At 36.7% G+C, this 57,671-nt stretch carries 51 protein-coding genes and 2 tRNA genes (2 of these 53 running past the window's edge); 28 read left to right on the top strand and 25 right to left on the bottom strand.

The annotated features are described in order from the left end of the window. Positions 1 to 1,962, top strand: partial view of a M56 family metallopeptidase gene (locus RE431_RS03130; protein ID WP_309560494.1) — the 3' portion only. 156 nt of this gene lie to the left of the window's left edge; the window shows 1,962 of its 2,118 coding nt (coding positions 157-2,118); its start codon lies beyond the left edge, outside the window; its stop codon occupies positions 1,960 to 1,962. Between the two features lie 103 nt (positions 1,963 to 2,065). After that, a complete protein-coding gene (locus tag RE431_RS03125; RefSeq protein ID WP_309560493.1) occupies positions 2,066 to 2,221 on the top strand; it encodes an SsrA-binding protein in 156 nt (51 codons plus the stop codon). On the opposite strand, the gene RE431_RS03120 is transcribed toward RE431_RS03125, so the two are convergent. Both RE431_RS03120 and RE431_RS03115 read right to left on the bottom strand, forming a co-directional pair. Then, entirely contained in the window at positions 2,218 to 2,733 is a 516-nt protein-coding gene (locus tag RE431_RS03120; protein ID WP_309560492.1) for an adenine phosphoribosyltransferase, read from the bottom strand. The two genes, RE431_RS03125 and RE431_RS03120, sit on opposite strands and share 4 nt — an antisense overlap. 10 nt (positions 2,734 to 2,743) lie before the next feature. After that, positions 2,744 to 3,397: a DUF2461 domain-containing protein gene (locus RE431_RS03115; protein WP_309560491.1), complete on the bottom strand. Its 654-nt coding sequence runs from the start codon at positions 3,395 to 3,397 to the stop codon at positions 2,744 to 2,746. Positions 3,398 to 3,582: 185 nt separating this feature from the next. Between RE431_RS03115 and RE431_RS03110 the strand changes: the two genes are divergently transcribed. The 5 genes from RE431_RS03110 to RE431_RS03090 all read left to right on the top strand — a co-directional run bounded on the left by RE431_RS03110 (position 3,583) and on the right by RE431_RS03090 (position 10,257). Next, positions 3,583 to 3,924 carry a hypothetical protein gene (locus tag RE431_RS03110; protein WP_309560490.1) on the top strand — a complete coding sequence of 114 codons (342 nt, stop codon included), beginning with the start codon at positions 3,583 to 3,585 and terminating at the stop codon, positions 3,922 to 3,924. 221 nt (positions 3,925 to 4,145) lie between these two features. After that, entirely contained in the window at positions 4,146 to 7,361 is a 3,216-nt protein-coding gene (locus RE431_RS03105; RefSeq protein ID WP_309560489.1) for a TonB-dependent receptor, read from the top strand. 91 nt (positions 7,362 to 7,452) lie between these two features. Beyond that, positions 7,453 to 8,001 (top strand): DinB family protein, encoded by a 549-nt coding sequence (locus tag RE431_RS03100; protein ID WP_309560488.1) that lies wholly within the window; start codon positions 7,453 to 7,455, stop codon positions 7,999 to 8,001. 302 nt (positions 8,002 to 8,303) lie between these two features. Then, on the top strand, positions 8,304 to 9,563 hold the full coding sequence (locus tag RE431_RS03095; RefSeq protein ID WP_309560487.1) for a sensor histidine kinase: 1,260 nt from the start codon (positions 8,304 to 8,306) through the stop codon (positions 9,561 to 9,563). Beyond that, positions 9,556 to 10,257, top strand: a complete 702-nt coding sequence (locus RE431_RS03090) for a response regulator transcription factor (RefSeq protein WP_309560486.1) — start codon at positions 9,556 to 9,558, stop codon at positions 10,255 to 10,257. Before RE431_RS03095 ends, RE431_RS03090 begins: the two co-directional genes overlap by 8 nt. Positions 10,258 to 11,182: 925 nt before the next feature. Here the strand turns inward: RE431_RS03090 and RE431_RS03085 are convergent. Next, on the bottom strand, positions 11,183 to 14,569 hold the full coding sequence (locus RE431_RS03085) for an ABC transporter permease/M1 family aminopeptidase (RefSeq protein ID WP_309560485.1): 3,387 nt from the start codon (positions 14,567 to 14,569) through the stop codon (positions 11,183 to 11,185). A 155-nt stretch (positions 14,570 to 14,724) separates the two neighbouring features. Beyond that, complete coding sequence (locus RE431_RS03080; RefSeq protein ID WP_309560484.1) at positions 14,725 to 15,648, bottom strand: ABC transporter ATP-binding protein; 924 nt, start codon at positions 15,646 to 15,648, stop codon at positions 14,725 to 14,727. A gap of 247 nt (positions 15,649 to 15,895) precedes the next feature. On the opposite strand from RE431_RS03080, the gene RE431_RS03075 reads away from it, so the two are divergent. Both RE431_RS03075 and RE431_RS03070 read left to right on the top strand, forming a co-directional pair. After that, a complete protein-coding gene (locus RE431_RS03075; RefSeq protein ID WP_309560483.1) occupies positions 15,896 to 17,314 on the top strand; it encodes a sensor histidine kinase in 1,419 nt (472 codons plus the stop codon). Next, complete coding sequence (locus RE431_RS03070; RefSeq protein ID WP_309560482.1) at positions 17,311 to 17,991, top strand: LytR/AlgR family response regulator transcription factor; 681 nt, start codon at positions 17,311 to 17,313, stop codon at positions 17,989 to 17,991. The genes RE431_RS03075 and RE431_RS03070 overlap by 4 nt, the downstream gene beginning before the upstream one ends. A gap of 153 nt (positions 17,992 to 18,144) precedes the next feature. Here RE431_RS03070 and RE431_RS03065 read toward each other — a convergent pair. The 6 genes from RE431_RS03065 to RE431_RS03040 all read right to left on the bottom strand — a co-directional run bounded on the left by RE431_RS03065 (position 18,145) and on the right by RE431_RS03040 (position 22,035). Next, positions 18,145 to 18,218: transfer RNA gene (locus RE431_RS03065), tRNA-Arg, on the bottom strand. An 86-nt stretch (positions 18,219 to 18,304) separates the two neighbouring features. Beyond that, a complete protein-coding gene (locus tag RE431_RS03060) occupies positions 18,305 to 18,580 on the bottom strand; it encodes an ATP-dependent Clp protease adaptor ClpS (RefSeq protein WP_309560481.1) in 276 nt (91 codons plus the stop codon). A gap of 53 nt (positions 18,581 to 18,633) precedes the next feature. Next, positions 18,634 to 19,467 carry a 50S ribosomal protein L11 methyltransferase gene (gene prmA / locus RE431_RS03055; protein WP_309560480.1) on the bottom strand — a complete coding sequence of 278 codons (834 nt, stop codon included), beginning with the start codon at positions 19,465 to 19,467 and terminating at the stop codon, positions 18,634 to 18,636. A gap of 2 nt (positions 19,468 to 19,469) precedes the next feature. Beyond that, the gene (gene tpiA, locus RE431_RS03050; protein WP_309560479.1) at positions 19,470 to 20,222 is read right to left on the bottom strand and encodes a triose-phosphate isomerase; all 753 of its coding nucleotides are present in this window, start codon (positions 20,220 to 20,222) and stop codon (positions 19,470 to 19,472) included. Between the two features lie 151 nt (positions 20,223 to 20,373). After that, positions 20,374 to 21,468 carry a BT_3928 family protein gene (locus tag RE431_RS03045; RefSeq protein WP_309560478.1) on the bottom strand — a complete coding sequence of 365 codons (1,095 nt, stop codon included), beginning with the start codon at positions 21,466 to 21,468 and terminating at the stop codon, positions 20,374 to 20,376. A 6-nt stretch (positions 21,469 to 21,474) separates the two neighbouring features. Continuing rightward, on the bottom strand, positions 21,475 to 22,035 hold the full coding sequence (locus RE431_RS03040; protein WP_309560631.1) for a DUF1599 domain-containing protein: 561 nt from the start codon (positions 22,033 to 22,035) through the stop codon (positions 21,475 to 21,477). Between the two features lie 87 nt (positions 22,036 to 22,122). On the opposite strand from RE431_RS03040, the gene folP reads away from it, so the two are divergent. Genes folP through RE431_RS03025 form a run of 3 tightly spaced genes read left to right on the top strand, consistent with a single transcriptional unit; the run spans position 22,123 to position 24,539 of the window. Next, the gene (folP, locus tag RE431_RS03035; RefSeq protein ID WP_309560477.1) at positions 22,123 to 22,947 is read left to right on the top strand and encodes a dihydropteroate synthase; all 825 of its coding nucleotides are present in this window, start codon (positions 22,123 to 22,125) and stop codon (positions 22,945 to 22,947) included. Between the two features lie 37 nt (positions 22,948 to 22,984). Continuing rightward, the gene (gene cdaA / locus RE431_RS03030) at positions 22,985 to 23,758 is read left to right on the top strand and encodes a diadenylate cyclase CdaA (protein ID WP_309560476.1); all 774 of its coding nucleotides are present in this window, start codon (positions 22,985 to 22,987) and stop codon (positions 23,756 to 23,758) included. A 10-nt stretch (positions 23,759 to 23,768) separates the two neighbouring features. Then, positions 23,769 to 24,539, top strand: a complete 771-nt coding sequence (locus RE431_RS03025) for a DUF3667 domain-containing protein (RefSeq protein WP_309560475.1) — start codon at positions 23,769 to 23,771, stop codon at positions 24,537 to 24,539. On the opposite strand, the gene RE431_RS03020 is transcribed toward RE431_RS03025, so the two are convergent. Further along, positions 24,536 to 26,302: an ABC transporter ATP-binding protein gene (locus RE431_RS03020; protein WP_309560474.1), complete on the bottom strand. Its 1,767-nt coding sequence runs from the start codon at positions 26,300 to 26,302 to the stop codon at positions 24,536 to 24,538. The genes RE431_RS03025 and RE431_RS03020 overlap by 4 nt on opposite strands. Next, positions 26,303 to 27,049 (bottom strand): tRNA pseudouridine(38-40) synthase TruA, encoded by a 747-nt coding sequence (gene truA, locus RE431_RS03015; protein WP_309560473.1) that lies wholly within the window; start codon positions 27,047 to 27,049, stop codon positions 26,303 to 26,305. It abuts the gene before it with no gap. Between the two features lie 107 nt (positions 27,050 to 27,156). On the opposite strand from truA, the gene RE431_RS03010 reads away from it, so the two are divergent. Then, complete coding sequence (locus RE431_RS03010; RefSeq protein WP_309560472.1) at positions 27,157 to 27,645, top strand: metallophosphoesterase family protein; 489 nt, start codon at positions 27,157 to 27,159, stop codon at positions 27,643 to 27,645. 62 nt (positions 27,646 to 27,707) lie between these two features. On the opposite strand, the gene RE431_RS03005 is transcribed toward RE431_RS03010, so the two are convergent. Continuing rightward, a complete protein-coding gene (locus RE431_RS03005; protein WP_309560471.1) occupies positions 27,708 to 28,118 on the bottom strand; it encodes a DUF4293 domain-containing protein in 411 nt (136 codons plus the stop codon). A gap of 192 nt (positions 28,119 to 28,310) precedes the next feature. On the opposite strand from RE431_RS03005, the gene rho reads away from it, so the two are divergent. Next, positions 28,311 to 29,942 (top strand): transcription termination factor Rho, encoded by a 1,632-nt coding sequence (rho, locus tag RE431_RS03000; RefSeq protein WP_309560470.1) that lies wholly within the window; start codon positions 28,311 to 28,313, stop codon positions 29,940 to 29,942. 118 nt (positions 29,943 to 30,060) lie between these two features. On the opposite strand, the gene RE431_RS02995 is transcribed toward rho, so the two are convergent. Both RE431_RS02995 and RE431_RS02990 read right to left on the bottom strand, forming a co-directional pair. Beyond that, positions 30,061 to 30,133, bottom strand: a tRNA-Gly gene (locus RE431_RS02995). A gap of 47 nt (positions 30,134 to 30,180) precedes the next feature. After that, complete coding sequence (locus RE431_RS02990) at positions 30,181 to 30,633, bottom strand: GNAT family N-acetyltransferase (protein WP_309560469.1); 453 nt, start codon at positions 30,631 to 30,633, stop codon at positions 30,181 to 30,183. A 47-nt stretch (positions 30,634 to 30,680) separates the two neighbouring features. Here RE431_RS02990 and RE431_RS02985 point away from each other — a divergent pair, with 47 nt between their 5' ends. From RE431_RS02985 to RE431_RS02975, 3 genes are read left to right on the top strand one after another with little or no spacing between them, the layout of a single operon-like run. Continuing rightward, positions 30,681 to 31,232: a ClpP family protease gene (locus RE431_RS02985; RefSeq protein ID WP_309560468.1), complete on the top strand. Its 552-nt coding sequence runs from the start codon at positions 30,681 to 30,683 to the stop codon at positions 31,230 to 31,232. Between the two features lie 2 nt (positions 31,233 to 31,234). Beyond that, positions 31,235 to 31,516: a GNAT family N-acetyltransferase gene (locus RE431_RS02980; protein ID WP_309560467.1), complete on the top strand. Its 282-nt coding sequence runs from the start codon at positions 31,235 to 31,237 to the stop codon at positions 31,514 to 31,516. A 33-nt stretch (positions 31,517 to 31,549) separates the two neighbouring features. After that, positions 31,550 to 33,181 (top strand): L,D-transpeptidase family protein, encoded by a 1,632-nt coding sequence (locus RE431_RS02975; RefSeq protein WP_309560466.1) that lies wholly within the window; start codon positions 31,550 to 31,552, stop codon positions 33,179 to 33,181. On the opposite strand, the gene RE431_RS02970 is transcribed toward RE431_RS02975, so the two are convergent. Continuing rightward, entirely contained in the window at positions 33,182 to 33,919 is a 738-nt protein-coding gene (locus RE431_RS02970) for a murein L,D-transpeptidase catalytic domain family protein (RefSeq protein WP_309560465.1), read from the bottom strand. A gap of 433 nt (positions 33,920 to 34,352) precedes the next feature. Between RE431_RS02970 and gpmI the strand changes: the two genes are divergently transcribed. The 6 genes from gpmI to RE431_RS02940 are packed head-to-tail and all read left to right on the top strand — an operon-like array spanning position 34,353 to position 39,036. Next, positions 34,353 to 35,870, top strand: coding sequence for a 2,3-bisphosphoglycerate-independent phosphoglycerate mutase (gene gpmI / locus RE431_RS02965; RefSeq protein WP_309560464.1), 1,518 nt, complete (start codon positions 34,353 to 34,355; stop codon positions 35,868 to 35,870). A gap of 5 nt (positions 35,871 to 35,875) precedes the next feature. Then, the gene (locus RE431_RS02960) at positions 35,876 to 36,433 is read left to right on the top strand and encodes a thioredoxin family protein (RefSeq protein WP_309560463.1); all 558 of its coding nucleotides are present in this window, start codon (positions 35,876 to 35,878) and stop codon (positions 36,431 to 36,433) included. Between the two features lie 52 nt (positions 36,434 to 36,485). Next, positions 36,486 to 36,890 carry a BT0820 family HAD-type phosphatase gene (locus RE431_RS02955; protein WP_309560462.1) on the top strand — a complete coding sequence of 135 codons (405 nt, stop codon included), beginning with the start codon at positions 36,486 to 36,488 and terminating at the stop codon, positions 36,888 to 36,890. A gap of 6 nt (positions 36,891 to 36,896) precedes the next feature. Next, entirely contained in the window at positions 36,897 to 37,712 is an 816-nt protein-coding gene (map, locus tag RE431_RS02950) for a type I methionyl aminopeptidase (protein ID WP_309560461.1), read from the top strand. After that, on the top strand, positions 37,705 to 38,268 hold the full coding sequence (locus RE431_RS02945; protein ID WP_309560460.1) for an HNH endonuclease: 564 nt from the start codon (positions 37,705 to 37,707) through the stop codon (positions 38,266 to 38,268). The genes map and RE431_RS02945 overlap by 8 nt, the downstream gene beginning before the upstream one ends. Positions 38,269 to 38,271: 3 nt before the next feature. Continuing rightward, positions 38,272 to 39,036 (top strand): class I SAM-dependent methyltransferase, encoded by a 765-nt coding sequence (locus tag RE431_RS02940; protein ID WP_309560459.1) that lies wholly within the window; start codon positions 38,272 to 38,274, stop codon positions 39,034 to 39,036. On the opposite strand, the gene RE431_RS02935 is transcribed toward RE431_RS02940, so the two are convergent. Genes RE431_RS02935 through RE431_RS02900 form a run of 8 tightly spaced genes read right to left on the bottom strand, consistent with a single transcriptional unit; the run spans position 39,037 to position 46,442 of the window. Beyond that, the gene (locus tag RE431_RS02935; protein WP_309560458.1) at positions 39,037 to 40,053 is read right to left on the bottom strand and encodes an FAD:protein FMN transferase; all 1,017 of its coding nucleotides are present in this window, start codon (positions 40,051 to 40,053) and stop codon (positions 39,037 to 39,039) included. Between the two features lie 3 nt (positions 40,054 to 40,056). Further along, a complete protein-coding gene (locus RE431_RS02930) occupies positions 40,057 to 40,413 on the bottom strand; it encodes a Na(+)-translocating NADH-quinone reductase subunit F (RefSeq protein WP_309560457.1) in 357 nt (118 codons plus the stop codon). Between the two features lie 44 nt (positions 40,414 to 40,457). Then, entirely contained in the window at positions 40,458 to 41,744 is a 1,287-nt protein-coding gene (nqrF, locus tag RE431_RS02925) for an NADH:ubiquinone reductase (Na(+)-transporting) subunit F (protein WP_309560456.1), read from the bottom strand. Positions 41,745 to 41,759: 15 nt separating this feature from the next. Then, positions 41,760 to 42,374, bottom strand: a complete 615-nt coding sequence (gene nqrE, locus RE431_RS02920) for an NADH:ubiquinone reductase (Na(+)-transporting) subunit E (RefSeq protein ID WP_309560455.1) — start codon at positions 42,372 to 42,374, stop codon at positions 41,760 to 41,762. Positions 42,375 to 42,401: 27 nt separating this feature from the next. Continuing rightward, entirely contained in the window at positions 42,402 to 43,148 is a 747-nt protein-coding gene (locus RE431_RS02915; RefSeq protein ID WP_240711843.1) for an NADH:ubiquinone reductase (Na(+)-transporting) subunit D, read from the bottom strand. Between the two features lie 2 nt (positions 43,149 to 43,150). After that, entirely contained in the window at positions 43,151 to 43,894 is a 744-nt protein-coding gene (locus RE431_RS02910; protein WP_309560454.1) for a Na(+)-translocating NADH-quinone reductase subunit C, read from the bottom strand. Between the two features lie 2 nt (positions 43,895 to 43,896). Further along, entirely contained in the window at positions 43,897 to 45,084 is a 1,188-nt protein-coding gene (locus RE431_RS02905; RefSeq protein WP_309560453.1) for an NADH:ubiquinone reductase (Na(+)-transporting) subunit B, read from the bottom strand. Positions 45,085 to 45,098: 14 nt separating this feature from the next. Then, positions 45,099 to 46,442: a Na(+)-translocating NADH-quinone reductase subunit A gene (locus RE431_RS02900; protein WP_309560452.1), complete on the bottom strand. Its 1,344-nt coding sequence runs from the start codon at positions 46,440 to 46,442 to the stop codon at positions 45,099 to 45,101. A 161-nt stretch (positions 46,443 to 46,603) separates the two neighbouring features. Here RE431_RS02900 and RE431_RS02895 point away from each other — a divergent pair, with 161 nt between their 5' ends. The 3 genes from RE431_RS02895 to apaG are packed head-to-tail and all read left to right on the top strand — an operon-like array spanning position 46,604 to position 49,376. After that, on the top strand, positions 46,604 to 47,857 hold the full coding sequence (locus RE431_RS02895) for a type IX secretion system plug protein (protein WP_309560451.1): 1,254 nt from the start codon (positions 46,604 to 46,606) through the stop codon (positions 47,855 to 47,857). A gap of 12 nt (positions 47,858 to 47,869) precedes the next feature. Next, entirely contained in the window at positions 47,870 to 48,988 is a 1,119-nt protein-coding gene (locus RE431_RS02890; protein WP_309560450.1) for a DUF3667 domain-containing protein, read from the top strand. Position 48,989: 1 nt separating this feature from the next. After that, positions 48,990 to 49,376, top strand: coding sequence for a Co2+/Mg2+ efflux protein ApaG (apaG, locus tag RE431_RS02885; protein ID WP_309560449.1), 387 nt, complete (start codon positions 48,990 to 48,992; stop codon positions 49,374 to 49,376). On the opposite strand, the gene RE431_RS02880 is transcribed toward apaG, so the two are convergent. After that, positions 49,361 to 50,080 carry an NRDE family protein gene (locus RE431_RS02880; protein WP_309560448.1) on the bottom strand — a complete coding sequence of 240 codons (720 nt, stop codon included), beginning with the start codon at positions 50,078 to 50,080 and terminating at the stop codon, positions 49,361 to 49,363. The two genes, apaG and RE431_RS02880, sit on opposite strands and share 16 nt — an antisense overlap. A gap of 139 nt (positions 50,081 to 50,219) precedes the next feature. Here RE431_RS02880 and pruA point away from each other — a divergent pair, with 139 nt between their 5' ends. After that, the gene (pruA, locus tag RE431_RS02875) at positions 50,220 to 51,863 is read left to right on the top strand and encodes an L-glutamate gamma-semialdehyde dehydrogenase (protein WP_309560447.1); all 1,644 of its coding nucleotides are present in this window, start codon (positions 50,220 to 50,222) and stop codon (positions 51,861 to 51,863) included. A gap of 291 nt (positions 51,864 to 52,154) precedes the next feature. Beyond that, positions 52,155 to 57,671, top strand: the 5' portion of a protein-coding gene (locus RE431_RS02870) for an Ig-like domain-containing protein (protein WP_309560446.1). It continues 4,596 nt past the right edge of the window; the window shows 5,517 of its 10,113 coding nt (coding positions 1-5,517); it begins with the start codon at positions 52,155 to 52,157; its stop codon lies beyond the right edge, outside the window.

The following is a 57,671-nucleotide window of genomic DNA, read 5'->3' as shown; positions in this document are numbered from 1 at the left end:
TATTTTACAAAGAAAGTATACATCCAGGCTAGTTCCCAGGATTTCAATTTCAGTGTTGATCCTTCTCTTGTTACAACTACGCCGGTAGAGACATCTATAGATTGGTGGCAAATAACAGGAATAATTTATTTATTGGTAACAGGTTTTTTCCTGTTGAGATTGCTGTTTCAATTACTATCTGTGGTCAATATTCTAATTTCAAACAGATTTAGAAAAATTGCAGGTTTAAAATATCTTGAGACATCTGAAAATCAATTACCATTTTCATTTTTCAATTTTATCATTTTTAATCCTGAAAAACATTCTAAAAAGGATCTCCATTTAATTCTTGATCATGAAAGAGTTCATGCAAGGCAATTTCATTCAGCAGATATTCTTATAGCCAATATCACAAGCTGCATACTTTGGTTCAACCCGTTCTCCTGGCTTTATAAAAAAAGTATAGAACAAAACCTGGAATTTATCGCAGACCGTGAGACAGTAAAAAATAAATCAGAAATTAAAGATTATCAGCATGCACTAATAAAAGTTTCTATTGCCGACCTAAAGCCGGCGCTTACTAATCATTTTTATCAATCATTTATCAAAAAACGAATTCTTATGTTAAACAAAAAATCATCAACAAACAGTCCTGCGTGGAAGTTAAGCCTGATAACTCCTTTACTTTTAGCTTTTATGTTATTATTTAATGTAAAATCTGAAGCAATGATCATTACAGCTCAGGAAAACAATCAACAGACAGAGCAAAATAAAGTGCCTGAAGCTACAGAAGAAATGAAGATGCAAATAGAGGAAGAAGCTGAAGTTATCGAAGAACAGGAGAGCTTTGAGACCATTGAAGTAATATCAGACGAGGAACCGGAAAAGGTCCACTTTATTGAAATTGAAAACAGTAAAAGGCGAAATCCTGCCAGTATGATTGGCGCAGATCCTCTTTATGTAATAAATAATAAAGAGTACAAATCTTCCAGACTGGAGAATAAGTATATCGCCTTAAATTCGAGATTGAATTTTATTCCTGCTTCTGAAGCCATGAAAAGATATGGAAATAAGGGAGAGAATGGAGCTGTAATTATTCCTGATGGTACCATTATAAAGAATTTTGACAAGAAATTGAAAGAGGCCCAGGAGCTATCTAATGATTTTAGCGGAAAATTTCTTTCTGTTGGAGAAAATGGAAAACCTTCTATAATCGAAATAAGGTCTTCTAAAAATTCTAATGAAGCCTTTGTTAAACCTTATTCATTTGGCTCGGGAAATGTTTCTGGTGTTAAGTATATCAACGCAACATCAAATTCATTTTCACCAAAAAGTGATTTTCAGATAATGCGTGGTACTAACTCCAGAGTTTTTACAACTTCCCCAAAAGTGAAAGTTCGCGCCATGAGTCCATCTTCAGAAAATACTGCCCGTATAATGGAATTGAAGACAAAATCAAAAAATAATTCTCAAGCGGTATGGATTCAAAACGATTCCAATAAAGTATATGTCCAGACACAGGATAATTCACCTATATATGTGGTTGATGATGAAATTATGGGAAAAGATTTTATTGTTAATTCTATAAAACCTGAAGAGATCGCAGCCATCAACGTACTTAAAGGTGGAATGGCAATTAGAGAATATGGCAAAAAAGCCGAGAACGGAGTGATCATTATAAAAACAAAAGCTTCCGGATACAAAGCCACAAATAAAAAACCTGAAATTGTCGTATTTGGGATTGAAAAAAATTATTCCGACTCCAAATTAGAATCTTTAAAAACATCTATTTTGGAATCAACTGGAATGAAAGTCCAGTTTTCAGGTATTCAAAGAAATTCAAATAATGAAATAACAAAAATCGAGGTTTCAGTTGAAAATGATGATCAAAAAGCTTCCGCAAACTGGGATGATACAGACGGAATTCCAAAAATTAGTATTGGCTTTTCAGAAAAAAATGGAATTTTCATAAAGACAAGATAATTTAAATTATGAATAAACAAAAGCCGCATCTCTGCGGCTTTTGTTTTTTTATAACAAACTGACATTTAATTATTTGATATATTTGGAATAAACCAGCCCTGATATGAAGAAAAAAATTTTCAAAACCTTAGCGAAGATCAACAAGAAAGTACTTCCTAAATATTCTACAGATCAGGATTTTGATTTACGTAATGCCAGTAAAGTTCAAATGGCATTAATAGGCTGGAAATTATGGGTCACGAAAAACTCTTTAGATTAGGAATATTTTATAAGGGAAGAAACCTCAAATTTATCCAACTTGCTTATCCCGTTCAGAAATTCTAGTTCTACCAGGAAATTGCATTGAACAATCTCTCCTCCACATTTTTCGATTAGCCTGGACGTAGCAGCCGCAGTTCCACCAGTAGCCAGCACATCATCGTGAAGTAGAATTCTCTCTCCCATCTTTATGGCATCTTCATGAATCTCCAGTGTATCCCTCCCATATTCCAATTCATAATTTTCCGAATGAGTTTTATAAGGAAGCTTGCCGGGTTTACGAACAGGAATAAAACCAGCATTCAGTTTATCAGCCAGAAGAGTAGCGAAGAAAAATCCGCGGGATTCTATTCCCACAACCTTATCTATTTTACCATGAGGCAGATTATTCATGAATAATTTCACGGCTAAATTCATCGCTTCATGATCTAATAGCAACGGGGTGATATCTTTATAGCTTACTCCTTTTTTAGGAAAATCGGGAATTTCCCTAACATACGACTTCAGTTCCATTAAAAATTCTTTATACGGTTATTGCTTTATTCAGGTAACTCCTGAAAGGTAGCATTTCCTTATAAATTTTGACAAGCTTCTCCTGGAAATCATCTTTCATAATTTCCTTTTGAGTGAGCGTGTGCACCACCGCAAAACTTTTATTGCGAAGCAGGTCTATATGTTCATGATCTTTGGAATATCCTTTAGGAGAAGTCTTGAGTTGTTCCGCATCCATTAATCCGCCAAAGGTATTTTGGAAAGACTTTTTATTCAGGATCCTTTTGAATTCTTCTCCATTGTAGTCTATGGCAGCTCTAATACTATCAAGCGTTTCCTTTTTCGGCTTATAAATTCCCCCAGCCACAAAACTTTCATTAATACCAATATGAATATAAAAATCTCCTTTTCCTTTTTCCTTGTCCAGCCCTGCACCAAAATGATCCTTATAAACCGGCTTGTTGGGATGAAAAAGTAAATTATTATTAATCCTGTTTAGCGCTTGCTTTCCAGTTGTTGGAGAATAGTCAGGATCTACCTTAGAAAGTTTGATATCCATCTGGTTGAGCCAGTCGATATAAAAATCTCTTACTTCATGATATTCCTTTCTATGGGAATCCATCCACTCTTTGTGATTATTCTTATTTAATTCTCTTAGAAAACTGAATAATTTATTGAAGCTCATTTTTTTTTTATTTAAAGGTATTAAACTCTTTGCAGTTAGGTTAAATACCGGATTTTAATCTGAAACCGAATTATACCATACACAACAAAACAGTTGATTTACAGTCATTTGCATTATTATAAAAAGGAATAGAGTTAAAGTACACAGATCTTTAAGGCTATATTTATATAACAAATCTAACCAAGATGAAATACTTAAAACTGGGAGATCATTACAATACCCCTGAAATTGCTGGGTTGCCTTTAAAACAAAAGAAGAACATAAAATTCAACTATTATCTCTCCAGTAGAATTAATGGAAATCTTATAGATCTTGATATTACCTCAAAATTGTTCGATGGAGATAAAATGTATATAAGAAAATCCTGTTATCGGGTTAAATTGAGATCTATGGAAGATTGCGTTAAAAAAAATACTGTAGATCATATGCTAAGTCTGGGAGTTGAAAAGGAAAACATTCCACTTTCTCTCCAAAATACAGACCTACAAACTAGAAGAAACAAATTATCCAAGAAAGATGCTTTTTAGTGATTAGCTTTTACCCTTCGGTGAAGAAACCCTGCCATTACTGGCGGGGTTTTCTTTTTTACACCTAATACGTTCAAATAACATTAATTTTGTGAAATTTTAAAATATTGATTATCAGCATCTTAATACCCTTAAATTTGTTTAGAAAATAATATGTCAGCAAGTTAAGAAAGCTTACTTTTGCAAAAATTTTAACTTTATTTAACACAACACAATCACACATGAAACGACTTTTACTGCTATTTGCAATAGCAATGTTTAACATCGTAACAGCCGAAGCTCAGGTTACTACAGCCGAGATAAGTGGAGATGTATTTTACGAGGAAAATACCCCGCTTCCAGGTGCTAATGTAACTGCCGTACACACCCCTACTGGTACAACTTATGGAGCGGTTACTAATTTTGACGGAGGATTCAGATTATTGAACCTTAGAGTTGGTGGACCCTACAAGATCTCTGTAAGTTATGTTGGATTCAAAACTTCAGTTTTAGAAGGTGTAGAATTAAATTTAGGACAAACCTATAATGTAAACATCGAGATGGTTTCTGATGCTACACAGCTTGATGCCGTAGTAATCACAGGTTCCAAGAATCAGATCATTAACAGTGATCGTACAGGTGCCGAAACTAATATTGGTAGAAAAGAACTGAAAAGCCTGCCAACCATTTCAAGATCTGCTTCAGATTTCTACAGATTAGAGCCAACAGCTTCCAGCAATGGTTCATTCGGAGGTAGAAACGACCAGTTTAATAACTTCAGTCTTGATGGATCTATTTTCAATAACCCGTTCGGACTTGATGCCGCAACACCGGGAGGTCAGACCAACGCACAGCCAATTTCTCTTGATGCGATAGACCAAATCCAGGTTTCTACTGCACCATACGATGTAACTCAGGCAGGATTTACAGGAGCGTCTGTAAATGCTGTAACTAAAAGTGGTACTAACGAGATCGAAGGAACTGTTTACGGATTTTACCGTAATGAAGATATGACTGGTAGCAAAGTTGCCGGCGATGACATTATCGTACCAGACCTTAAACAAGCTCAATATGGATTTAGTATTGGAGCACCAATCATTAAGGATAAATTATTCGTGTTCGCCAATTTCGAAAAAGACGATAGAGAAGATCTTGGATCTAACTTTGTAGCTAGCAGACCTGGTCTTACAGGATCTAACGTTTCCAGAGTAACTGCTGAAGACCTTGAATATGTTTCTACTCAATTAGGTTCTTTAGGTTACGAGACTGGCGCATATGAAGGCTATACTCATGAGACCGGATCTACAAAAGGTATTCTGAAATTAGACTGGAACATCAACCAGAATCACAGAATGGCATTCATCTACAATTTCCTGGATGCTTCAAGAGATCTTCCGGCAAACCCGGAAGCAATTGGTAGAAGAGGTCCAGACCTTACTACTTTACAATTCAGAAATTCCGGATACACCATCAATAACAAGATCGACTCATGGTTGGTTGAATTGAATTCAAGTTTCGGAAATAATGTTTCTAATAAATTCCAGGCAGGATACACTTTCTTTGATGATAGTCGTGATCCTTTCTCTGCTCCTGCACCTCCTATCAACATTCAGCAAAATGGAGTTAGATATATCGTAGCCGGACATGAACCATTCTCTATCAATAACAGATTAGAGCAACATGTTTACCAGATCACGAATAACCTTAACGTAGTTTCTGGTAATCATACTTTTACTTTTGGAGGTAGTTTTGAAAGATTTGATTTTGATAACTCATTCAATCTTGGAGCATACGATTATAATGGTAATGCTGATCTTGGGACAGGACCTGTAAGTACTTTCTTTGATGCTTTCACAAGTGTTAGAATAGATCCTAACAGCCCTGGAACTTCTTTTGAGGATGCTATCAATAATGGTACAATTGAAGCAGCGTTGAATAATGCTCAAAATATTTATGATGACAGAAGTGCTAATGATAGCTGGGCACTTGCTGAAACTAATGTAGGTCAGCTTGCATTTTACGCACAGGATAGATGGAAGATCAATGATGATTTTACATTTACTTATGGTCTTCGTGTAGACAAGCCTTTATATTTTGATACAGAAGATAAGATTCGTGAAAATATTGATCGTTTAGCTGGTGGGACTTTCCCTAATGGTGACTACCAACCAGGAATCACTTACTATGATGAGAATGGCGATGCAGTTAATCTGAATAGTCTTGAATTACCTTCTAATGACATCCTTTGGTCTCCAAGACTTGGATTTAACTGGGATGTAATGGGTGATAATCAATTACAATTACGTGGTGGTACAGGTATCTTTACTGGTAGACTTCCTTTCGTATGGATCGGGAACCAGGTTGCTAACCCGGCTTTCTACTTTTACCAGACTACTGCACCAAACTTTAAATTCCCTCAGGTTTGGAGAAACAGTTTAGGAGCAGATTACAGATTTGAAAACGGACTTGTAGCAACAACCGATCTTATCTATACTAAAGATATCAACGCTCAGATGGTAAGAAACTATGGTCTTGCCACTCCAACAGGAACTCTTAATGGCGTAGATAACCGTCCGGTTTACCTTAACAGCGACAGAGCAGTAAATGAATTTGGTGGAGTTACAAATGCTTATGTGTTCACCAATACAGATGTGGGATACTCTTTCAACTGGTCTGTAAAGCTTGCTAAGAGCTTTGAAAAGGATTTTTATGCAAGTATCGCCTATAATTATTTAAAGTCTGAAGATGCAAGCTCTCTTGATGCTGAGATCTCAAGTGATGCTTACGACAGAAATCCTGCTTTAGGAAATGTGAACAGAGCAGTTAGCACACCTTCAAGATATGGTGATAAGCACAGAATCGTAGGACAATTGAACAAAGAGTTCAACTACGGAAAAGATGATCGTTGGAGAACTTCTATTGGTGCATTTTACGAATACGCTCAGGGAGGTAGATTCTCTTACACATATTCAGGAGATATCAATAATGACGGGTCTGTATTGAACGATCTTATTTATATCCCAACTCAGTCTGAACTTCAGCAATATACCTTCTCTGGTAGTATTGAAGAGCAGGAAGCACAAAGACAGGCCTTCGAACAATTTATTCAGCAGGATGAATACCTGAGTGGAAATCGTGGTGATTATGCTGAGAAATACGGAATTCTTAGCCCTTGGAGAGGACGTTGGGACGTAAAACTTCTACAAGATTATAATTTCAAGGTTGGTGAGAAAACCAATACCATCCAGTTAAGTCTTGATATTCTTAATTTCGGGAACTTATTGAATTCTGATTGGGGTGTGATCCAGATTCCTGTGAACGATCAGCCGCTTGGTGTTACAGTAGATGAAAATAATTCTCCTGTTTATACCTTCGGAAATCAAAGCAGAACGTTTGCGAACGATTTCAGCCTTCAGTCAAGATGGCAAGCGCAGGTAGGATTGAGATATATCTTCTAAAATACAATTCCTGATTACAGGTTTTCAATATCAAAAAAAGCTCCTTTTTTAAAGGGGCTTTTTTTATCTTTAGTATTATCAATATCCACTTATGAAAGATTGGGCGAATCAAATTGACAGGCTTACCGGAATGTTTCTAAATTCCTTTAGTCCGCTCAGTGAAGATGATTTAAACTGGAAACCGGGGCCGGAGACCTGGAGTATTGCAGAAAATATGGAACACCTCATCATTCTAAACGAATCTTATTTTCCTGGATTTGAACGGTTAAACCGAGGGAATTATGATCTACCTTTTATTGCGAGGTTCGGTTTTGTGGTTAAGTTCTTCGGAAATCTGATCCTGAAATCTGTGAATCCGGATAGAAATAAAAAGATGAAAACCTTTCCATTATGGCAACCAAGCAAAAGTAATTTTTCGAAAGAGATTTTGAATAGGTTTGAAACTCATCAGAATAAACTGAAAGAGGAAATTCTAAGTACTGAACATCATATAAAAGAAAATGCAGTTATCTCATCCCCCGCAAATAAGAATATAGTTTACAAACTCGAAACGGCTTTTGAGATCTTGATTAGTCATGAAAAGAGACATTACAATCAGGCAAATGAAATATATCAATTATTAAAAGAACAAAAATCCTAAGCTTTCCTGAAGCTCTAAAAAAATGAAGCTCCGGAAAATCCAGAGCTATCATTTCGTTTTGATTCCAACTAAAACTTTATTTTAATACTTTCTCTAATTTAAACCTTAGACTTCTTACTTTACTTCGAGCTGCAAAAAGCGGGTCAACTTTGTAATATGAGTAATTATTATACTGCAATTTAAAACGAAAGTAGGCAGGTTTATGGTAATGAGAAGCGAAAAAGATTAATGAAAGGTTAATCAGATTAATAAAAACCTAATTTCCGGCTGGCAACAAAAATTTTAGTAATATAGAATCGATTTTGAAAGCAAGGATCTTCTATATAGGCATTTTTCTAATTTCGGTTGTTGGACTCTTTGTAGTACAATACCAATATTTAAGGATAGGTCTTAACCTTGCAAAAATTCAATTTGAACAAAAACTTGAAAATACTTCCAAAGATCTGAAGGATATCTTTGGAAATCAAAATGAATTAAGTTTTCTAATCGCTCAATCTTATAATAATAAAGGTTATTTCAGTTTAAGTGAAGATAGCCTGAAGGAGGCTTCCCGATATTATATTTATGACATTATAGAAGATCGCCTAAAAAGCAACAAAGTCACGACAGATTTCTCTTTTGAGCTGTATTCAAAAGACAGCCTGATAAAATTGAAATCTCCTGCAAGTTTTAAAAATGATGAGAATCTGATCAAATATCCCATCGCTCTTGAAGGTTATTTACCCGATAAACTGAATAGAGGCCTTGTTCTGGAACTTCAATTCAGGGATCTTAACTCCTATTTTCTATCACAATTAAACGGATTACTAATCCCCGGATTGATCTTTCTGGCGATCATTATTTTTGTAATGATATGGATGCTAAGATTATTCTTCTGGCAACGTGACCTTATCACAATAACCAACGATTTTATAAATAATCTTACCCACGAATTAAAAACTCCCGTTTTCTCTATAGGTGTGGCCACTAAAATTCTTGAAAAAGATAGTTCCGAAAAACAGAAACCAATTATAGCAGAGATAAGAAAACAAATTTCGCGACTGAATAATCATATTGAACAGGTTCTGGGACTTGCGAGTCTGGAATCTAAAAATTTGATGCAGTTAAAAAAGTTAGATCTTAAACCATATCTTGAAGAATGGTGCGAAAACTTTAAACGTCTTTCGGAAATTGAAAATTTTGAATTCAATTATGATCTGGAACCTGGGAATTACATGGTAAAAGCCGCTCCCTTTTATTTTGAAAACGCAATTTCCAATCTTCTTGATAATGCCAAGAAATACTCTCAAGATCCACAAATACATCTTAAAGCATGTAAAAAGGAAAATAAACTAAAGATTGAAATAAGAGATAATGGGAAAGGTATTTCTAAAAAAGAGAGGAAAAACATTTTCAAAAAATATTATCGTATTTCAGAAGGTGATCTTCACCCATCCAAAGGCTATGGTTTAGGTCTTAGTTATGTGCAGCAGATCGTAAAAAGGCATCATGGAAAAATCAGGGTGGAAAGCGAAATAAATAAAGGCACTAAAATCACTATATTAATTCCCTTAGATGGATAAGAGAAACAAAATACTTTTAGTAGAAGACGACGAATCCCTTGGTTATTTGTTATCTGAATATTTAAAGATCAAAGATTTTGATGTAAGCTGGGCTAAAAATGGTGAAATAGCATTAAAAAATCTGGAAAATCATAATTTTCATTTGGTGGTTCTGGATGTTATGCTTCCCGATATTGATGGATTTAACCTGGCAAAGAAGATCAAGATTGAAAATCCAAAGACGCCATTTATTTTTCTTACGGCAAGGTCATTAAAAGTGGATGTGCTAAAAGGTTTCTCTCTCGGAGCGATGGATTATTTAAAAAAACCTATTGATGAAGAAGAACTGGTCACAAGAATTGAAGTTCTTATTTCTAGATTACATCCATCAGATATTGAACAGGACCTACAGAAAGAAATTCACCAGATTGGAGCCTATGTTTTTGATTCCAAAAACCAGAAACTGATTTTCGAAAATGAAGAAACTGTTCTTACAGCAAGAGAAAATGAACTTTTGCTATATCTCCTGAAAAACCGAAATCAACTTTGTGCGCATAAAGATATTCTCGATCTCCTATGGGGCAAGAATGACTATTTTAATAGGAAAAGTTTGAATGTATTTATTTCCAGATTACGTAAATATTTAAAATCAGATCCAACTATTAAGATCAGAAATCTTCATAAGAAAGGATTCGTACTTCGGGTAGAAGATTAAATTATTAAATCCTCAAACTGATATTATCTTCGTATTTAAATTTCCGCATATACTTTTAATCGATTAAATGCAAATAAATACGATAAAACACCATTTTTGTTTGGTTATTAGGAATTAATTAACAATCTTTGATTTACCCAAATCTACTGATTATGAAATCATTATCTCAAAAAGATGAAGAATTCAATAAATTCTACACATCAATGGAGAAAAAGGTAAGAATTATAAGGGGTGCAATTATATGTATAGGTCTTTTTACCATTATTATGGTTGCAATCTTTCGTTAAGACTACGCCTTTCCAAAATCCCTCATCATCCTGATGAGGGATTTTTTTATGTAATTTATTGATTATACCACTAAAGAGGTATTTTAATTTCTCGGAGATTCCTATATTTTTATAGAATTGATTTAGAGGATATGAAAAAATTAATTCAGCAGGATGCGGAGTTTAAAAAAGAATATAATCAGGTACAAAATAGTATAAAACTACTGAGCGCTTTGATCATCCTGGCAGCCCTAACCTTAATAACAGTATCTTTCCTTTTGCTTTAATCATTAGACTTCATTACAGGGGCGAATTAACTTCGCTAACAGAGTAAAATAATCTTTTAAAGCAATTCTATTTAGGCCCATAAATTCAGCAAAATAATTTTAGATATCAGCATTGGCAAATCCAGAATTCCAATATTCAAAAAATGGCTTACTGGAGAAATGACTGAAGACTGATCCATCAAGGGGCTAATTCATTTAATAATCACTTACGAGATTTAATCAGAATACAACAGGCAGCAGCCCCGATGTTACAACCTCTTCTAGTTCCTGAAAATTAAAGTGAACATATTAGAGCAATTTTTCAATGAGTAAATAAGTAAAAAATGTATTATCTATCAAAAGTTCTTGGGGCCTTCTAAGAACCTAATGCAATTATTTACCCAACAAAAATGAATTCAGCTTCAAATCCCTGTCAGAAAATAAGCGCCTGGGATCAATCGCTACTCCATCAGGTTTTACGGGAACTACAATTTCAATCTTTTGATTTTCTGCATCTAAATGATATCTTTTCAAGTAAATCTGCTCACCAAATTCATATTCGGAAGAATTAGCATAAAGCGCAATTTCTACATATTCATTTAGAGGTAACTTTTTGATTTTCCCTTTTTCATCAGCAGAGAATTTATGGCTTTCAATGTCCAGGGAAACCATCCAGTTTTTAGCTTTCTCATCAATTTTCACATCATTGATATCAAATTCCCAGAAGACGTTTTCATAGAATAAATCCTGAACCAAACCTTGCAAAGAATCTGGCGTCACTGTTTGTAATTCAGCATACAGATCTAAAGAAGTTGGCAGTGCAGCTTTTTCAGGCCCAAATTTGATAATCAGGTTATTTAAAGCAGCCATCATCTTTTCCCTTCCCAGAAATTCTTTTAGAGTATATAAAGCAAACGGTCCACGACGAAAAACGCTAAAATGGTCAACACTTCTGATAAGTGGAACACCTGCCAGCGGCCTTGGAGTTAAATATTCCTGGCGCATAATTTCGAGGAGATTCTCCAAATGCTCTTTCCCGTAGAATTCTTCTATCAACATCCATGAACTGAACCAGGCCAGACTTTCGGTCAATAGTCCCCCGCCTTCAACGGGAGCCGGACTTAATTGATCACCCCACCACTGATGCGCGACCTCGTGGCCCATAATTGCAAAAGGAAAATCAAATTTCCTGGGATCAGCCTCAGGCCAAAAATTAGAGAAACCTTCTGAATAGCTCATCGTTACGGGATTCCCATTCAGCATTATTCCATTTGAAGGAAATTCTACCATCCGAATAACATCATGTGGATATTGCCCGTAGTGCTTTGAGAAATACCTCAACGCTTCTTTAATACCTTCCATATATCTGTCCAGATTTGCCGTATGGCTGGGATGATGGTAAATTTCAATTTCCACATCCTTCGATTTTCCCTTTAAAATTTTATATTCCGCAGAAAGGATTTCAAAATTATGGGTGATGGGTGCTTCGGTTTTATAATGAAAATAGTTCCTTCCCTTATCCTTCCATTCGCGCTGTAGCTCTCCAGCGGTGATGGCGGTTTGCCCGTTAGAAGTTCCAAGAATGGCTTCAAAATCAATCTTGTTTTTAAAATGAAGTCTTGCCTTCTCGTCAAAAACTGAATTCAATACAGGTTGTGGGTTCAGATTGAAATTGGCTCTGTCTATAGAATCAGTTAGCTCTTTGGAAGGGTGATATCCAATCCACGGTAAATTCTGGAATCCAAAATAGGTTCCGTTCTTTACAATGGCAGAATTCTTTCCAGTATTGCTAAATCCGTTATTCCTGAACTGTTGAACGAATTCTATTTCAATGGAATCATCGGGCTTCAAAGCAGGTTGAAATCTATAAATTCTATATCCCAGATCTCTATCATTCACCAATTCTGATAAACGATCATTTGAAAGAAATGTCAATTCATCATTATCACCCGTTACAGAAATATGGAGCGAATCAATTGCTTCGGAAGAATTATTGAAGAGTAAATATTTTCCTGTGATTTCCATTTCTTCTGTTTCAGGAAAAATTTCAGCTTCTATAAAAATCCGTCTTAGATCAGGCTGATTAGTATTCCTGAAAGCTGCATATTTTTTTTCGTAGGCTGCCTTTAAAGCTAATTTTTCATCCTCTGTTCTATAGTTATTTAATACATTAGTATTGTAAAATATAAAACCGCCCACAGTACAAAGAAGAGTTGCCAGAATAATTGATAAAAGTGACGGTTTAAAAGCTTTCAAAGAACTGTAAACACGTGATTTAAAGCTTTCTACATCTACCCTAACCCAGGATAATTTTGCAATTCCTAACAAAACGATACCCCAAAGTAACCAGTAGAATTTAAACCAGAGCCAGGAAGTAAGATTTGGTGCGAATCCGCTCATTTGCGTGTACGTCCATTCAGGAGCTGCTCCAAATATCAAAAGTTTATGATAGAGACCAAATAAGTATGGGAAGTTCATCAGAATGAAAGCTGTAATAACCAGAATATGTCCTAAAAACTTATGATTTATCAGCACGTGGATCGCAAATGCCAAAACGATGAACAAAAGCAAGTCAATAAATTGAAAACCGAAGAATACCTGGAACATCAGAATCAGATCAATATTTGTATTTTCATTTAAAAGCTGTATTCCAATGGCAGAAATTAAAAAGAACAGCTGAATGCTGACCATTAATAAGAACAGGCTTCCAAATTTTGAGAAGGCTAAAACCCAGTTTTTAATTGGTGTAGCATTTAGGATGTTGCTAATGCCTGCATCCCGATCTTTCCAGATCACTTCACCCGAATAAAAAGTCAATACAACGGCGAGAATAATTTTCACGGGAGGCAGCGAAAAAAGTTCAATCACTTTAAAACTACTTGCAATCATTGGTACACCCAATTGCCCTTCAAAAATTTCACTACTCCAGATCCCAAGTACGATCACCATCAAAACTAAAATGAGCCAGGCCATATTTCGAAGCATAGCCATGTATGAGCTTTTGATCAATTCAAAGAATTGAGCCTGAGTGGTTTTTTTGTCAAATTTTCTAACTACAACTGGAGCGCTAACAACGGTATGCCAGAATTTTGTTCTTTCTGTAGTATTAATGAACTTTTGCTTTTTCGATTTTTTGCGACCGCTTATATATTTAAAATTGAACCGGCTATAGGCGACAAAAAGCAAGAGCGCCGATAATCCCATCCAGGAAAATCTATTCAGAATCAATTCAGAAGTCATTGGTATCAGGTCATTTTTCATTTCGCCCGAAGCGTTTTTCATCGAAAGTTCTCGTAAAATGGTCATTCCCGTTAAATCATATCTCTTTCCGGTATCCCAGTCTCCGAATTCACCAGCGATAATTTCCATAGTGAATTGGGCTATAAAAAAGAGAAGCACAGCGACCAGAAATGCAATAGCACCTTTTCTGAATATCACGCAAACTGAGAAAATTATACCAGTGAAAATGAAAATATTGGGAAGACCAAATATGAAATACGCCTGCAGATAACCCAGGAGGTTATTTGATGCAAAATAATGCGCAATTATTGGTATTTGTGAGGCGATTGCCAATACTATAATACCCCCTAAAAGTATAATGCTGTGGATGGCGAGCAAGGCGATGAACCTACCTCCCAAATATGTTCGTTTTTTGATTGCCAGGGTTTTAAAAAGAGGATCTATATTATTCTGAATATCCCTGACTGCAGCATTTCCTGAACTTGATGCTGCCAGTAAAAGCCCAAAAAGACTACCTATTCCGACTAATAAGCCAAGCACGACCGGCGAGTTTAAAAAGTATTTCCCATCCGTGACGTTATCTGTGAGCGTAATTACTATTAAAAATTGTAGAGACAAAATCAATAAAAAACAAGCCCAAACAACTGGCCGACTTAATTGATAATTAAATTCAAACCGAAAGATTTCCCAGAATTTCATGGTTTAACCTCCTTTCTTACATTTGCATATTTACCAATAACCCCATTCATAGCCGAGAAGTAAACATCTTCCAAATCTGGTTCTACCGGTTTAAAATCATCTCCTGGGTTTTCTTCACTATAAATATGGATTACGGTCTGGCCCGCCAGAAGTTTGGTAGAAATAATCTCGTACTTTAGCTCATAATCACTTAAATGGGTTTTATCAACCGTGCGGCGCCAAATAAGTCCGCGAAGATTCTCCATCGCTTTAAGTGGAACTGCTTCCATCAGGATTTCTCCCTTATTGATAATGGCCATATTGGTACAGAGTTCAGAAACGTCCTCAACGATATGGGTTGAAAGTATCACTGCACTGTTTTCTCCCAACTCACTCAAAAGATTTAGAAATCGTACTCTTTCCGCCGGGTCTAGGCCGGCGGTGGGCTCATCGACGATCATTAATTTTGGGGTACCGATAAGTGCCACAGCCACTCCAAACCGCTGTTTCATTCCGCCAGAAAAGCCGCCAAGTTTTTGTTTTCGAACATCCCAAAGATTGGTCTGTTTCAGCAGCGCCTCAACCGTTTCTCTGCGTTCAGACTTGCTTTCAATTCCTTTCAATATCACAAAATGGTGGAGTAATTTTTCTGCGGAAACTTTTTTATAAATCCCAAAAGCCTGAGGCAGATAGCCCAAAGTCTTACGTAATTCATTTTTCTCCTTCAGCACATCCACATCCTGAAAGCTGATAGTGCCACTATCAGGTTCCTGGATGGTAGCCAGAATACGCATTAGAGTAGACTTCCCGGCACCATTTGGTCCCAGTAAACCGTACATACCGGCGGGAATATTCAGGGAAATATTATCCAAAGCCCTCACTCCATTTGGATAGGTTTTAGACATATTATCAATCTTAAGAATTGGTTTTACAGAGGTCATAAGATTTCTCGAATTAAAGTTTTAAAGCAAGATTACAGGCTTCCTTTATGAACTGAAAAAAATTGTGACCGATGCTGAAATGATTGTGACGAAAATCAGGGAAGCGTTTATTGAAGCAAATGAACCGGACATAATCCCTCTAATTGATACATTTATACATATTCATCACTTTAGAAATGCCTTTCATCACATTTGCATGATATATTTTAAAGGATGTATTAAACTTGTGGTTTCAGAAAACCTATGCATGAGAAAACTAATTAAAAACTTTGGTGAAAAATTTGGAACCACAGCCAAAGTAGAATTGCTAATAAGTAGTTTGATTTATGGCTTTGCTCTCATCGCTATTCTTTTAGAGGAATCTTCTTCTAAAGCAAAGCTTTTTGGAGTTCCACACTTATTTGAATTTTTGGAAGTTTCCCTATTTTATTTGGCATTTTTGAGTATTTATTTTTATGTATTGCCCAATCTTTATCGAGGCGTTCGAATCTGGCAAAGCCTGGTTGCTACGCTAGTTATCTTTGGTTTCTGCTTTTTAATTTCTCCTTTTATAAACAGCTATCTGGTTTTAGCGTTAGCAGTTTTTTTCACCATTATTCTCGTGGTAAAATTTCTTTGGAAACTATTCTGGAAATTTAGTAGTGAGCGTGGTATTTTCACATCTTTATTAGTTCTCGCAGCACTTTTTTACGCTTTTTTAATGTTTTTTTTGGTAGTCGGCGAGGCCAATATATTTGCAACTACATTGGCAGGTCTCATTATCCCCTCTTCTATGGCCATGTCGGTGTATGCTTTCTACCGAATCTTACCCAAACTCAAAACAGGAAAATTTGGATATTTCAGATATCTTTTCAAAACGCTGCTGCCCAGCGTTATTCTATCGGTTCCATTGAGCATTTTAGCTTCTTTTATCGCGGGTCAGGATGACCTGATAGGCGTAGTCATTTCTTTTAATATTGTTATCCACTTATTTATAATTGCTCCACTCACCTGGTTAATCTTTAGACATCATCAAAAAGGAACTGCGGAATATCAAGCCCTTCAGACGGAATTAGGTAAATCTGAAGCCGAGCTCGACTTTCTGCGATCTCAGATTAACCCACATTTTTTATTTAATGCATTGAACACTATTTATGGAACCGCTATTCAGGAAAATGCGGAAAGAACATCTGAAGCGGTTCAAAAACTTGGTGATATGATGCGTTTCATGCTACATGAAAACAACCTTGAAAAGATCGCATTAAATAAGGAATTAGAATATCTTAAAAATTATGTTGATTTACAACGCTTACGCATCGATGAAAATTCAACAATATCTTTAAAATTTGATTTGCCTGAACAGGACTTCTCAGGCCTCATGATCTCTCCTATGCTTCTGATTCCCTTTATAGAAAATGCTTTCAAGCACGGTATAAGCTTTAGAAAAAGGTCTTACATCTATATTCATTTAGAAATTGAAAAAGAAACTTTAAGATTTGCCGTAGAAAACAGTAAGTTTATTAGAGTTGAAGAAGATCCGGAACGATTTAAAAGTGGAATTGGTTTGATGAATGTAAGTAAACGATTAAAGTTTCTCTACCCTGAAGAACATGAGCTGAAAATTGACGATAGCGAACAAGAATTTAAAATATCCCTTAAACTTCAATTAGAAAAACTTCCTGAATGAAAGCTATAGCAATAGATGATGAACCAATGGCTTTGGAAGTGATAAAAAGTCATGCTGCCAAGATTCCTTTCCTGGAATTGAAAAAGACTTTCAATGATGCATTGGAAGCCCTGGAATATTTACAAAAGGAAAAAATTGATTTGATCTTCCTGGATATTAAAATGCCAGATATCTCCGGGATAGATTTTTTCAAGAGCCTGAGTATAAAACCTATGGTCATTTTCACCACCGCCTATTCTGAACATGCTGTCACCAGCTTCGAACTTGATGCTATAGATTATCTTTTGAAGCCTTTTTCACTGGGTAGATTCATCAAAAGTTGTAATAAAACGCACGAATTGTTTACACTTCGGAAAAAAGAAATCGTTACAGATCATATTTTCGTAAAAGACGGCTATAACCAGATCAAAATTGAATTTGATGAAATCTTATACCTGGAAGCTTCGGGAAACTATGTGACTTTTTATTTAGAAACCGGGAAAACTCTATCAAGATTTACGTTCAACGAAGTTCTTAATCTGCTACCTGAAGAAAAATTTATCAGAATACACCGGTCTTTTGCTGTTTCTCTTAAAAAAGTTATTAAAATAGAAAGACATCAGGTTTTGATTAAATCTACAAGCCTACCTGTTAGTAAAGCGTATAAGGAAAATCTATTTGACAAACTGAATATCTAAAAATAGAAGGCGTTTCAATTCAAAAAGTGTCCTATGACTCTAAGCCTCTGGTTTTAATATTTTTGATCACGAGTAAATTTGACCAGAGCAAACGATTGTAAAAATAAAAAATCCGTAAAAAGCCTGTTTTTAGCTATTTACGGATTTATTTTGTGACCTCGGCAGGATTCAAACCTGCAACCTTCTGAGCCGTAATCAGATGCGCTATTCAGTTGCGCCACGAGGCCTTTTAATGCTGCTTTACTGTTTTGCAAAGCGGGTGCAAATATATTGTTTATTTTAAAATCTGAAAAGTTTAAAGGTATTTTTTGAACTAAATTATTTCAGCGCTAAGTCCGGCATCTAATAATTTTGAACATCGAGGTTTTAATTCATCATAAGGCCCGGTTTTAACGGTGCACTTTCCTTTGTAATGAACCAGAATAGAACATTGTTCAGCTTGTTCGGGAGTATGCTCACACGCATAGATAAGAGTGTCTATAACGTGATCAAAAGTATTATAATCGTCATTATACAAAACGATCTCATTCTCTTTTTTCTCCTTGGTCTTTACTTCAACCTCTTCTAATAATTCTTCTTTTGTACTCATCTCAATTATTTCTCTTTCTTCATTCGTCAAAGATACAAATTATGATAAAAACCTCAGCGTGAAAACTTTGCAGCCACCCAATCGTTTCTCTCGAAATTCTCGACAAAATCTAAACCAACCTCCTCGCAGGCTTTTTTTATCGCTGGCAGGTCACCATCATAAAATCCACTTAAAAATAATAGACCGTCATCTTTTAGACTTTTATTATAGATAGGAAGATCTCGAAGCAGAATGTTTCTATTGATGTTTGCCAGGATAATATCATATTCTCTTCCTTCCAGTAATTCGGCTCCACCTTCTTCAACATTGATATGCTCACAGTCATTTCTACTGATGTTTTCCAGTGTATTAAAATAACACCAGTTATCTATATCTATTGCATCTATGGTTTTTGCTCCTTTGAGTGCTGCCAGAATGGCCAAAACACCTGTTCCGCATCCCATATCGAGAACGCTTTTTCCTTCCCAGTCATTTTTAAGAATATGCTGAATCATCATATGCGTTGTAGCATGATGACCCGTACCAAATGACATTTTTGGCTCGATTACTATATCAAATTCAACATCTGGTTTTTCATGAAATGGAGCTCTCACACTGCAATGTTCATCTACCAGAATAGGTGTGAAGTTTTTCTCCCACTCTTCATTCCAGTTAACTCTTTCAATTTCTTTCTGATCATAACTGATCTTAAAATCTTCTGATTGTAGAATATGAACATTGGCAAGAATATCATCTTCATATTCTTCTTCTGGAATATAGGCAGTTATGCCATCATCATTTTCCACGAAACTTTCAAAACCGAGATAGCCCAATTCTGCAATAAGAATTTCAGAAGCCGGTTGTACCGGATCTATTTTAAACTGAAATTCAAAATAATTCCCAGACATTCTTAAAATGAGTTTACGATCTCAACAAAATCAACTGCGTTAAGACTAGCGCCACCAATCAGACCACCGTCGACATCTTCTTTGGCAAAGATCTCCTTGGCATTATTTGGTTTTACACTACCTCCATAAAGGATCGAAGTACTTTCAGCGACTTCTTTCCCAACGTTTTTATTCAAAAGATCTCTAACATGCTTGTGCATCTCCTGAGCTTGCTCCGGGCTGGCAGTTTCACCTGTACCAATTGCCCAAACCGGCTCATAGGCCAAAATGATATTTTTCCATGCACTCTGTGGCAGCTGGAAAAGACTTTCTTTCAATTGTGTTTCAACAAGATCGAAATGCTTGTCGCTTTTTCTGTCTTCCAGCTCTTCACCAAAACAGAAGATCACAGTCATTTCATTATCAATAGCTGCCTGAACTTTTTTTGCCAGGATTTCATTGGTTTCATTAAAATAAGCCCTTCTTTCACTATGCCCTATAATTACCGTGGTCACACCAATACTTTTAAGCATACTAGCTGAAACTTCTCCAGTATAAGCTCCCTTTTCACTCTCATGCATATTCTGAGCTGCTACTGTTATCGGTGTCCCTTTTAAGGCTTGAAAAGTTGCATAAAGATTTGTGAAAGACGGAGCAACCATCACTGTAGCTTCCGGTTCCTTTACCATTTGAAGTTTCAACTTGGTTAAAAGTTCTTCTGTTTGGGCAAGGTCGTTATTCATTTTCCAGTTTCCGGCAACTATGTTATCTCTCATGATTTTATGTTTTGGTTTGATAGTTCGATTCTTACCAATATCAATTGACATCAGCTTAAAAGCAAATATAAGTAAAGGTTGATTGATTGAATCTTAAACCGATGCCAAACCTTGAATTTTTAGAAAGTTTTCAATGAGTAGGCGAAATAGTTTATAATTTAATATCTGAAGCGTCGAACCAGTGTTTTTTCTGAGTTATGGTACCCTGATTTAAAGTCAGAAATCCGGGGTTTGCCCTAACAATCGTCTTCAAAGCAGTTTCGTCGGTTTGGTAGAAATCAAAGTTCAGGTCATACTCTTTGATGAGTTCTTCTTGAAATTCGGTTCCTGAAGCGGTTAAACCAACTACTTTATATCCCTTTTGAAGTGCATTTTCACTTAGAGACTTTACAGCTTCATAACCATCCTTTTCTGTTGAACGAAGATTATAGGCAACGATAAGCAATACTTTGTCAGCAGCAAGAACCTCTTCGGTGATATCTCCTTCTTCTCCTTCGATCACAAAATCATGTATCGGCGGAATGGCATTTTCACCAGATTGAGATGTCTCCACTCCAATAAATTCACCATCAATTTGTGGATAAGCGCCATTGTTCTGAATGATCTTCTCTTCCCCATTCACATTGAATTTCCAGCTATAGGTAACCTCAGCTTTTTCGGAACCTTCGGGTAGCTGCATCTTTTCAGGAATATTATTCCCGATCTTATAAGGTCTGAAATCGAATACCGGTAAATGCATCAATACATGATAGCAAAATCCGAAGCAGGCCATATAGCAGGCAAAAATGACCCATTTATGATACTTCGCAGAAAAAATAGGATTCAGATATTTCTGATTGAAGAATATGATGAAAATTAGAATGAGCAGAATCACATCTTTATAGAAAGATTCCCAGGGTGTTAAAGGAATTGCATCACCAAAACAACCGCAATCTGTCACTTTATTGAAATATGCCGAATAGAATGTAAGAAAAGTGAAAAATACGATCATCACCAGCAAACTCCAACTGGTAAATTTTGGAGCATATCCTATTAAAAGCATAATCCCCAGAACCAGTTCAAATACAACAATAAGAATGGCAATTACAAGAGCAAATGGAATTAGAAAAGGAATGTCTAACACCGGTTCACTGAAATATTCCTGCAATTTGTAAGAGAATCCAACAGGATCATTCAGTTTTATAAAACCTGAAAAGATGAATAGGACTCCAACGAGGATTCTGGAAATACTTACAATTGCTCTCATAAAATTTTATTTTTCTATAGAAGCCTCTTCAGCTTCACTAAAGTGTATCATGGCAAAAACAGAATAATTGATCATATCCTGGTAATTCGCATCGATACCCTCACTTACCAGGGTTTTGCCCTTATTATCTTCTATCTGCTTTACTCGAAGTAATTTCTGAATGATGAGATCTGTAAGAGAACTGATCCTCATATCACGCCAGGCCTCACCATAATCATGGTTTTTATTCATCATCAATTCCTTGGTCTCAGCAACTTTTTCGTCATATAACTTGATAGCTTCTTCCGGATTAAGATCTGGCTGAACTGCAATTCCTTTTTCCAGTTGAATTAGCGCCATTACAGAATAATTGATGATCCCGATAAATTCAGATTTTTCATCTTCATCAACTTTTCTAACCTCGCTCTCTTGTAGTTGCCTAATTCGCTGGGCTTTAATAAAGATCTGATCGGTAAGTGACGGCAGCCTTAAAATTCTCCAGGCACAGCCGTAATCTTTCATTTTATTTAGAAACAAACTGCGGCAGCCTTCAATCACCGCATCGTATTGTTTTGAGGTATCCTGCATGAAGTAGTTGTAATTTCCGTAAATTTCGGGCAAATATTTCAGATAGTCAAAGTTATTTCCTGCCTATCTAAAAATCCAAAATACCTTATGTTCATTAATTGCAAAGGCAGATTAATAGATCTTTCAGAACCAAGAGTGATGGGAATCATCAATATCACTCCAAATTCCTTTTACAGCGGAAGCCGTTCGAATACTGATAAAGAGATATTATATAATGCGGAAAAGATGCTAACGGAAGGGGCTACTTTTCTGGATCTTGGAGCTTATAGTTCGAGACCCGGAGCAACAGATATTCCAGTCTCTGAAGAATTGGATCGTATGATTCCCTCAATCGATTTGATCTTAAAAGAATTTCCTGAAACCAATCTTTCAATAGACACTTTTAGAGCTGAAGTTGCTGAAAAAAGTCTGGATGCAGGTGCTGCAGTCATCAATGATATCTCAGCTGGAAAACTTGATGAGAACATGCTGCGCATAATTGCACAGTATCAGGTTCCTTATATTATGATGCATATGAAAGGAACTCCGCAAACCATGAAAGATCTCAACCAATATGAAGATCTCATGGCTGATGTTTTTTTATATTTTTCAGAAAGGATCAGGGCTGCGCGAGATTTAGGAATAAATGACATCATTATAGATCCAGGTTTTGGTTTTGCCAAGGACACCGATCAGAACTTTAAACTTTTCTCCAAACTGGAACTTTTTCAGAATCTGGAATTGCCGCTGTTAGTTGGCGTATCCAGAAAAAGTATGATCTGGAAAAAACTAGGTCTCTCCGCTGAGGAAGCCCTCAATGGATCAAGTATTCTGAATACCGCTGCTCTTATGAAAGGAGCAAATATTTTAAGAGTTCATGATGTTAAGGAAGCCTTGGAATGCATCAAATTAACACGTGAATTAATAAACTAATTTTAGATTTTCTATTTTTACATAAAACCCCCGCAATTTGGACATCATAGATCTTCGAATTCTCGATATTCTGGATATTGTTTTTGTAGCACTTCTACTCTACTACGTTTATAAACTGGTAAGAGGAACCGCTGCAGTAAACATTTTTATAGGAATCGTAGTAATTTACCTTGTTTGGCTGCTCACCCAATTGCTGCAAATGGAATTACTCAGCTCGGTTCTGGGAGAATTCGTAGGCGTTGGAGTTTTCGCATTGATCGTTGTATTCCAACAAGAGATCAGGAAATTTCTTTTGATGATCGGTTCCACTAATTTCACTCAAAAAGGAAGGTTCTTCAGAAGTTTTAAATTTAGCCGTGATGATTTTGAATCTAAGATAAATGTCGAGGCAATCATCGATGCCTGCGAAACCATGGGTAAAACCTATACCGGTGCGTTAATGGTGATCCAGAAAAGCAATAAACTGGATTTCGTAAAGAATACCGGTGATAAAATGAAGATCGAACTAAATCAGCCTATTATTGAATCTATTTTCTTTAAAAATAGTCCGCTACATGATGGAGCCATGGTCATTGAAGAAAACAAAATTACAGCCACAAGGGTGATTTTGCCAGTTTCTAATGATAGATCTATTCCTTTAAGATTCGGATTAAGACACCGGGCTGCTGTTGGGATTACTGAAAAAACCGACGCGCTGGCCTTAGTAGTTAGTGAAGAGACAGGCCAGACTTCCTATATAAAAGACGGCCAGTTTGTGATGTTTGAAACGATGCAGGAATTAAAAGACCGTATTAAGGAAGATATCAGCTAAAATTTCAAAAATGTTCTGTAAGAATTGTAAAAATGAGCTAAGCAATGACCAGAGCTACTGTCCCAATTGCGGTGCAAAAATTATTGGTAACAGGCTAACCATAAATTACCTTTCCAGCGAATTTTTCGAATCCTTCTGGAGAATAGACTCCAATAAACCGGTACTTACTTTTGTAGATCTTTTCAGAAAGCCGGTAAATGTAATTGATGGCTATATTAACGGACTGCGTAAAAAATACATCAATCCGTTCGGGTATTTCACCATTGCACTTACTCTTACTGGTATTTATACTTTTATTAATCTTAATTATTTTCCGGAATACCTTGATAATGGAGCTTTTCAGGCAAATATTGAAGAGCAGGATATTTCCAGGGAATTGACTACAAGGATCCTGGAACATATGAACTTGCTGTTCTTTTTATTTGTTCCGATAATCACTTTATTTTCGAGGCTTATTTTTCTTAAAAACAAAAAATATAACCTGGCGGAGCATCTCATCATCCACTTATATACCTATGCACACATTCATATTATCACTTCTGTACTAATCATGATATCGTTTATAAGCGAATCAAGTTTTAGATTGATGAATTTTATCAGTATACCTATTTACGTGATATATTACAGTTACGTGTTTAAAGGATTATATGATATGAGCTGGTGGAAAACATTTCTGAAAACCCTATTATTCCTGTTAATCTTCGGAGTTTTCTTTCTCGGGATTGCTACAGCTATGCTTATGGTCTACCTTAAGTATTTTTCAGAATTGGAACTGAATTAAATCGCTTCTTCCTCTTTAAACTGAACTTCATAAAGCTTCCTGTAATAACCATCGGTTTTTTGAAGAAGTTGCTTATGGTCACCAATCTCAACGATCTCACCCTGATCCATCACGATGATTTTATCAGCTTTTTTAATAGTAGCAAGTCTATGCGCGATCACAATTGAGGTTCTTCCTTCAGTGATCTTATCTGTTGCATCCTGGATCAATTGTTCGCTGTAGGAATCTACAGAAGAAGTTGCCTCATCAAGAACGAGGATACTTGGGTTGCTAACATAAGCTCTTAAAAACGAGATCAACTGTCTTTGACCAGAAGATAACATCGCACCTCTTTCCTTTACGTTATAATAGTAACCGTTTGGAAGAGAGCTAATAAAATCGTGAATACCAATCTGCTTAGCCGCATTGATCACATCTTCATCAGAAATATCGGGATTATCAAGATTAATATTATTCATTATAGTATCTGCGAACAAAAATACATTTTGCAATACTACTGCGATCTGGGCTCTCAAAGATCTTAATTGAATATCCTTAATATTGGTATCGTCTACTAAAATAGAACCGCTGTCAATTTCATAAAATCGACTTAGCAGATTAATGATCGTAGATTTTCCAGCACCTGTTGCACCAACAATCGCCACCGTTTCTCCCGGATTTACTTTAAATGAAATTCCTTTTAATACCTCCTCATCTTCTACATAGCTGAATCTAACATCCTTGAATTCGATCTCACCTTTGAGATTACCGACTTCCAGTGTTCCTACATCTTCAATATTGGCATCTGTATCCAGGATATCGAAAACTCGATTCGCGGCTACCATACCCATTTGCAATGTGTTGAATTTATCTGCGATCTGTCTAAGTGGTCTGAACAGCATTTGAGAAAGCTCTATAAATGCCACGATAATACCTAAAGACATTTCATCTCCAGCCACAACACGTAATCCACCAAACCACACGATTAAACCTATGGTTATGGAAGTGGACATTTCAGCAATAGGAAAGAAAATGGAGTTATACCATACCGTCTTTACCCATGCCTTTCTATGTTTGTCATTAATCTCCTTGAAATTGGCATATTCAGTCTTCTCTCTTGTAAATAACTGAACGATCTTCATTCCTGTAATTCGCTCCTGGACAAATGTGTTCAGGTTAGCCACCTGAGTTCTAACTTCTTCAAAAGCCAATTTCATTTTCTTCTGAAAAACCCTTGTCGCGTAAATGATAAATGGAAGAACTGTAAGAACTAATAATGTGAGTTCCCAGCTTTTATAGAACATCACACCTATTACAACCAGCATTTTAAGAAGATCACTAATGATCATGAAAAGTCCCTGGCTGAAGATACTGGCAATGGTCTCAATATCACTAACTGCACGAGTAACCAATCTACCTACCGCAGATTTATCATAATACTTCATTCTAAAGCCAAGCATATGCTTAAAAAGCTTGACCCTTATATCGCGTACTACTTCCTGACCAAGCCAGTTTGCATAATAGATGAAACAGAACTGAAAAAGAACTTCCAGAACCAGAACGCCCAGCATTAGGCTTACGTAAAAGATAAGACTGTCAAAATCTGCGGGAATTAAAGCCTGGTCTACAGTTTCCTGAAGAATGATAGGTCTTAAAACCGCAAATAACGAAACAAGGATGGCTGCGACTCCAACGAAATAAAAAATTCGTTTGTAAGGATTGGTATATTTAAGCAAGCGCTTAAACAGATCCATATCGAACGCATTTCCAGTTTTTGATGCCATTTAATTCTTTCTGATATTATCAGGATAAACAATCCTGGTTAAATATAATCCCTTCGCCGGTACCGATGTTCCGGCCTCTCCCCTGTCTTCACTTTTAATAACATCATGCATGTGGGATACGGGATATTTATTCTGTCCAATTTCAATCAAAGTCCCTACAACTGCCCGAACCATATTTCTTAAAAACCTGTCTGCAGTAATATGAAACACCAGTCGGTCTTCTTCCTTTTTCCAGATAGCTTCATCAATTCTGCAATTATAGGTTCTTACATCGGTTCTGCTTTTGGAGAAACATTTAAAATTGGTGTATTCTTTCAAAATTTCAGCCGCCGCATTCATCTTATCAACATCCAACTTATGTTTTAAAAACCATGCTGAATCTTTACCGAAGGGATTTTTTTCCTGAACAATATGATATTCATAACTTCTTGCGGTTGCGTCAAAACGAGCATGAGCCTCTTCTATAACCTGAAAAATTTCATGGACCGCAACATCTTTGGGAAGCATTGAATTCAGTTTATATTTCATAAGCTCTGCATCCAGAATTTCTTCCGTATCAAAATGAGCGAACATTTGCTTAGCATGAACACCAGCATCTGTTCTACCCGCTCCAACGATTTCTATAGATGAACGTAAAACTTTGCTTAAGTTCTTTTCCAGCATTTCCTGCACACTAATAGAATCTGGCTGATTCTGCCAACCGTGATAGGCTTTTCCGAAATATGAGAGTTCTATAAAATACCTCAAGCTCCGCTTTATTTTTATATTAGCGAAATGCAAAGATAAGGCAATTATAGCAAGGAGAAAGCCTTTGAAGAGCATCCTTTGTTAAACGAAAATTAAAATATCAAGATTTGAAGAAGATCCTTTTACTCAGTGATACTCATGGCCATATGGACGACAGGATTTTGCACTATGCAAAACAGGCAGATGAAATATGGCATGCTGGCGATATTGGAACCCTGGAAGTAACAGATCAACTCGAAGCAGTAAAACCTTTAAAAGCTGTCTATGGAAATATTGACAATGCAACGATAAGAAAAGAATTTCCGCTTAATAACAGGTTTATGTGTGAAGATGTTGATGTATGGATCACTCACATTGGAGGATACCCAGGGAAATATTCTCCTGCCATAAAAGAAGATATCAAAAAAGATCCTCCGAAAATTTTCATTTCCGGGCATTCACATATTCTAAAAGTGATGAATGACAAGACGTTGAAATTGCTACACATGAATCCCGGTGCAGCTGGTAAACAAGGCTTCCATAAAAAACGAACCATGCTTAGATTCAAGATAAACGGAAAAGATATTAGCGATCTTGAAGTTATAGAACTGGAATAATTAAAAAACCCGAAGCTTTCACTTCGGGTTTTTCACGCACTAATACTACTAAGATGATAGGCTTATCGTAATCGGTCTACAGATTTTACGAGATCTTCGTCCTTCTTGATGGCCTTATTGGCCAAAACAATAAAAACGATAGAAATAATAGGAAGAAACATCCCAATACCCTTCTCTGAGATATCCATCTCTCCAGGTAAAGTTAGAGACCAATAAACAAACACTCCTAGTAAAAAAAGGTTCAATATTATATTTAGTCGCCCCAGCACAAACTGGAGTTTTCTATTCTTAAACATAAAAATACTCACCAACGAAATAGCTGCCGAGCCAAGGAACATTCCAAAGGCAATTAACTGATCCTGAGCGTAAACTTCTTCGCCTGCTGAATTTGTCCAGAGCGAAAATACGAATATAAGACCTGCCGCCGTTATAGCTGCTAAAAGTAGGTAAATTGTTTGAATTCTTTGAAGCATATTTATTGCTGTTGCGGCACAAAAATAAAAGATTCTTTTTAGAATTACTGTGTAAAAGTTTAAAATAAAGTTGTATTATTGCAGGAACATTTCGTAACCCATTCAACGTTGGTTACTTAAGTCTCCAAAACTTTTTATTCTTCCTCGAGAAGTTTTTAAAATCAATCCAAAAAATTTTATTGAAACGTATTCATGTTTGAAATTTCAGAATTAAAAGCTAAAAAGCTTCCTGAACTTAAGGAAATTGCTCAAACGCTTAATGTTCCTAAGTACAAGACTTTGAAAAAACTCGATTTGGTGTATCAGATTCTGGATTACCAGGCATCAAATCCTAATAAAGTAAAAGAAGTTCTTACCGACGACAAAGAAGACCAGGCGAAGGAAAAACCAAAGAGATCAGCAAAGGTTGGTAGCGATAAAAAACCAGCCAAAGCGTCATCTAATCAAAAACCTTCTCACTCTAATAAGCCTTCAGGTAAAGATTCCGCTCATCCTTCTCAAAAAGATGATAAAAGGAACAACCCTGCTTCTAAAAACGATAGAGACAGAAGCCAGAATAATAGAAAAGACAATCGCGGTAAGAATGAAAACCGCAATGATAATCGCAACGATAACAGAAATAACAATCGTAACGATAATCGCAATGACAATAAAAAGAATAACGGGAATCGTGATAACAGGAACCGTTATAGAGAACCAGATTATGAATTTGATGCGATCATAGAAAGTGAAGGTGTTCTTGACATTATGCAAGACAACTATGGTTTCTTAAGATCTTCAGATTACAACTATCTTACTTCTCCAGATGATATTTATGTATCACAATCACAGATCAGGCTTTTTGGTCTTAAAACCGGTGATACTGTTCAGGGACAGATTAGACCACCAAAAGAAGGTGAAAAATATTTCCCACTTATTAAGATTAATAAGATCAACGGTCTTGACCCGCAAGTGGTTAGAGACAGAGTTTCTTTTGAGCATCTTACTCCGTTATTCCCGAAAGACAAATTTAACCTGGCTGAAAAACAAAGTTCCATTTCAACCAGAGTAATGGATCTTTTTGCCCCTATAGGTAAAGGACAGCGTGGTATGATCGTTTCACAGCCTAAAACAGGTAAAACGATGCTATTGAAGGATATCGCTAATGCAATTGCAGCGAACCATCCTGAGGTATACCAGATCGTTCTTTTGATAGATGAAAGACCTGAAGAGGTAACAGACATGCAGCGTAACGTAAAAGGTGAAGTAGTTGCTTCAACTTTTGATAAAGAGGCGCATGAGCACGTAAGAGTAGCTAATATCGTTCTTGAAAAAGCGAAAAGACTTGTAGAATGTGGACATGATGTAGTAATACTTCTTGACTCCATCACAAGACTTGCCAGAGCATACAACACTGTTCAACCTGCCAGCGGTAAGGTATTGAGTGGTGGTGTAGATGCAAATGCATTACATAAACCAAAAAGGTTCTTTGGAGCTGCACGTAATATTGAAAATGGTGGATCATTATCAATTATTGCTACAGCACTTACTGAAACCGGATCTAAAATGGACGAAGTGATCTTCGAAGAATTTAAAGGAACCGGTAACATGGAACTTCAGTTAGACAGAAGAATCTCTAACAGAAGAATCTTCCCTGCTATTGACCTTGTTTCATCAAGTACACGTAGAGATGATCTTCTTTTAGATGACAATACCATTCAGCGTATGTGGGTACTTAGAAAGTATCTAGCTGATATGAATCCTGTAGAAGCCATGGAATTCATCAATGATAAGATTAAAAGCACCAGGAATAATGAAGAATTTTTAATCTCCATGAACGGTTAAAATATACTGTTAAACCCTACTTATAAAGAAGCCGGAAATTTAAATTTCCGGCTTTTTATTTGCCTGAATTTCAGAATAGGACATAAAAAAAGCTCCATCTTTCGATGAAGCTTCTTAGAGCGGGAGACCGGGTTCGAACCGGCGACATTCAGCTTGGAAGGCTGACGCTCTACCAACTGAGCTACTCCCGCCTAACGCTGCAAATATAATCTGATTCGGTTTCAAAAACCAAAATTTTTTACAGCTTTTTTAAAAAATGATAACCCCTAATTACATATCCCAGATTCATATAAAATTTGTGAGAGCCAAAATTCTCCACATAAGAATTTAATTCCATGGTTTCACAGTCCTTAGACTCAGCATATTGATGTATAAACTGAAACAAGGACTTCCCTACTCCTTTTCCCTGATATTCCTCCTTAATAAATATATGATCTGCCTCACACGCCTTGCCTGCATAATGTCTCGTCATGAACCATAATCCAAAAACACCTATGAGTTTATCATTATCGTAAATACCGAAGCATTCATAATTCTGATCGAACATTTCCAGTAATCTTTTCTTTAGCAATTCATCTTCCGGAGGCTGCTCGTGAAGTTTTTTCAGGTATGGCAAAACCACCTCAAAATCTTCTTTTAAAATCTTGTTAAATGCCAGTTCCATGTCTCTGTTTTCTGCTAAAATAGTCATATTTTTAGCTACACATACAACTAGTTAAATAAGTATAAATGGACTTCATGAAAAATAAAAACGGAAAGATTCAGGATTTAATCGACAATAAATTATTAGAAAAAAGAAAGATTTACATGTGGGGTGAAGTAAGCGATAAGACTGCCAAATATGTGATCGACAGGCTGGAATATCTTGATCTTGAAGGAAATGATGAAATTCAGCTTTTTATTAATAGCCCAGGAGGCTATGTAACAGATGGATTTGCAATCTATGATACGATCATGAGTCTTGAGTCTCCAGTATCTACAATTTGTACAGGTTTAGCCGCTTCAATGGGTTCTATTCTTCTTTCTGCAGGGAAAAAAGGAAGAAGATTTATTCAGCCTCACGCGAAAGTAATGATTCACCAGCCTAGTGGCGGTGCAAGAGGTCAGGCTTCAAATATTGAAATCGCCGCGAATGAAATTCTGAAAACAAAACATCTAAGTGCAGAGATCCTTGCTGAGAACTGTGGCCAGACCGTAGATAAAGTATTGAAAGACTTCAATAGAGATTACTGGATGGATGCAGAGGAGTCAATGGAATATGGTATCGTTGATGGTATCTACAAGAGATAATTATGGAGATAAAACATAAAGAGAACAATAGCCGCGGCATGTTCTACATAGAAAATGAAAAAGGGCTAATTGCAGAGCTCACGTATCACAAGAACGAAAATAATGTTCTTACCATAGATCACACAGAGGTGAAAAGAGAAATGGAAAACCAGGGAATTGGCTCCAGTCTTATCAAGGAAAGTGTTGAATTCGCTAGAAAACACAATCTGAAGATAGACCCTCTTTGCCCGTTTGCTGAAGTTCAGTTTGATATGCATAAATCTTATGAAGATGTTCGAGCCTAATCAGGCTTGACCATCTTCAACTAAAAATTCTTAATGCGCAGCCCCTCATTAAAATTCGCTTTTATCGTTCTTTTATTGATCGCTTCATGTAAAGATGATAAAGAGACACCAGGTGTTGAAGAGCGCAATGAAGTTGAGGAAATCACATTCCTAACCGAGGATGATCTTATTGAAGATTTTTTTGATGATTCAGAACCTCGTATCAAGGAACTTTACAATATAGCTGCAGTTTCAGAATTTTACAGAGAGAACGATTTTGAGCCAATCTGGTCTGACAGGGAATTACGGGAAGACCTTTTCAGGAATATTGAAAATATAGAAGATGAAGGCCTTTTCTTTGAGGATTACCATGGAGACAAACTTCAGAAACTCTTTCGTTCGCTAGACAGTAATACCGAAGAAGATAACAACCTTCTGGAAATTCTTCTTACAGATTCTTACCTGCAACTCTCGAAAGATCTTGCTACAGGAAAATTAGATCCTACCAAAATTCATGAGATCTGGGGAACTCCCCTAAATGAAATTGATCCACAGGGTCTTTTAAAAAAGGCTATTTCAGATAAGAATATTCAGAAAAGCCTAGATTCAATAAGACCGAAAAGTAAAGTTTACCAGCAATTGAGATCTGCATTGAGTGAATTCAAAAAAACAGGAATTGATGAAGATACTTCTACCGTAATTCCTGATGGCAGACTAGTGAGACCCGGAGAAAATAGTGATAGGATCTTTGCAGTCACCAAAAGACTGACTGAGCTTGGTTATTATAACAATCCAATAGACAGCACAAATACAGAATATAAAAAGGAAATCCAGGAGGCTGTAGAAAAATTCCAGCTAGATCACGATCTTCAGGTTGATGCGCTTTTAGGTAGCACAACGATCTCTAACATGAACCTGACTCGTCGCGATCGTTATCACCAGATTTTAGTTAATCTGGAAAGATGGAGATGGTTTCCAAGAGACCTTGGTGATCATTACATCATTGTCAATATTCCCGATTACGAACTGAGCGTAGTTAAGGATAACGATACCGTTAGAACTCATAAGATCATGGTGGGAACTCAGGTTAGAAAAACGCCAATTTTCTCGGATGAGATAGGTTATATTATTTATAATCCAACGTGGACAATTCCTCCGACCATTAAGAAGAATGATGTTATTCCCGGAGCTAAACGTGATATTGGATATTTTCAGAAAAAGAATATCAAGATCTATGACAGTAACGGCAACACGGTAGATCCATCTTCAGTAGATTGGAATTCTTCAAAAGCCAGATCTTACACCTACAGGCAACCGGCGGGACCATCTAACCCGCTAGGTATTGTAAAAATTATTTATCCCAATGAGTATATGATCTATCTACATGATACACCTTCCCGAAGTTTGTTCGAAAAGAATGCTCGAGCTCAAAGTTCTGGCTGTGTTAGAGTTCAGGATGCTTTAGGTTTAGCTAAATACCTGCTTAGCGACCAGGAAAAATATGATGATGAAAAGATTGAGGACATCTTAAAATCTGGCAGAACCACAGAGATACCGGTTAAGCAAAAAGTAAACGTACATCATTTCTATTGGACCGTATATCAAAAAAAAGATACCATTAAGTTCATTAATGATATCTATAATCTTGATCAGAAAACCTGGGAGCTTTTAAAACCCGCAGACTGATTATACGTTTAAAAAACTAGACTTTTCCTGGTAGTTTTCATCACTCTTATGAATATAAACTACAGACTTCCCTTTTATTTTATGAATTAGATCCTTTGCGATCTTATTTGGTACCGCTGGACATCCATAACTTCTTCCTAGTCTTCCGTATCTATTAATAAATTCAGGTTCAGCGTAATCTGCTCCATGAATAACTACATAACGCTCACGAGCCTTCGAATTGAATCCTTTTTCCATTCCATCAATAAATAGAGATAATCCGTTCTTACCATAATAAGTTTCTCCGGTCACATAAAACCCAAGAGAGCTTTGGTGAGAATTAACTTTATTAGAAAAGTTCTTAGCGAATTCAACTCCTGTATTCTTTCCGTGAGCTACATAAGTATTGAAAACAACTTCTTTAGTATCCATGTTCAGGATCCACATTCTTTTCATTTTAGAGGATAGATTGAAATCTATAACGGTAAGTAATGGATTAGAAACTTTACCTGCTTCGTCCAATTTAGTATATCCACTAATCGCCTTTTCAAATACTGAAATATTAGGCATTGTAGAATTATTCGCCGAAAAATCATTGTATAGATCGGCTACTTTTTCTTCGAATGTTTTTTTGACTTTAACTTCAACTGATAACTCCGGGGCTATTTCGGACTCTTTTGAATTGTTGATTTCGGCTGCACTACTAAAAGCGAATGAGAAAATTAATACTCCAACAACAGTAAGAATTCGGTACTTCATATAATATCTTTTTTCTAATTTTTGTTAATAAAAACCAAAAGCCTTGCCAACATACGAAAAATTAAAAAGAATTTTAAAAAAACGCTAAATTTAACAATTCGAAGCCTTAAATAGCTTTTAATGAACCTTATAAGGTATTTTTTGAAGGTTTCATATTAACGAAGACATTATCATTATATTATATGAATTAAGTTTATAAATGTTAAATTTTTAAATTTTATAAACGCTAATCATTGCGAAATTCATGTTAACAGGTGCAGCATTTGATAAGAATTTGAATAATTCTGAAATCCTGTATCAAAATCCAAAGGATTTTCATTTTTGATCGATAGAATTGCGAAGTGAAGATTCAGTTTTAATAAAACATTATAGAACCTCCTTCAGGCTAAACATTCAAATGTTTTTATCTTTATCCCCCAAACTATTGACGTAAATGAATAAGAAAGTTCTCTTAATGATATTAGATGGTTGGGGCATTACTCAAGATGAGGAAGTTTCAGCAGTCGCTAAGGCAAATACTCCATTCATGGATTCCCTGCCAGATAAATTCCCACACGCCAGTTTAAGAACAGATGGTATGAACGTTGGTTTACCTGAAGGACAGATGGGAAACAGCGAAGTTGGTCATATGAACCTTGGAGCTGGCCGAATTGTTTATCAGGATCTCGTTAAGATCAACATGGCAGTTGAAAAAGAAACTTTGGTAGATGAACCTGTTCTTGAGGAAGCTTTTAGTTACGCAGTAAAAAATAACAAGCCTATCCATTTTATGGGACTTTTAAGTGATGGTGGAGTACATTCCCATATCAATCACCTAAAAGGACTCTTAAGTGCGGCAGAAAAACTAGGAGTAAAAAAGAAATATGTTCATGCTTTTACCGATGGTCGTGATGTAGATCCGCATTCAGGAAAAGGTTTTATTGCAGAATTACTCCCGCATCTTAAAGAAACAAATTCTGAGCTAGCTTCAGTTATTGGTAGATATTTCGCCATGGACAGAGACAAGCGCTGGGAACGTGTTAAAAAAGCTTACGATCTAATAGTCAAAGGAGTTGGCAAGGAAACTCAGGATGCAACTGCTGCAATTCAAAAAAGTTATGATGATGGTGTAAGTGACGAGTTCATAGAGCCAATCGTCTTGACTGATAATAATGGAAATCCTGTTGCTAAATTGAATGAAAAGGATGTTGTTATCTATTTCAACTTTAGAACAGACCGGGGAAGGCAATTAACCCAGGCATTATCCCAGGATGATTTTCCTGAATATGATATGAAGAAATTAGCATTGTACTATGTTACAATGACCAAATATGATGATAGATTCAAAAATGTAAATGTCATTTTCAAGAAATCTAATATTAAAGCTACGCTAGGTGAAGTGCTTGAATATGAAGGCAAAAAACAAATTAGAATTGCTGAAACTGAAAAATATCCTCATGTTACATTTTTCTTTTCCGGAGGAAGGGAGAAACCTTTTGCAGGAGAGAAGCGCATCATGTGTAATTCTCCGAAAGTAGCAACTTATGACCTTCAACCAGAAATGAGTGCTTTTGAGATCAAGGACAAGATTGTTCCCGAGATCGAAAAGGAATCTGCAGATTTTATATGTCTGAATTTTGCTAATCCAGATATGGTTGGTCATACGGGAGATTTCAATGCGGCAATCAAGGCATGTGAAACCGTTGACACCTGCGCAAAAGAAGTAGCTGAAGCGGCCTTTGAAAAAGATTATGCAATCATAATCATCGCAGATCATGGGAATAGTGAGGTGATGAAAAACCCTGATGGCAGCCCTAATACAGCGCATACCACCAATCCCGTACCATTAATTTTAATGGATAAAGATGTAAAAAATATAAAAGATGGTAAGTTGGGGAATATTGCTCCGACTATCCTAAAGCTTATGGGAATTACCCAACCAGATCTAATGACCGAAGATCCATTAATTTAATTTATATGAATAAGTACTTAATTTTACTGGCAGTGATCGCATTAAGTTGTGGTAATACTGTTAGTAAATCTGCAATTGAACCGAAGTCAGAAACCAATTTAGAATTAGAAGGAGTGCAAAAAGATATGCTTCTTGGGGAATTTCAGAAAGAGGAACTTCAGCAAAAACCATTCTCTGCATGGTTTACTCCCAGATATAATAAATTTTCACCTGAGACCGATGCCATGGCAACGATCAAGGAAAATATTGGAGACTACGACATCAAAGTTTTAATGGGAACATGGTGCGGAGATAGCAAAAGAGAAGTGCCAAAATTCTTGAAGCTACTAGATGATGCTCAATATGATTATGATAAATTGAATATGGTCGCTGTAGATTATAATAAACAGACTCCTTCTAAAATAGAAGAGAAACTGGAAGTTCATAGAGTTCCTACAATTATTTTCTATAAAGATGGTAAGGAAGTAAACAGATTCGTAGAATACTCGCGGGGAGAAAGTATTGAAGAAGATATTGCTAAAATAGTGAGTGGCAAGGAGTACAAAAATTCCTACACAAACTAAGATAGAACCGTTAGCAACCCTATAATTAGAAAATATTAAGTAATTTCGCTTTATGCCCAATTCTCTTACCATAGCAGTTGATTTTGATGGCACTATAGTAGAGAATAGATTTCCTGAAATTGGAAAACCTATACTTTTCGCCTTTGAATCTTTAAAAAAACTACAAGAAGAAGGGCACCGTCTTATATTATGGACCTATCGCTGCGGAATAAGACTAGATGAAGCTGTAGAGTTTTGCGAAAAAAACGGTCTTAAATTTTATGCGGTTAATAAAAGTTATCCTGAAGAGGATTTTGACGATACGATAAGCAGAAAGATCCTCGCAGATATTTTTATAGATGACCGTAATCTAGGCGGAATGAAAGGCTGGGGAGAAATCTTTCAGATGTTAAGTTTAGAACAACCAGGAAGACCAAAAAAGAAAAAGAAAAGATCCGGTTTATTCGGAAGATTGTAATAATATATGATAGTACAGAAATCCAGAGAAGAAATTGAGTTAATGCGTGAAAGTGCACTTATTGTATCTAAAACGCTAGGAATGCTTGCTCCCAAAATTCAACCGGGTGTAACAACTCTTGAACTGGATAAAATGGCAGAGGAGTTTATTAGAGACCACGATGCAAAACCAGGTTTTCTTGGATTGTATGATTTTCCGAATTCGCTTTGTATGAGTCCGAATGCCCAGGTGGTTCATGGAATTCCAAATAATACACCTTTAAAGGAAGGAGACATTATTTCTATTGATTGTGGTGCTATTAAAAACGGATATTATGGAGATCACGCCTATACATTTCCAGTTGGTGAAGTTGCTCCAGATGTGAAAAAATTATTAGAGGTGACCAAAGAGTCACTTTATGAAGGTATAAAAGAATTTAAAGCCGGAAATCGCGTTGGTGATGTAGGCTATGCTATTCAGAAATATACCGAAGACCATGGCTATGGAGTTGTTAGAGAACTTGTTGGTCATGGAATTGGAACAACTATGCACGAAGATCCTGAAATGCCAAATTATGGCCGTAGAGGAAGAGGAAAGAAATTTGTAGAAGGCATGGTGGTAGCAATTGAACCTATGATAAACATGGGAACTAAAAGAATTAAGCAATTACCAGATGGTTGGACAATACTAACTGCCGACAATAAGCCTAGTGCTCATTTTGAACACAATGTGGCATTGGTTGACGGCAAACCCGAATTACTATCTACATTTAAATACATCTATGAATCCTTAAATATTAAAACCAAAGAAGAAGACGAATTTAGAGCAAAAGTTTATGATTAAAAGTTACAGACAGGAAATCTGGAAAACCCTACATAAAGATTCCTGGGAAGACCGCTTTATCTATAAAGTCTCAAATTTCGGAAGAATGATCAGTTATCTGAAAAATCCCGAAGGAGACTTAATGAAAGGCGGAAAAGTAGGTGGATATTTAAACTTCGCGGTAAAATTGAAGAATGGTAAGCATAAGACTTACTACATTCATCGCATTATTGCAGAAATGTTTTTAGAGAAGAAAGAAGGTGATCAGTATGTGATTCACAAAAATTTTGTGAAAAACGACAATCGCGTTTCTAATTTGGCCTGGGCCACCAAAGACGAATGGGTCCAACATCAATACGACAGTCCTAAAGTGAAGGAGAATAAGAAAAAAAGGAAGCTTAGAAAAGTTACCTCTTATTCTAAACTTACTTACGCACAGGCTGTAATTCTAAAGAAAAAACTTTTAGATCCCGAAAGGAAAACCCGTATTAGAGTACTTGCAAAGCAATTTGGAGTTTCCGAAATGCAATTGTACCGTATCAAATCGGGTGAAAACTGGGGAGATATCGAAGTATAGCGAATGAGTAATCTTTTTAAACTGGCCTTAAATTCAATTCCCAGGCCTGTTCTTATTAGAATTAGTTACCTGGTAAGGCCGTTTTTAAAGATTTATCTTAAGGGCTCTCGATACACCGATCCAATAGATGGGAGCGGTTTCAGAAAGTTTTTACCTTATGGTTACGAAAATCAGCGGGAAAATGTGCTTTCCCCTTCTACCCTCTCATTAGAGAGGCATAGACTCTTATGGCTTTATCTGAAGAATGAAACTGAGTTTTTCAACAAGAAGCTAAAGGTCCTGCACTTTGCACCAGAACAAGCTTTTTATAAGCGATTCAGAGAATTATCTAATTTGGAATACACGACGACAGACCTTAATTCGCCACTAGCAGATGTCAAGGCTGATATTTGTGATCTTCCATTTGAGAATGAAAGTTTCGACTTTATTTTATGTAATCACGTACTGGAGCATATTCCTGATGATACTAAAGCCATGCAGGAACTTTACAGGATCTTGAAACCGGGCGGAACGGCTGTTTTACAAATTCCGCAGGAATTAGATCGTGCAGAAACTTTTCAGGATGATTCGATCACAGATCCCAAAGAACGAGCTAAGATCTTTGGACAGTATGATCATGTTCGGGTATACGGAAGAGATTACTTTGTTAAGCTAAGAGCTATTGGCTTTAAGGTAGAAGAAGTTGATTATACTTCAGATCTTTCTTCTGCAGAAATTGATAAATACCGACTGGCCAAAGGGGAGATCATCCCGGTTTGTCATAAATAATTACTCAACGATATTTTCTTGAAAACCTGGTGTCTGAAAAATTTCCATTCCGCCGTTCTCGGTTGAATATAGAATATAGACTTCAACACCTTCTAATTTCTCCAGCGTAGATTTAGTTCTTTCTAAACCAAGCGCCATAAATGCAGTTGCATAACCATCAGCTAGCATACAGTTTTCAGCAATTACCGAGGCACTTAAAATATTACTCTTCTCGGCCTTAGCCGTTTTAGGATTGATGGTGTGAACATACTTCTGCCCGGTTAGGGAGTCCGTTCTGTATTTTCTATAATTCCCGGAAGTAGCCATGGCTGCATTAACCAGTTTTAGCTTGGCGTATAATTTTCGCTTTTCTCCTTCCTCCTGATCTGGATCATCTATACCAACGATCCATTCCAGATCATTATCAAGGTTTTTTCCTTTAGCACGAAGCTCACCACCTAATTCAACAAGATAATTTTCAACATCCTGAGACTCTAGATATTCAGCAATGACGTCTATGGTATAACCCTTTGCGATGGCATTAAAATCAATATAAATAGCAGGGTTTTCTTTTTTAATGGTTTTATCAGATTGAATTCTGATCTTATCAAATCCGACAAGCTTTCTCAGAGAATCAAGCTTCACGCTATCTATTGCTTTTAAAGCTTTTCCCGGGCCGAAACCGTATGCGTTGACAAGAACACCCACCGTTGGATCAAAGAACCCGTTGCTCTCCTTAAAAATCTTTTCAGAAGCATTAAATACTTTAATAAAATTGTCGTCAACCTCTACTGTAGTATCTCCACGATTTATTTTTGAAATATCAGATTTGGTGATATAAGTGCTCATTGAAGAATTTATATCATCTAGTATACTATCTAGAGATTTTTCAAATTGAAGCTCTTCGTTAGAAAAATATTTTACAGAATAAGTGGTTCCTAAAGCCTCACCGTAATATTCATGAATATTGTTCTCTTTTTCAGTATTACAACCTATAAGAAGTAAAATTGAAAATATTAAGAAAAGTGTTTTTTTCATAATCTAAAATTCCTTCCAGCCAGAATAGTTTACGATATAGTCTTCGTCGCTGGTAATTGGTTTTTCGTAGTCACTGGAATTTGCAAGTCCCACACCGGCATAAAAAGTCCGCGCATTGAATTTTTCAGCGTGTTCTTTAATATCTTTCATAAAGGCAGGATCAAAAGCTGAAGGGTCATCTGGATACGTAATAGCCCTTACGATCACGAAATGCAATTTTGTTTCCTTTAGAGCTACAAACTGTGGATTTCTCCTGAGCTTACTATTAACCCCAAGGAATTCATATCCGTTATCTTCAAGATCTTTTCCCACGATATTCATGGCAAGATTATGTAGTTCCTGTTCATTTAATTTCGGCATAGTCTAAATATAAAAAAATCCCGCCGAAGCGGGATTTGTAATTATTATCCTCCAAAGTCATCAAACCTGATGTTCTCTGGCGGAATTCCGAAGTCCTCACCCATTTTCTGAACAGCTTTGTTCATCAATGGAGGTCCACAGAAATATAATTCGATTTCTTCCGGCTCTTCGTGATGATTTAAATAATTATCTATTACCACCTGGTGAATAAATCCTACGAATCCGTCACCTTCTCCATCAAGACCGTCCTTTACTTTCCAGTTATCTTCTTCCATTGGCTCAGAAAGGGCCAGGTAGAATTTAAAGTTAGGGAAATCTCTTTCAAGAGCTCTAAAGTGTTCTGTATAGAACAATTCTCTCTTAGATCTACCACCGTACCAGTAAGTAACTTTTCTACCAGTTTTCAGAGTTCTGAATAAATGGTAAAGGTGAGATCTCATTGGTGCCATTCCGGCTCCACCGCCAACATAAAGCATTTCCGCATCAGACTCATTGATAAAGAATTCACCATAAGGACCTGAAATAACTACTTTATCTCCTTTCTTAAGGCTGAAGATATAAGATGAAGCAACTCCAGGATTTACATCCATCCAACCGTCTTTAGCGCGATCAAATGGCGGTGTTGCGATACGAACGTTCAGCATAATTTCACGTCCTTCTGCAGGGTAAGAAGCCATTGAGTAAGCTCTTTCCACTACTTCAGGATTTTTCATCACCAGTGGCCATAATTTAAATTTATCCCACTCTGCCTGAAATTTATCTGGAGTCTCATGCTCTTCAGGGTGAGCTGTGATATCAAAATCTTCAAATTTAACTTCGGTCTTAGGAACCTCAATTTGAATATACCCTCCAGCTTTATAGTCCATATCTTCAGGAATTTCTACCACAAATTCCTTAATAAACGAAGCAACATTATAGTTTCTTACTACGGTAGCATCCCATTTCTTAATTCCGAAAACCTCTTCAGGAATCGTAATTTTCATGTCCTGCTTAACCTTCACCTGGCAACCAAGTCTCCAACCGTCTGCAATTTCTTTTCTGGTAAAGTGAGGCTCTTCTGTAGGAAGAATTGCTCCTCCTCCATCTTTAACAATACACTTACACTGGATACAGGTTCCACCTCCACCACAGGCAGAAGGAAGGAATAATTTGTTATCTCCAAGAGTTGAAAGTAAAGTTCCTCCAGAACCTACTTCGATATCTTTTTCATTATTAACATTAATAGTCACAGGCCCTGATGGGGTCAATTTTGCCTTGGCTCCCAAAAGGATGGATACCAATAACAAAATAAGAACTAAAAATACTACTACACTAGCTATTATAACTGTCATAATCTTTCTTTTCGATTATAATTTAATTCCCATAAAACTCATAAACCCTAATGCCATTAATCCGGTAATGATAAACGTAATACCAAGACCTTTTAATGGAGCAGGCACATTTGAGTATGCAATTTTTTCTCTGATGGCTGCAATCGCAAGAATTGCCAGAAACCATCCAATTCCACTTCCTAAACCATAAGTAACGGCTTCAGAAATACCTCCGAAATCTTTTTGCTGCATAAAAAGTGAACCACCAAGGATTGCACAGTTTACCGCAATTAGAGGAAGGAAAATACCTAAAGCACCATATAGTGCAGGAGCGAATTTTTCAACTATCATCTCTACAAGCTGAACCATAGAAGCAATTACCGCGATGAACATGATGAAACTTAGGAAACTAAGATCCACATCTGCATATTCAGCACCTAACCAGGTAAGAGCGCCAGGTTTCAGAAGATAATTATCAAGTAAAAAGTTAATTGGTACAGTTACAAGTAATACGAATATTACCGCAGCACCTAAACCAACAGCTGTCTTTACAGTTTTTGATACCGCCAGGTAGGAACACATTCCCAGGAAGTAGGCGAATATCATATTTTCAATGAAAATACTTCTTACAAATAGATTAACTAATTCCATTTTTTATACTTTTTTGCTGTTCAGCTATTAGTTTTCTTCGATTAGTTTACGGTTTCTAGCACGTTGCACCCAGATAATAACTCCTACCACGATAAGAGCCATTGGCGAAAGCAACATTAAACCGTTATTTTCATATCCCAGTGAATAAAGACCGGTTGATTCAGCAAGTGTAGCTCCTTTATGACCAAGAACTTCAAATCCAAATAATTTTCCGGAACCTAAAAGTTCTCTGAAAAATGCCACGATGATAAGGATTAATCCGTATCCAGCAGCGTTACCAATTCCGTCAAGGAATGATTTATATACACCGTTACCAAGAGCAAAGGCTTCCAGACGTCCCATCACGATACAGTTGGTAATAATAAGACCAACGAATACCGAAAGCTGTTTACTTACATCAAAAGCATAAGCTTTAAGTACCTCACTTACCAAAATTACAAGTGAAGCAACAACCACTAGCTGAACGATAATACGAATACGGCTAGGGATAAGGTTACGCAACATAGAAATGATCATGTTACTAAATGCCATTACCACCATCACCGCGATCGCCATAACGATTGCTGGTTCTAACTGAACTGTAATTGCCAATGCTGAACAGATACCTAAAACCTGGACAGTAATCGGGTTGTTATCATCTAAAGGATCTGATAATAATTTTCTATTCCCTTTGGAAAGAAAATGCTCTTTTTCTTCAGAATCTGAAAGAAAAAGGATCATTTCCTGTTTCTTCTCTTCCTCTTTAGCAGAGTTGAATTTTGTCTCTTTAGCCATAATTATTTTATTGCTACTTTAATATCCTTTTGCTTCTCGAAATAAGGCAGGTAACGCTTAAGCCTTTCAGAGATCATATCTGATACTCCATCTCCGGTAATAGTTGCTCCGGAAATCGCATCCACTTTATTATCATCCTTATCTGAAACATCTATATTTCCTTTCACTACAGATACACCAACAAGGTTTCCGCTAGAATCGAAGATCTTCTCATCTTCAAATTTCTTTTTGAACCATTCTTTAGTAATCTCTGCTCCAAGGCCAGGAGTTTCACCAAGGTGATCGAAAGTTGCACCCTTAATCGTGTTCACATCATCTTTTAAAGAAATGTATCCGAAGATCGCATTCCAAAGTCCGTTACCTCTTAAAGGAACGATATAATATCTTGAACCTTCAACTTCGGCAACGTATAAAGGAAATACCTGCTCTCCTACATCTTTCTTAAGTTCTTTTGCAAGATCTACTTGAAAGGCATCTATAGATTCATCTACAGATCCGTCTTCTTTAATGGCAACCTCTTCAACGATATATTGATCATAAAGTTCTTTTGCTCCATCTCTATCTGTAGCGATTCCTACTGTAGAAAGGATATTTTGCATTTTCTCCTTACGAATATTATCCTGTTGAGTTGGTTGAAGTGAAGTTGCAGCAAAAGCAAGCACCGCAGCTACAACAACTACCATGATAATGGCGAACATAAATGTATAGCCATTACTGTTTGTTTTATTTACTGATTTCTCTTCCATAACTATGCTGTTTCTACCTGAGGATTAGCATTCTTAAGTCTTTTCTTTCTTCTGTTCACGTTAGCCTGAACTACATAGTGATCTATGGTTGGAGCGAAAACGTTCATCAAAAGAATTCCTAACATTACTCCTTCCGGGTATGCAGGGTTGAATACACGAATCATAACTGACAGGAAACCTATCAAGAATCCGTAGATCCATTTACCTTTCATTGTTTGTGCTGCTGAAACTGGATCGGTTGCCATAAAGACAATACCAAATGCAAGTCCACCAACCATTAGGTGTAAATACCAAGGAAAGTTTGTAAGTTCATTTCCTTCAAGTCCCATTGATGGTAGCGCATTAAAGATAAGTCCCATAATTGCTGCACCAATAAAAGCACTTAAAATAATTCTCCAGCTTCCAACTTTGGTAAGCACTAGAATTAAAGCTCCTGCAAGGATACATATCACTGAAGTCTCAGCGATAGAACCCGGGATCATTCCTGAAAACATATTCATTGCAGAATATGATACATCAGATCCTGAAGCTAAAGTACCTAATATTGTTTCTCCAGATACCGCATCAACTTCGTATGCATTACTTACCCATACAGAGTTACCAGACATATAGGTAGGGTATGCGAAGAATGCGAATGCACGAGCGGTTAGCGCAGGATTCAGAATATTCATTCCTGTACCACCAAATGCTTCTTTACCAATAAGTACCGCGAAAACTACAGATAAAGCCACCATCCAAAGTGGAATATCTATAGGCATGATCATAGGAATAAGTAATCCTGTCACCAGGTAACCTTCGTTAACTTCGTGTCCTCTAAAGATTGCAAAAGCAAATTCGATTCCAAGACCTACTCCGTAAGATACGGCGATCATTGGTACGATCTTAAATGCTCCCTCTAGAAAGGCATCTATAAAAGGCACTCCATTTGCATATTCTGGTAACTGGTGGAGATACTGATATCCACCATTCCACATCCCGAAAATAAGTGCCGGAACAAGAGCAAGAACTACGGTGATCATAGTTCTTTTAAGGTCTACCGCATCACGAATGTGCGCTCCTTTTTGTGTTGTATGATTAGGAGTATATAGAAAAGTATCCAGAGCGTTGATCGCCGGTGCATATTTCTCTAATTTATTACCCTTATTAAAGGGCTCCTTGATTTTATCTAATCTTTGTCTAATCCATTCCATAGTTCTTCAGCTTTTTAACCTACTTCGGTGATCATTAAATCCAGACCTAATCTAATTACTTCCTGAATTTCAATTTTAGAAGTATTCACATATTCAACCAATGCAAAATCTTCAGGAGCTACTTCATAGATCCCAAGGTTTTCCATTTTTTCAATATCACCAGCCATACAAGCTTTAATAAGCTGCATAGGATAGATATCCATTGGCAATACTTCCTCCATTTCGCCAGTTACAACCAAAGCACGCTCTTCACCATTAAGATTGGTAGTAGGCGTATACTTTTTCTTTGGGAACAACCACGATAAAGAAGTATGTGAGTTTGAATGAATATTATTATAGGTAAAAGGCAACCAACCAAACATTCTATAGTTATTACCTTCAGGAATCTGAGTAACTTCGTTTTCGAAAAACCCAAGATACTGGTTATTGGAAAGCTGAGTTCCAGTTAACACATCACCTGAAATAATTCGAACATCTTCAGAAGCCTGACCAATAAGATCTGCAACGTTAGCACCAATTTTTGTCTGGTAGTACTTTCTGTCTTTAGACTCACTACCTGTTAGAGCTATTGTTCTATCTGCATGAAACTCACCGGTTAAGAAAATATTTCCGATGATCGCAACATCTTCCACTCCAACGGTCCAGACTCTTTCTCCCCTGTTAATAGGATCGATTTTATGAATTTGAACACCAACATTACCAGCAGGATGCGCACCGTTTACGTGATGCAGCTCAACACCCTGAAGATTCTTTAAATATTCAGCGGAACTATCATCTACAGAAACATGAACTTTTCCTGGAGTAAGTTTTCTTAAAGCATTGATCCCTTCCTGAAATGCAGCAACTTTATCTTTAATGATAAAGCCTTTGTCTGCAGCAAGAGGTGCCGTAGAAACCGCCGAGATAAAAATAGCTTTTGGAGTGTCTTTTGGATCAGCCACGATATCGTAAGGTCGCTGATAGATAAAAGCACCACAACCGCTTTCAAGAATTCTTTCTCTTACATCTTTAGCTTCAGCTTTAGACGCATCCATTTTACCAAAATCACGGTAAGCGTCTTCAGAATCTGCCTCGATTATAACTTCAAGGATCCTTCTTTTATCACCTCTTTTAATTTCTTTAAGAACACCACTTACAGGCGTAGTAAAGCGAACTTCTTCTGTATATTTTGAATAGAAAATCTCATCACCGGCAAGAAGTTTTGCTCCTTCTTTAACAACCATTTTAGGTACAACAGTGTGAAAATCTGGCGGTTTGATCGCGTAAGTTTTGGATCTTGGAGCCTTAACAAGCTCTTTTTCCGCCTCCCCTTCTAATCGCAGAGATAATCCTCTTTTAATTCGAATGTCTTTTGACATAGGATGGAGTGTATGTTAAAATTTTTAGTTTAAAGTCGTGCAAATTTATGAATTTTCGCTCCATTTATCCCAACAATTAGAAGAATTTTACTTTGATCAACTGTTAAAATAAATTGATTATAAAAGCGTAATTCTATTAACTTTGCTTAATATTAAATTCTATGAGAGCTTTTCTATTCATCTTATTTTTAGCAGGAATATCATTTTCGGGACAGTCGCAAGCCGTTCAGGAAACCCCTCCACCCTCTTTTATTAGAACGGTGATCTTCCAGGGAGATTCTACTGAAAATACAGGCAATCCTATCATTAGATCAGGAAGCAGGATAAGTCTTAAATTTGATGACATCATTGGGGATGAAGCCGATTATTACTACACCATTGAACATTATAATTTCGACTGGACACCAAGCCAGCTTAGCAAAAACGAATATCTGGAAGGTTTTGATAATGTAAGGATCATTGATTATACCAATGCCCTGAACACGTTACAACCATTCACGCACTATAAACTATCCATTCCCAATAAGAATGTGAAACAAATAAAAGTTTCAGGGAATTATATGCTAAAGGTTTTCAATTCTAACCGTGAACTGGTTTTTTCCAGGAAGTTCATGATCTATGATCCTATAGCACAAGTAAGCGCCGAAATTAAAAGATCTCGGGACCTCAACTTTATTGATGAAAAACAGGTGGTTAATTTCAGCGTGAATTCTCCAGACTTATTGCTGAAAAATCCAGATGAGAATGTGAAGGTTAGTATCATTCAAAATTATAATCTCAAACTGGCGATCACAGATCTAAAGCCTCAGTATACCATTGCAAACGAATTGATCTACCGCTATGACAATGAGTCTTCATTTTGGGGAGGTAATGAATTTCTCCAATTTGACAACAAAGAAATAAGAGTCACTACTTCAGACATTTCAAGTGTAGAGCTTGGTGAACTATATCATCATTTCCTTTTTCTTGATTTCACCAGAGGGAATCAACCGTACACGTACAACCCAGACATCAACGGTGGTTTTGTGGTTCGGAATATCCAGGCAGACAATTCAGATAGAGAGGCAGAATATGTCTGGATGCATTTCAGATTAAAGAACTATGACATTATAGAGGATGCCGAAATACACATCTATGGTGGATTTAATAATTTTGAATTAGATAAAAGCACCCTGATGAGTTACAATGAGAAAACGGGATATTATGAGGGAGCCAGATTATTCAAACAAGGTTATTATAATTACAAATACGTGCTTTTAAACAAAGATGGAAGTATTGATGATGGGTTTATAAGCGGAAATTTTGATGAAACTGAAAACTCCTATACTATTCTAGTCTATTATCACCCGCCAGGAGCGAGATACGACCAGTTGATTGGAATTGGATATGCAAATTCTGAAAATATTCGAAACTAATTCTTATTTCCAATGTTGGAAAAATATGAAAAGAAGGATGCGCTTTACCATTATCGAGGTGAGACCTGTTTAAATTGTCATCTGCCGTTAGAAAAGAGCGATCACTTCTGTCCCAATTGCGGACAGAAAAACAGCACTAAAAAGTTAAGTTTTGGAGATTTCTTCGTAGAATTCTTCTCCGGTCTTTTTTCATACGACTCAAGATTCCAGAGAACATTAAGGGTGCTTCTTTTTAAGCCAGGAAGGATCTCTAAGGATTATATCCAGGGAAAAAGAACCAGGTACGCAAATCCTTTCCGATTCTATTTGAGTGCATCTATAGTTTTCTTTCTTATCGCCGGAATTTCAGATACCTTTGAAGGAGTAAATCTCCAGGATCAGGACGAAAATTTCCAAAAAGAATTAACCAAAGTTCAGCAAGATACCCTTTTGCAGTCTGAATTGAATGAAATTCCTGCCTTCAAGGAAAATAATATTCAGATAGATTCCATTATTAAAAACATGCCAGCGAAAAAGGAAGAACTGGAGGAGTCTTATGAGGATGTTTATTTAACCAAAAAAGAACTGGACACCCTCAATTACTTTGAAAAACACTCGAGAAAACTCACCATATTTTATAGATACTTCAGAGCAACAGGAGAAACAGATCCTGAAGCCGTAATGACCGATCTGGAATATTCTCAAACCAAATGGAACTTCTGGCTTTATGAAAAAGCAAGAAAATTCAATCTAATTTATACCAACCCGAAGATCTTTGCCGACTATTTTGTTAGCAAGCTTCCGTTTATAATTTTCTTCTACCTGCCTGTATTTGCACTATTTATATGGCTTCTATATATAAGGCGACCTTTCAATTACATGGAGCATTTGGTTTTTGCTTTCCATGTGCAAACCGTACTATTCGTGCTATACATTATAGGTTACTCGGTAGACTATGTGCTTGACTCGAGTTGGGGTTTTACCCTTGCTAATACTGTGTTTGTATTCTATTTATATAAAGCTATGCGTAACTTTTATGGCCAGGGACGTGTTAAAACGATTTTAAAGTTCATATTACTAAACATAATATTCTTTACTTTAGCTATGGTTGCTACTGCAATCGCTGTAATCGTTTCATTCTCAATTTTTTAAAATGATCCACCAGATCACCAGAGGTATAAAAATTTCCGTCGAAACTCACTTCGAGGGAATGTTCTATAAAGACTACAGGATGCAACATGCTTTTGGTTACCAGATCACTATTGAGAACCAAAGCAATGATTCAGTACAATTAGAGTCCCGCTTCTGGGTAATTAAAGATTCTTTGAATGAAACTGAAACCGTTTCGGGAGATGGCGTAATAGGCAAACAACCTGTCTTACAACCTGGCGAGAGGCACACTTATAAAAGCGGCTGCCTGCTAAGAGGCCCGATCGGCTCAATGAATGGTCATTACAATATGAGGAATTTCAGCACCGGTAAGAATTTCACTGTAAAGATCCCATCATTTAAACTAGGCGCTACTTACGCCTTAAACTGAAAATAATTTTCGGTTACCTCCTTACTCATCAGACTTTTATACCAGAATTTTAATTCTTCTGAAGAGTTATAGATCTGCGTAATACTTTGTGTTTTCAAAAAACCACGATCAATGATCAGATCAAATTGTTTATTTCCCTCTCCGGCATTGTGATGGAAATCCAGCAGACTTTTAGGATTATAACCTTCAGAATCTTTAAGTTTCTTAAACCATTTCATTCTTTTCGCTTTCATCTCTTTGGTATATAAAGGTGAAGATGACCAGATATGCTCTTTCATAGGTAATTCTGTTACACGCCTGTCCTCTCCATCCCAAAGTAATTCATAAAAAGCCAGTCCGTTGTGCCAGTCTACTACGATCATGGTAAAAGGTTCAATATCTTCCAGGTTATATTCATTAAAAAGTTTTCTCAATTTAGTACCTGCAAGAAAATCTTTTACTACAACTCCCCTACTTTTACGATATTCAGGCTTTCTTACATGAGTTTCTTCAGCTCCATTCATCAGGCAAACGCAACGTAGTTTTTCGCTAATACCAATCCAGGTACCACCGGCCTTTTCATCTTTAGGATAAAAAAGCTTCGTTTCCTTATAAACCTCCTTTTTTGGAGGAAGCGTATTTCTACTTACTGCTTCATCTCTATTCGAAGTTAGAATAAATCCGTTCATAGAGTCTGGGTGAGGAACCAAAGTAATCGTGCACATGTGTAAATTGAAAATTTTAAGGAAAATAACGAAAAAAGTTAAGCTTTCGTGAAGTGACCCTAGTTGTTCCTGAAAACCGCTTTATTTTTTTACCTTTAGCGGAATTAAATTACAATCGAAAAAAGCAAAATAAATATTTATGGGAAAAGGATTTTTTCACGTTCCTGTAGCTGTTAATGAACCAGTTAAGAGTTACGCACCAGGAACCCCAGAAAGAGAAGAAGTTTTACTTACTTATAAAGATCTTTGGAATGCCAATACGGAAGTTCCACTTTATATCGGATCTGAACAGGTAAAAACTGGAGACACCAAAACCATCAATCCTCCACATGATCATAAGCATGTAGTGGGAACTTATCATTTAGCCAAAAAGAAGCATGTTGAACAGGCTATTTCTGAAGCTTTAGAAGCCAGAAAAAAATGGGCTAAACTGGAATGGGAACAGCGTGCAGCTATCTTTTTAAAAGCAGCTGACCTGATTGCCGGTCCATACAGACAAAAAATGAATGCAGCCACAATGATTGGGCAGTCTAAAAATATCTATCAGGCTGAAATTGATTCAGCATGTGAGATCTGTGACTTTCTAAGATTTAACGTTGAATATATGGCTCAGCTATATAACGAGCAACCAGAATCTTCCGAAGGTGTTTGGAATAGAGTTGAATACAGACCACTAGAAGGTTTCGTGTATGCTATTACTCCATTCAACTTTACTGCGATTGCCGGTAATCTGCCTTCAAGTGCAGCATTAATGGGTAACGTTGCCGTTTGGAAACCAAGTGACAGCCAGATGCTTTCAGCTCAAGTGATCATGGAAGTATTCAAAGAGGCTGGATTACCAGATGGAGTGATCAACATGGTAAATGGAGATCCTGCAATGGTAACTGATACAGTTCTTGCAAGTCCAGATTTCGCCGGAGTACATTTTACCGGAAGTACAGATGTATTTAAAGGTATCTGGGAGAAAATAGGAAACAACATCAGAAACTATAAAACATATCCTAGAATCGTTGGAGAAACTGGTGGTAAAGATTTCATCCTGGCACATCCAACTGCAAACCCTAAGCAAGTTGCTACGGCAATTTCCAGAGGAGCTTTTGAATTCCAGGGTCAAAAATGTAGTGCTGCTTCACGTGTTTATCTGCCTAAAAGTCTATGGCCAGAAATTAAGGATTTCGTTGTTGAAGATGTAGAATCTTTTAAAATGGGATCACCAGAAGATATGACTAATTTTATCAATTCTGTAATTCATGAAGCTTCCTTTGACAAGCTTGCTAGTTATATAGACAAAGCAAAGAAAGACAAGAGTACTGAAATTGTTGTAGGTGGTAATTATGATAAATCTAAAGGTTACTTTATTGAACCAACAGTTATCTTAACTACAGATCCTCATTATACTACTATGGAAACTGAGCTTTTTGGGCCGGTAGTAACTATTTATGTTTACGATGATAAGAATTTCAATGAAAAGAAATGGGCTGATATCTGTGAAACAGTAGATAACACTAGTATTTATGCACTTACAGGCGCTATTCTATCGGGAGACCGATATGCAGCTGCCCAGGCGACAGATCTGCTTCAGAACGCAGCAGGTAACTTCTATATTAATGACAAGCCAACAGGCGCAGTTGTAGGTCAGCAGCCATTTGGTGGTGCCAGATCAAGTGGTACTAACGATAAGGCAGGATCTAAAATGAACCTGATGAGATGGATTTCCGTAAGATTAGTTAAGGAAACATTTGTTCCTGCAACAGATTACAGATATCCGTTTATGGGAGAATAATCCAAACTCCTGAAAAAAATTAAAAGCCGTTGTTTTCACAACGGCTTTTTTTATACCCGACTTTATATCAATTAATTATACTCGACAGTTTTTTCTTACCGTCTTTATCGACTTTTAACGTTTTTTGGCGAAATTTTAGCTGAAATTCAGAAAATTAAATTACATTTATCTGCTAAATCACTTTGCCCCAGTCCATTGTGATTAGAATTATTTAACCGCCCCACAGTTAGTTTGCCCCCTATATAGTACCCCCTACGCATTAATTATTTATTGTAATTAAACCTTATAACTATGGGTAAAAAATTACATGGGAAATTCTTATTAATACTTCTTCTTTTTCCTGCATTTATTTGGGGGCAGGATTGCCCTACCTCTGTTTCATTGTCATCAGATACCGGTTCTTCAATTTGTGCCGGAACTACTGCTACATTTACAGCTAATCCTAATTCTGGAACAGGACCTTTCATATATGAATGGAAAATTAATAGCACTGTTCAGACTGAAAGCAGTGATACATTTGTCACATCAGGTCTCACAAATGGTCAAACTGTTTCGGTTACTGTAGTAAGTGCAAATGGCACTTCATGTTCGGTAAGTAATTCAGGTAGTCCAATTACAGTAAACGAAAATAAGACACCATCGGTTAATTTTACCGTTCCTACCGGCACTAAATGTATCGATCAAAATATAACATTTACAGCATCCAATACTAATGGAGGATCTAATCCAAATTATGAGTGGTTTGTGGAAGGTACTTCCGTACAAAATTCTACAAATAATAAGTTAATTAGATCATTCCCTTCGGAAGGCTCTTTTAATGTAAGAGTAGTTGTAACTTCAAATCTAACTTGTGTCACTTCTCAAACTGCAGAGGTTACTAAGCAAGTATCAATAACAAATAATGCATCTATATCTGTATCAGACCCAGATATAGATAACGCCTGTATCAATTCTGCAATTTCTCCAATTGCATTTTCAATTGCAGGAAGTGCCACCGGAGCTAATGCTACCGGGCTACCTCCAGGAATTTCTGGCAGCTATAGCAATGGTACATTTACTATAACTGGAAGTCCTACCTCTTCAGGAACTTTTAATTATACCGTTAATACTACCGGTCCATGTACAGCAGCTTCTTCTGGTGGTACTATAACTGTATTAAAAGATGCAACTATATCCTTAGCTTCCGCCAATAACAATCAAGAGGTTTGTCAGGGATCAGCGATTAGCAATATAAATTACACCCTGGGAGAAACCGCAGATAATGTATCTGTTTCGGGATTACCTGCTGGTATAACAGGAAATCTTTCTGGATCAACTTTTAGTATTAGTGGAAGTTCAACATCCATAGGAACTCATAATTTTACTTTGTATGCAACCGGATCTTGTGGAAATTCGGAAACTCTTAGTGGTTCTATAGTGATAATTGAAAATTTAACTCCAACCATTTCAATATTTTCGTCAGAGGTTGATAATGAGATTTGCGCAGGTGAAGAAGTAACTTTTACCATAAATGCCACCAATGAAGGTTATTCTCCATCTTTTCAATGGAAAATAAATGGAAGCAATGTTGCTGGTGAAAACGGCACAGTTTTCACCACTACTAATCTCGAAAATGGGGATGCGGTTAGTATCGAACTCACAAGTTCCGAAAATTGTTTAACACAGAGTTCTGTTACAAGTAATGAGATTACAACAATTGTAAATGAAAATTTAACTCCGGAAGTTACCATCGAGGTTACAGATACTGATATCTGTCCTGGAGATGAAATTATTTTTAGTGTGGCATCAATCCTGAACGAGGGAAGTTCTCCTGGTTACCAGTGGAAATTAGATGGTAGCGATGTAGGCAATGGATCAACTTATGTTACCTCCAATCTAGAAGATGGTCAAACTGTTTCTTTGGTTTTAACTTCAAATGAGACTTGTCTTGCTGAAAATGATGTAACTAGCAACGAAATAACCATAGAGGTGTATCCTCCTGTACCAGCAGTGCCCGGAACAATAAGCGGAGAAATCGAAGTTTGTTCTACTGCTACAGGTTTAACATACTCTGTTACTCCTGTTGAAAATGCGACTAGTTATTCCTGGACCTTACCAAACGGATGGTCAATGAATCCGGCTAATCAAACTTCTAATAGCATTACAGTAAATGCAGGCGGATCTGGTACTGGAATTATTTCAGTATTAGCAAACAATAATTGCGGGGACAGTTCAACAGCCAGTACTTTAGAAGTTACTACTGTTGATGGTGTTCCGGCGAATCCTGGAACAATAACTTCTGACTTAGGAGGAAATAATAACATTTGTCCACCCTTTAATATAAATTTCAGCGTTGCCGGAACCGGTTCTTTTAAATGGACAGTACCTTCAGGTTGGGATATCATTAGTGGCGCAGGGACAAACGCTGTAACTGTGCGCATCACTGATGCTGCTGCAAGTGGTACTCACGAAGTTTCTGTAGTTGCAAATAATATATGCGGCGACAGTAGTCCTTCAACCTACACCGGAATCGTAGTAGATAATCATATTGTTGCTGATTTTGGTGAAGATAAAACTATTTGCGGATCCCAAAATTCAATTCAATTAACTGGTTCAAGAAGTTTTGGAGATGCTACACTTGATGTTCAATTTACCAGTTCGAGCTCTGGCACTTCCGGTTTTTCAAATTCTACGGTTGGTGGTCAAAACAAGACCGGACCTTTTACGGTTACTTATACTCCAACTCAAACAGATAGAAATAACGGACAGGTAACCTTAACCATGACCGTTCCGGAACCAAAAGGTAATAGCAATAATGGAAATAAATGTGGTATTTCCAGTGATTCCATGGTTTTATATATTATTAAGGATGCTACCATATCTGATCCAGCAAATAAAACACAAACGGTTTGTATAAACCAACCAATTGAGAATATAGAATTTACGATAGGTGAAGCAGGAACAGGCGGTACGGTAACCGGCTTACCTGCAGGGCTTAATGGTGTATTTAATAATGGGATTTTTACAATATCAGGAACTCCAACAACATCAGGATCTTTTAATTACACAGTTAATACTACCGGAGACTGTACTTCTCAACAAGTTTCTAGATCAGGTACTATTACGATTTCTCCTGATAACACTATAACAGATGCCACTAACAAAAATCAGACAGTCTGTATTAATCAGCCAATAGTCGAAATGTCATTTCCGGTGAACTCAACAGTGAGTTCTGTTTCCATAACAGGAATGCCAGCTGGTATTACCGGAACTGTTACAGGTGAGAATTTTGTAATTACCGGCACACCTACAGAATCTGGAACTTTCAACTACACTTTGAATACAACGGGTAGTTGTGAGACTGCCTCTACTGCAGGAAGCTTAACAGTTAATCCTGATGTAACCATAAACGATCCATCGAATAAGGATCAGGAAATATGTATAAATACAGCAATAGTCGATATAGAATTTGAAATTTCTTCTCCGGGAAGTGGAGCAACTGTCTCAAATCTTCCAGATGGAATACAAAGTGAGTTTTCAAATGGTTTTTTTAGAATTTATGGTACTCCGACCGTTGCAGGTGAATTTGAATACGAGGTGAATACAACAGGTAGTTGTGTTCAGACTAGTCAGTCAGGAATAATTACAGTATTTGAAGATCCAACAGCAGAAATCAGCTATGATGGACCTTTCTGCACATCACAGGGTGAAAGCAGTACAGTTACTTTAACTGGAACCGGAGATTATCAAAATGGAGAATTTAGCGTAAGTCCGGCAGGATTAACAATAGATTCAAGTTCCGGAGCAATTACAGCAGGAGGAACTACAACAGCCGGCACCTACACTATTACATATACCGGACCTGATACCTGTAATAGAGCTGTTGCCACTACCGAAGTTACGATTAATGCAGCTCCCATTGTAGAACTTTCTTACGAAGGTCCATTCTGTAATTCAGACAGTTCTCTAAAAGATCCTATTTTTTCAAACGGCGTGGGTAATTATACTGGAGGAACATTCTCTGCAGAACCTGGTGGTTTAACTATTGATCCTAATACTGGTCAAATAAATCCTCAATCTGTAAGTCCTGGCACTTATGATATCTTTTATGAAATAAATGATAACGCTTCAGGTTGTGAAATAGTGATTATAACTACAAAAGTTACCATTACACAAAATCCAACTTTAGAAATAAGCTATCCTGAAATCATCTGCTCATCTGAAACTTCTGTCGCTGTAGTAATTTCCGAAGAAGATGGAGCATACGATACCGGCACATTCTCTGGATCAAATGGCCTGGATATTTCTACAGACGGAACAATTAACCCGAATAATAGTACTTACGAACAACATACTGTTACTTATACCATTCCGGCCGAAAATGGATGCGGTATAATTGAAAAAACTGCAACTTTCACTATTAAAGAACAACCTGTCATTACCACAAACCCAGTTAACACTGGAGTTTGCTCTAACAGTCCTGCTGAATTTGAAGTTATCGCAACCGGTAGTGATCTTAAATATCAATGGTACAAAATAGTATCTGGTACAGCTCAGAGTATACCTGGAGAAACAGATGCTACTTTGAGTTTCTCCAATGTAACTTCGGCAGATGCTTTAGATTATTATGTAATCGTTTCTGGTTCTGATACTTGTTCTGAAGTAACTTCAGATACCGTAAGTCTAAATGTAGATGAAGATATCGTAATTACCGAACCTTCAGAAGATATAACCATTTGTGAGCAGGAAGTTGAAGAAATTTCTTTTGAATTTATAGGTCATGCGAACGGCTCTGCGCTTACATTTAAGTGGATGAAAAACGGCGTTGAGGTTACAGAAATTGAAGACAAGATAGCCATAAGCCAAAGCGGGCCTACTGGTGATAACGGAGAGTATACAGGTACTTTAACTATTGTGAATCCAACTTCTGGTGATTCAGGTGATTCCGGAGATTACTACGTAGTTGTAGATGGCCCAGATTATTTCACCTGTTCTGAGGCAACTTCAAAAACTTTCACTTTTAGAGTTGAAGCAAGACCGCCTAAACCTGAAACTACTGATCTTATATTCTGTCTGAATGAGGAGGCTGGAACTCTAAGTGCAGATGGTGAATCTGGCAACGAAATTAGATGGTACACCTACGATACCAATACTGAAATTTATACCTATATAGGTAGCGACAGCGATATTAACATTGATACATCAACTCCTGCAAATTATACTTATTATGCTACGCAGGTGAGAGAAAATGGAAGTGGATGCGAAAGTGATTATGAGCCTATTCAAATTAATGTTTTAAATAAACCAGCAAAAATTTCTGAAGAAACTATTACTTACGAATATTGTTTTGGAGAGGTAGTTGAAGACGCCATTTCAGTTACTCCTGCAGACGGAGCAACTGTCAACTGGTATGCTACACAAGAGGGAACTGAAACAATTTCTGCTCCCCAACCTCAAACAAATAACGCTTCTAATCAAACTTACTGGGTTAGTCAGACACTTACTTCCACTGGTTGTGAAAGTGATCGTACTCCCGTAGAAATTATTATTAATGAACTTCCGAATGTCCAGGTTGCAACTTCAGATGGTGAAACCACCATTTGCAAAGGTAGCACGGTAACTTTAAATCTTTCGGGAGCTGAGAGCTACACAGTTTACTTAGGAGAGCTAGAAATTGCTAACACTACAAATTCAACTGTAGACCTTAATCCCACTACCATTGGTGAGAATATTTATACCATTGAAGGTTTCAATGCTAAAGGATGTTCTAACACCTATAACATTAGCATATTTGTTGATGAATTAAGCGAAGCTGGTACTCTAACGCCA

It is taken from the genome of Christiangramia sediminicola (assembly GCF_031344135.1).
GTDB lineage: Bacteria > Bacteroidota > Bacteroidia > Flavobacteriales > Flavobacteriaceae > Christiangramia > Christiangramia sediminicola.
The sequence above is the reverse complement of the archived record's forward strand: the minus strand, read 5'-3'. Positions and strand labels throughout refer to the sequence as shown.

Bases quoted from the DNA above. Each gene is read 5' to 3' on its own strand.
- prmA (WP_309560480.1), bottom strand. From the start codon at position 19,467: ATGTCTGGGAATTATTTTGAATTTCAGTTTAAAATAGATCCGGTACAA.
- map (WP_309560461.1), top strand. From the start codon at position 36,897: ATGATAGTACAGAAATCCAGAGAAGAAATTGAGTTAATGCGTGAAAGT.
- RE431_RS03020 (WP_309560474.1), bottom strand. From the start codon at position 26,302: ATGGCATCAAAAACTGGAAATGCGTTCGATATGGATCTGTTTAAGCGC.
- RE431_RS03005 (WP_309560471.1), bottom strand. From the start codon at position 28,118: ATGCTTCAAAGAATTCAAACAATTTACCTACTTTTAGCAGCTATAACG.
- RE431_RS03120 (WP_309560492.1), bottom strand. From the start codon at position 2,733: ATGGAACTGAAGTCGTATGTTAGGGAAATTCCCGATTTTCCTAAAAAA.
- RE431_RS02905 (WP_309560453.1), bottom strand. From the start codon at position 45,084: ATGGAATGGATTAGACAAAGATTAGATAAAATCAAGGAGCCCTTTAAT.
- RE431_RS02940 (WP_309560459.1), top strand. From the start codon at position 38,272: ATGAGTAATCTTTTTAAACTGGCCTTAAATTCAATTCCCAGGCCTGTT.
- RE431_RS03025 (WP_309560475.1), top strand. From the start codon at position 23,769: ATGTTCTGTAAGAATTGTAAAAATGAGCTAAGCAATGACCAGAGCTAC.
- RE431_RS03045 (WP_309560478.1), bottom strand. From the start codon at position 21,468: ATGAGAGCAATTGTAAGTATTTCCAGAATCCTCGTTGGAGTCCTATTC.
- RE431_RS02990 (WP_309560469.1), bottom strand. From the start codon at position 30,633: ATGACTATTTTAGCAGAAAACAGAGACATGGAACTGGCATTTAACAAG.
- RE431_RS02930 (WP_309560457.1), bottom strand. From the start codon at position 40,413: ATGCCGAAATTAAATGAACAGGAACTACATAATCTTGCCATGAATATC.
- gpmI (WP_309560464.1), top strand. From the start codon at position 34,353: ATGAATAAGAAAGTTCTCTTAATGATATTAGATGGTTGGGGCATTACT.
- RE431_RS03070 (WP_309560482.1), top strand. From the start codon at position 17,311: ATGAAAGCTATAGCAATAGATGATGAACCAATGGCTTTGGAAGTGATA.
- apaG (WP_309560449.1), top strand. From the start codon at position 48,990: ATGATCCACCAGATCACCAGAGGTATAAAAATTTCCGTCGAAACTCAC.
- RE431_RS03040 (WP_309560631.1), bottom strand. From the start codon at position 22,035: ATGCAGGATACCTCAAAACAATACGATGCGGTGATTGAAGGCTGCCGC.
- RE431_RS02985 (WP_309560468.1), top strand. From the start codon at position 30,681: ATGAAAAATAAAAACGGAAAGATTCAGGATTTAATCGACAATAAATTA.
- pruA (WP_309560447.1), top strand. From the start codon at position 50,220: ATGGGAAAAGGATTTTTTCACGTTCCTGTAGCTGTTAATGAACCAGTT.
- tpiA (WP_309560479.1), bottom strand. From the start codon at position 20,222: ATGAGAGATAACATAGTTGCCGGAAACTGGAAAATGAATAACGACCTT.
- RE431_RS02880 (WP_309560448.1), bottom strand. From the start codon at position 50,080: ATGTGCACGATTACTTTGGTTCCTCACCCAGACTCTATGAACGGATTT.
- folP (WP_309560477.1), top strand. From the start codon at position 22,123: ATGTTCATTAATTGCAAAGGCAGATTAATAGATCTTTCAGAACCAAGA.
- RE431_RS02900 (WP_309560452.1), bottom strand. From the start codon at position 46,442: ATGTCAAAAGACATTCGAATTAAAAGAGGATTATCTCTGCGATTAGAA.
- nqrE (WP_309560455.1), bottom strand. From the start codon at position 42,374: ATGGAATTAGTTAATCTATTTGTAAGAAGTATTTTCATTGAAAATATG.
- RE431_RS03115 (WP_309560491.1), bottom strand. From the start codon at position 3,397: ATGAGCTTCAATAAATTATTCAGTTTTCTAAGAGAATTAAATAAGAAT.
- RE431_RS02890 (WP_309560450.1), top strand. From the start codon at position 47,870: ATGTTGGAAAAATATGAAAAGAAGGATGCGCTTTACCATTATCGAGGT.
- RE431_RS03125 (WP_309560493.1), top strand. From the start codon at position 2,066: ATGAAGAAAAAAATTTTCAAAACCTTAGCGAAGATCAACAAGAAAGTA.
- RE431_RS03075 (WP_309560483.1), top strand. From the start codon at position 15,896: ATGAGAAAACTAATTAAAAACTTTGGTGAAAAATTTGGAACCACAGCC.
- nqrF (WP_309560456.1), bottom strand. From the start codon at position 41,744: ATGACAGTTATAATAGCTAGTGTAGTAGTATTTTTAGTTCTTATTTTG.
- RE431_RS02960 (WP_309560463.1), top strand. From the start codon at position 35,876: ATGAATAAGTACTTAATTTTACTGGCAGTGATCGCATTAAGTTGTGGT.
- RE431_RS02945 (WP_309560460.1), top strand. From the start codon at position 37,705: ATGATTAAAAGTTACAGACAGGAAATCTGGAAAACCCTACATAAAGAT.
- RE431_RS03100 (WP_309560488.1), top strand. From the start codon at position 7,453: ATGAAAGATTGGGCGAATCAAATTGACAGGCTTACCGGAATGTTTCTA.
- RE431_RS02975 (WP_309560466.1), top strand. From the start codon at position 31,550: ATGCGCAGCCCCTCATTAAAATTCGCTTTTATCGTTCTTTTATTGATC.
- RE431_RS03060 (WP_309560481.1), bottom strand. From the start codon at position 18,580: ATGAGTACAAAAGAAGAATTATTAGAAGAGGTTGAAGTAAAGACCAAG.
- RE431_RS03090 (WP_309560486.1), top strand. From the start codon at position 9,556: ATGGATAAGAGAAACAAAATACTTTTAGTAGAAGACGACGAATCCCTT.
- RE431_RS02915 (WP_240711843.1), bottom strand. From the start codon at position 43,148: ATGGCTAAAGAGACAAAATTCAACTCTGCTAAAGAGGAAGAGAAGAAA.
- RE431_RS03105 (WP_309560489.1), top strand. From the start codon at position 4,146: ATGAAACGACTTTTACTGCTATTTGCAATAGCAATGTTTAACATCGTA.
- RE431_RS02895 (WP_309560451.1), top strand. From the start codon at position 46,604: ATGAGAGCTTTTCTATTCATCTTATTTTTAGCAGGAATATCATTTTCG.
- RE431_RS03080 (WP_309560484.1), bottom strand. From the start codon at position 15,648: ATGACCTCTGTAAAACCAATTCTTAAGATTGATAATATGTCTAAAACC.
- RE431_RS02910 (WP_309560454.1), bottom strand. From the start codon at position 43,894: ATGGAAGAGAAATCAGTAAATAAAACAAACAGTAATGGCTATACATTT.
- rho (WP_309560470.1), top strand. From the start codon at position 28,311: ATGTTTGAAATTTCAGAATTAAAAGCTAAAAAGCTTCCTGAACTTAAG.
- RE431_RS02970 (WP_309560465.1), bottom strand. From the start codon at position 33,919: ATGAAGTACCGAATTCTTACTGTTGTTGGAGTATTAATTTTCTCATTC.
- RE431_RS02980 (WP_309560467.1), top strand. From the start codon at position 31,235: ATGGAGATAAAACATAAAGAGAACAATAGCCGCGGCATGTTCTACATA.
- RE431_RS02935 (WP_309560458.1), bottom strand. From the start codon at position 40,053: ATGAAAAAAACACTTTTCTTAATATTTTCAATTTTACTTCTTATAGGT.
- RE431_RS02955 (WP_309560462.1), top strand. From the start codon at position 36,486: ATGCCCAATTCTCTTACCATAGCAGTTGATTTTGATGGCACTATAGTA.
- RE431_RS03110 (WP_309560490.1), top strand. From the start codon at position 3,583: ATGAAATACTTAAAACTGGGAGATCATTACAATACCCCTGAAATTGCT.